Below are 57,671 nucleotides of genomic sequence, written 5' to 3'. Positions count from 1 at the left end.
TTTTCATCCTGGACTACATTTCAAGCGAAGCGCTGCGGCGGAAGATCAACCGGGGTTTGAATAAAGGAGAGGCAATGAACGCATTGGCCAGAGCGATCTTTTTTGGCAAACACGGCGAGCTGCGTGAACGCGCTCTGCAAGATCAGCTCCAACGGGCCAGTGCATTAAATATCCTCATCAATGCAATCAGTGTATGGAATACGGTTTATTTGACACAGGCAACGGAATATAGAAAGAGCCATAAGCAATTGAATGAAGAATTGTTGAAGCATATTTCCCCTCTTGGCTGGGAACATATTAATTTCTTAGGCGAATACAAATTTGATCTAAAACAAATCGCAGCTCTAAAGGGATTACGGCCTCTTAAACAGGGTTCGACCGAAGAATAGGGTGCTTTACAGAGAAAAAGTGAGGTGATTAAATCATGCTCGACTACGAAAAAGTGAAATGGATGATTCAACGTAAAAAGCGTCTGCATTACACCGATCCACGTTTTCAGGACGACTCGAATGATATTTGCAACGCATTAACGAGGGATATGAGTGAGACAATGGCTTTTCTTGAGTCATGCACCGACGAAGAGATAAATCTATTGTCCGATGAATTATTCGACGTTATTGATGCCTTTTATGAGGCGGATCAAGGAGGCGGCGGTCAATTTGTCAGCTTTCTCAAAATGCTTGCAGATAGCCGCCCAAACATGGAAATTGAGGATGAAATTCAAGGAATTGTTGAAACCTTGGACGAGCTGGCGAATAACCTTCCCGTCAATAAAGAAGATTTCCTTACCAGTGCGGAAGCAAAGAAGCAATTCGGGTTAAAAGTCGATCTCCCTTAATGCTTGCACAAAACAAGCCGGATTTCCTTAGCGTACGGAATTTCCGGCTTGTTTGAATAAATTTTCGCTTAGCGTACGTTTTCCGCGTTTTGTTGGCGGTACCCCTGGAATAAGGAGCCACCTCAAAACCTGCTGAAGCCCTAGTGGCCCTGAACCGTGATAAAACCATGAAAAACCTGTAAATTGAAGCTGTTCAGTATTCGTACGGATGGTCAGTCGATACCATCGTTGAATAGAGAATGAACCTCTAATAGATACGATTTCGCTTGGTTTCAAGCGCCCATTCTCGATCAATCTCCGTACACAGTTCACTGCACGAAATGTTGTTGGCTTTCGATAGTAACGATAAATCATGTCATTATTCCTCCTGTATTTTGATCATCCCAACTGGTGCCACACCTCCCCTCCCCCCCTTTCCAGAAACGTTTTCCTGGCTAGCCCGAGCGGCGATGAGCGGAAAGGTTTTAGGTTTGTAGGCTCGCCCAAGTGAATCGCGGGCAAGCTTCTTTCGTATGGAGAGATGGGACTTCCAGTGTACGTATCCGGCACAGCGTAAAGAACATGCAGGTTCTTGGGTTGAATAGATTGCCCGTAAGGGTCGAACAAATTATTTTGAGTGAAGTTCTCAAAATAATTTTTCGTCTATTCAAGTCAAGGTTCTGAATGTTTAGCTGAGAGGGCCGGATGCGTACGGGTACTGGAAGGGACAAATCGACAGGAGAAAGAAGCCTCGCTTCTCCCTCACGAGCCGGAAAACCTTTCCGCTGCCGGCGCAGCCGGGGGCGGAAAAAAAGAACCGGCGTAGCCGGTTCTCACCTTTTCCCTCAAATCTCTTCAATCAGTTGCGTTTATCTTTTTAATTCTTTGTTTTTTTTTGAAACAAAAAAAGACGATGGTACTATGACCACCGTCTACTTTCTACGATCTTATTTTAATTGCTTTGTAGAGCAGTTCCGCTGCTTCCGCCCGATTAACCCCTAGCTTCGGTCGAAATGTTCCATCTGGATAGCCCTCTATTACCTTTGAGGCCGCTAAGGCTTGTATCTCTTTCAATGCCCAATTTGCTATGTTCTCCCTGTCCCGGAATGTCAGCTTAACACCTTTTTTCTTTCCACCACATTCCCCAACATCTTCGCGGCTTGCTCCCTAGTTATTACCGAATTAGGACGGAATTCTAAGGTGTTGAATCCATTAACGATGCCGTTTGAATGAGCAATCTGTAATTCCCGGTAATACCACGCTTCCTTCTTCACATCCTTATAGAGCATTGGAGGAGCTTCTTTCCCTCCCAGCTCTGCTGCACGTACAATAACGGCCATAAACTCAACTCGTGTCATTCCGCGCAACGCTTCGAATTCTCCCTTCTCATTCAAGCTAAAGATGCCTCTCTTAATGAGCTCTCGAATCCGATCTTGGTTCCACAACCCTTTTATATCAGCAATGTCCTTCTCAGCAATGCCATTTTCTTCATCCTTCTTATCTGAGATGTCGCTTGCTTCTTCAGTTTTTTTTGAATCTATAATCGGATCTGGTTTCTTGCTTGTTGTTCCGGAAGAACTAGATCCCCCTGTACTCGGTTCATCCAATGTTCGTGCCTCTATGATCTGGCCTTTCGATCGTTGGCCTGATCTGTTTTCTGTCCACACCTCTACCTTCACTACGGTGCTGCTCGGCTGCTTTGTAAGGCTGTAAACGCGATCGTTTCCTCGATAGATCTCCTTGCCGTTTTTGCTTACTACAAACATTTCCCTTGCGGAGTCAAGTGAAAAGCTGTACTTCAATTCATGCTGGCTGGCCTTTACTTCTACCTTGAAATCTCCAGAAGGCATTGTTTCGAATTTCGGAACAACACTCGCTCCAGCTGCTTCGCCTGTTGAATTGTATGGAATTACGGTATATCCTTCATAGTCTTTCGTACTTTCCAATCCTTCCAGAATCGCGCTCGTTTCCGTCACCTGTAGAAGCTGTTTCTTCCCTCGATACACCCGATATCCATCTGCGCCAGCTGCAGCTTCCCAGCTCAATTTCGCGCTGTACTCGGTTATATCGCTGACACGAACCTTTAGATCGTCGATACCATCCGGAAGCATGCGCCAGATGAACGGTGTTTTCTCCCCTTCGCCCGTTTCGTTCACTGCTCGAACACTGAATCGATAAGTTTCTCCGGCGGAGAGATCTTTTGCCTTCCAAGCAGGCTCACTCACATTCCCTACTACTTGGCCATTTTGCTCAACAATATATTCTTTGGCTGAAGGAGCCGGCTTCCATGACAGCTGCAGCTCACTTCCTTGTTCATCTGCTGTAATTTCCCCAACCTCCGGCGGCAACGTCAGGAACGATATTGTCGTTCCTGGTCCGTATCCGGATCCATTCCCAGCTTCGATGATGCCTTGATAACTCGTTCCTCCCTGCAAGCCCTTTACGTTCAATTGGGTATCCGACAGCTCGTACAATCGAGATCCAACACTGACACGATATGTTGTCGCTCCTGGTACTGCATCCCACTTCATAACTGCCGTTGTCTCCGTAATATCTGTAACTTCTACGCTTCCTTCAGCAACTGATTCCGGAAGTGTAGAAGCGACTACATACGTCTCTTCTCCGGATCCGCTGCGATTCTCGGGCCGCAGGCTGAAGCGATAGGACACTCCTGGATTCAGCCCCGTGATTTCATAAGTCTGAAGTGTGCCGTAAGTTGCTGCAGTTACCGTCCCAACTTCTTGTCCGTCAACTCCAACAACGTAGTTTGCTGCCCCTTTCACGCTCGGCCACTGCAGCGTTATTCTGTCAGTACCGTAGGTCGTTGCCGTAACGCTTGTCCGTGCTGGAAGTGTAATGACATTCGCAAGCTCGGACTTCATCCCATATCCCGTATCGTTTTTTGCAGATACTCCGTAATTATATTCAGTGCCGGACTGGAGTCCGGTATCCTTATAAAAGAGGTCGGCACCTCCGTAAATAAAGCTTTGATCTCTCTCCAAATCGTAGTATGTTGCACTCGTTACCGATGTCCATCCCAAGTGAATGCCATCCGTATTGATTTGGATTGCGGAAAATTGACCCGGTGCATCCGGAAGAGATAAGAACCCAACACTTGCTGCAGCTCCTCGCCCACTTCCATTCTCCGCCGTTACTGTAACTGTATAATTTACGCCCGGCTTCAGGTTCTGGATGGGTTGATAGGTTGCATCCGTTACTGTGCTCTCATATACAAGCTGCTTTGTATCGTTCTCTCTCACCGCAATATGATATTGATCGGCGGATAGAGAAGACTCAAACTTCACACTGCCTGCAAAGGCTTCTCTTCCAATTGGACTTACCGATAATCCTTTTACTGCGGCCGGTAAGGTCAGTGCCGACACAGGTACAGTATATGCGCTGCTTCCGACATGGTTCTTTACCAGCATACGGTATTCATAAACCATACCTGGCTTCACATCTTGATCTATCAAAGTACGCTGTGGATACGCGACCGTCCAGCTGCGTCCAGTCGTCATGTTCTCGATCTCATACTCATAACCATCCGTTAATGCACTTCCTGCCGGCAGATCCCATTCTAAACTAACAAGATTCTCTTCTACCGAAGTTACGTGAAAGTTTGGTGTTTTCGGCATATGCTGCAGCTGCAGCGCTTGAGTAACAACTTGCTTCGCATTTCCTGCATGGTCTGCTGCCTTCGCATGCAGATACCACTGCCCCTCCTCTGCCAGCGTTACATGCTGCAAGTCAGCTGTAGCTATTTTCCACTGACTAGGGGCAGCTGGGCTGTTCGTAACCGCATATTGGCGGGTATTTGGGTTGACTCCGGATTGTGTATCCGAATAGTGTATCTCTGCTGCAATATCTACTGAATCCCACTGTCGAACAGCTGGTGTTATTGTAATAGTGGGTGCTAGTTTATCGATATTCCCCACCTGTATTGTTTGCTCTTTTACATTTCCTGCATTGTCTTCTGCACGAAATGTATATTGTCCATTGGCTGTAGCCACAAATTGTGCAGTGCCGTCGGTTATCTTTCGTCCGTCAGGTAGTTCAATATGCTTCAATCCTGTTTCGTAGTCCGCTGCTGTTGCTGTAATAGTGACTGGCCCCTGGCTCCAATAAGTATGATCTGTACTTACATTAAGCTGCGGAGCTGTCTTATCTTCATATTGAATATGTGCAACACTCGACACATTTCCTTGATAGTCTACAGTGGATACATGAACGTAAAAACTATGATTTTGCGGTGCCGCTGTTATGCTCGTTGCGTTTGTACTTATTTGGGTCGGAATCGTGTTGGGATTAGTATCAACGGCTACTGCATAGCCCTTTATTCCGGAAGATACCGTAACAGACTTTGGAGTAGATAGCGGCGTTTCCCCGTTCCGAGAGATACCTTTAATTGTGTAATTATAGGTCGTTCCGTTATCCGTTGCCGGCCCCCATGTAATGATCGGCTTACGGTCAGAACCGATTTTCACTTGCACATTTGACACCGGGTTTGGTGCCGCATTATCTACTGCGCTCGTATCCTCAAAGTCGGAAAGAAATCCTCGATAAACAGATTGACCGTCCCGATATACCTCCACTTCTGTGGCATATCCAAACTTAACATCGTCAATTTGAAAAATACCGTCAGTAGCCCATAAGATTAAAGGATGGATACCATTAGTCTCATAATTATACAGGCCACTATCCAATTTTGTGTTGAGACTATACGTGTGCCATTGGGCATCAGCCGGAAGGTATCTATCTGAAAATGTACCTGTAGGGGTCTGGTGCAGCTGCAGTACACTATCTCCGGCATTAAAAGTATCTGTGTTCGGTATAAAACTTTTCCCATCTATTGGGCGGCTGGTAGAAAATATAACAGTACCATTCGGATCTTCTATCATTTTTTTATTATTTGCATCCCACATGTACCACTTAACCCCATAGTTATGGTCCGTATTGTGAGATGTTACGATCACGAATAGTTGCCCATTATTGAAACTTGGCATTGAACCATCAGCCAATCTGACTGCAAAACTCTTTGGGTTACTGGTGAAGTCCACCGAGTTTGCAAAATATATTGCTTGTCCGTTATTATCATGGAACGGCATTCCTTTCTGAAGCCATTCTCCCCTGAAGTCAAAACGAGTCCAACCTGATCCTCCTAAATTTCGGGCCCTGAATGTAACGCTCAGATCTGAGCCATTTGGAAAAGATACAGCCGGAAATATACTGCCGCTCACCGTGGATTTCGTTTCTGGGTACCACCAGAAATTCCCTTCACTTTTCGTTACGGTATCTATCACTTGAAGAAAACGGCTTCCTGATGCTGCCTCATTGGAAGTGATAATGGACTGCTTGCCTAATTGAGTATTACCGCCCCCACGTAAGTCAGGGATTATATCACCTGGTTCAAAGGACGTTTGGGTCATGACATCCTCTGGAGCCATTTCTACTGCCCATTCCAATTTGACGTGACGATCTTTTTGATACGCGTTCAAGGTAGGAATTGGAGCCGTTGAACGAGCTTCTATTTTTCCACCTACAAAAGGAAATGAAGATGCTACAATCAATAGACATATTGCATGGATAAATAACTTTCGAACCTTTCTCCTCATTCTAGTGTCCTCCCCTTAGCGCCATTCCTGGGCAACGCCCAGGAATTTATAAATGAATTCAGCACCTTCTGCTCGTATTACTGTTTCTTTTGGTCGGAACGTCCCATCTGGATAGCCTTGAATAATTGTTGATGCAGTAAGGGCTTCTACTTCTTTTTTTGCCCAATCTGCAATTCGTTTTTGGTCTGTATATGATAACTTTGTACTCTGTTTCTTTTTGAGTGCATTACCCAGCATCTTTGCCGCTTGTTCACGACTAATAATTGCATTCGGACGGAACTCTCGGATATTAAAACCATTTATGATTCCATTGGAATGAGCTATTTGCAGCTCCCGATAATACCAAGCTTCCTTGTCTATATCCCTAAATAACATAGGAGGAGCTTCTTTTCCTTCCAGTTCCAAGGCTCGTACAATCATGGCCATATACTCAGCTCGCGTTACGGATCGATTCGGCTCAAACACCTTATATGGATTAGCCTTGACCACTCCTCTTTCATACAAAGACAGGATACTATCCTTGTTGTATAGCTCATCGATATCAATAAAGATATCTCCGTTATCCTTATTACTCTCTGCACTCTCATTCTTTGACTTGTCGTCATTGACTATCTCAAGGTCTTCTTGTTTCTTATTGAGATCCTTGGCAAAAGAATTATCGGATCCATTGCTACTAGAGCTAGTACCATTTGAATCTTGAGAGCTATTCAATGTTTTGGCTTTAATAACTTGTCCTTTTGAGCGCTGTCCAAATTCATTTTCCGCCCATACCTCAACCTTTATTTCCACCCCACTAGGCAGTGGTCGAAGCACAAACTCTCTATCCTTATCACGATAGACTTCCTTTCCATCTCTCACTACAACGATCGTTTCATTCTCTGAGTCAATTTCAAAGTGATACGTCAGTTTGTTTTCTGCTGCTTCCACATTTACCTTAAATAATTCAGACGGCAACGTAGCAAACGCAGGAACTTTAGCACCCTTTGTTTCTCCAGTAGAATTAAACGGAACAATTTTTAAATCTTTATAAGTTAATCCACTCGCCAGGCCATCAAGAACTGAATTCGTTTCTGTCACCTGAAGGAGCTGCTTCTTGCCTTGATACACCCGATATCCATCTGCGCCAGCTGCAGCTTCCCAGCTCAATTTCGCGCTGTGCTCGGATATATCGCTGACACGAACCTTCAGATCCTCCATACCATCCGGAAGCATACGCCAGATGAACGGTGTTTTCGAGCCTTCACCAGTTTCATTTACTGCTCGAACGCTGAAGTGATAGCTTTCACCAGCGGAGAGATCTTTTGCCTTCCATGCAGACTCGCTCACAGTCCCTACTATTTGGCCATTTTTCTCAACAATATATTCTTTGGCTGAAGGAACCGGCTTCCATGACAGCTGCAGCTCACTTCCTTGTTCATATGCCGCAATTTCCCCAACTTGTGGCGGCAACGTCAGGAACGATATTGTCGTTCCTGGTCCGTATCCGGATCCATTCCCAGCTTCGATGATGCTTTGGTAACTCGTTCCTTCCTGCAAACCATTCAAGTTCAATACAGTATCCGATAGCTCGTACAATGATTCTCCAATACGTACACGATATGTTGTCGCTCCTGGTACTGCATCCCACTTCATAACTGCCGTTGTCTCCGTAATATCTGTAACTTCTACGCTTCCTTCAGTAACAGCTTCCGGAAGTGTAAAAGCGACTACATACGTCTCTTCTCCGGATCCGCTGCTATTCTCGGGCTGCAGGCTGAAGCGATAGGACACTCCTGGATTCAGCCCCGTGATTTCATAAGTCTGAAGTGTACCGTAAGTTGCTGCAGTTACCGTCCCGACTTCTTGTCCGTCAACTCCAACAACGTAGTTTGCTGCCCCTTTCACGCTCGGCCACTGCAGCGTTATTCTGTCAGTACCGTAGGTCGTTGCCGTAACGCTTGTCCGTGCTGGAAGTGTAATGACATTCGCAAGCTCGGACTTCATCCCATATCCCGTATCGTTTTTTGCAGATACTCCGTAATTGTATTCAGTGCCGGACTGGAGTCCGGTATCCTTATAAAAGAGGTCGGCACCTCCGTAAATGAAGCTTTGATCTCTCTCCAAGTCGTAGTATGTTGCACTCGTTACCGATGTCCATCCCAAGTAAATGCCATCCGTATTGATTTGGATTGCGGAAAATTGACCCGGTGCATCCGGAAGAGATAAGAACCCAACACTTGCTGCAGCTCCTCGCCCACTTCCATTCTCCGCCGTTACTGTAACTGTATAATTTACGCCCGGCTTCAGGTTCTGGATGGGTTGATAGGTTGCATCCGTTACTGTGCTCTCATATACAAGCTGCTTTGTATCGTTCTCTCTCACCGCAATATGATATTGATCGGCGGATAGAGAAGACTCAAACTTCACACTGCCTGCAAAGGCTTCTCTTCCAATTGGACTTACCGATAATCCTTTTACTGCGGCCGGTAAGGTCAGTGCCGACACAGGCACAGTATATGCGCTGCTTCCGACATGGTTCTTTACCGTGATTCGGTATTCATAGGTTTTTCCTGCTTCAACATTCTGATCCTGGAGTGTATGCCCTGGATAAGCGACCGTCCAGCTGCGTCCAGTCGTCAGATTTCCAATGTTATATTCGTAACCATCCGCTAGTACATTCCCTGCTGGCAAATCCCATGCTAAATGTACTGTTTCGCCTTCTACCGATGTCACTCGGAAATTAGCAGGCTCTTGCGGTATACTTTGAAGCTGTAGTGATTGACTCGAAACATTCTTTATATTTCCGGCTTTATCTGCTACTGCAGCATGAACATACCACTCACCTTCATTCGTAATGGTAATGTGCTGCACATCGGCTGTAGCTGTATTCCAATTTGCAGGAGGAACCGGGCTATTTGTTACCGCATACTTTCTACTATTTGGATCTACCCCAGATAAACTGTCAGAATATCGTATTTCTGCGGGAATATCCGTAGAATCCCAAGTACGGTTAATCGGATTTATCGATATGGCTGGAGCAGATTTGTCGATGCTCACAGTAATCTCTGTTACCGGTCCTATATTCCCTGCCTGATCAATCGTACGGGCAGAAACGCGTGTACTTCCTTCTTTCGTTATTTGAATAGGTGAAGAATAATTCACCCATCCTTGACCATCTATGTTAAATTCACTATTCCGTATACCACTTAGAGCATCATCCCCATGCTTAAGCGAAACGAGTACATCCTGATTCGTCCACCCGGTAATACTAGGTTGCAATTTCGGTGAAGTCGGAGGTGTCCGATCAATATTCACTGTTATAGAGGATTCAGGGCTCACATGTCCTACTTGGTTTATCGTGCGGCCGGAAATACGAGTGATTCCTTCTTTTTTTATTTCAATTGGTAGCTGATATATTTGCCACGGCTGACCGTCAATACTGTATTCACTCTGCTTTAGAGGACTAAATGAACTTTTTCCATCTTCCAAACTTACTGTCACATTATTATTACTCCAGCCATTATGATTGGCTGTAAAAACCGGAGATGTGGGTTGCGACTTATCTACGTAAACGCTAGAAGTCACTTCATTACTTATGTTTCCTGCCCGATCGATTGTGCGAGCAGCAATATGAATGACACCTTCGGATTGAATCACAATGTCTTCTCCGTCATTACGCGACCAATTTTGAGTCGCGTTTCCTGACAATTTATATTCGGTACGAGCAACACCAGATAACGCATCCACTCCAGGTATAATATTTACTTTTATTGGCTGAGAACTCCATTTATCAGTACTTAGAATAATCTTTGGTGCTGTTGGTGGTGTTCTATCAATGGTAATTTTCCCTTTGTACATTACCGTTACAGGAGGCGACTTATGATCGTTTGCCGTAACCGGAATGTTTGAATATACTCCCTCTGGCACCCGATCTACCGGAAGACTCATAAACCAATTACTCTCTCCAGGATGTATCGTCATACCAAAAGGATGGCCAGCAAAATCAACTTCTATATTTAATTCATCTTGATCCGGATCACTTACTTTCCCATCCAAATGAACGAAGTAACTACCAACCCGATCATACTGTTCCACTTCTAAGATTGGAGATAGATTTGGAGGAGTAAATTCAATCTCCACTTTTACATCCAAAGTGCTAGAAGCAGTATCCGGATAGAAAGAAATCTTCTCCCCCGATAAAAATAGCTGAAACTCACTCTTTCCATCTAAAGTAATGTCTCTATATTCTTCATTTACTTGCTCTTTACTCGGTACATTCCCTGAGTTCCAATCTCCCTTTGACCCTCCCGTACTTGTAAAGACCAGATTTTCAGTTTGTCCGTTAAAGCTAAGTTTTGAGTAAGACCAGATACCGATCATGTACCCGTCTCCTCCGCCATGCCCCAATGTTGCATAAGAGTTTTGTGACCCTTTAATCGTAATACGATGTATTTTCAAGCCATCTTTATATCTCATAGATGGTGGTATGAGCTCCCACAGATCAAATTTACCTACCTCGTTTTCTTGTCCCACTGTGGTACGAAGATAAATAGATTTAGAAACAGTTTGTGGTGCAGCAGCATTCGCCACCCTCATGCCAAACGGTTGTATGATAAAACCGATAAGCAATACAAATGAGCAAATGAAAGAAGTACATTTATTAATTAAAGCTCTCATATCTTTACCTCCAAATAAATACTATTTTCATCCGAAAACTAGGATATTAGGAAACGCAGTACATACATACGAACCTCCGTTTGTTATATTTTCAATTATCAAGGATATTAGGATTAAACTTTCGTACGTACTCTATCGGATCTACAGGTTTCCCATTTATGTGAACTTCAAAGTGTAGGTGAGCGCCGAGCGAATTTCCAGTATTGCCGGCATTTCCAATCACTGTACCCGCCTGCACCTTTGTCCCGACCGCGATCCCTTTTCTGATCATGTGAGCATAAAGGGTTTGGACTCCCTTCCCGTGTTCGATAATTACTGCATAGCCATAGGATCCTCTCAGACCGCTATATATAACCTTTCCTGGTGCGAAAGCTACTATTTTCTTCCCTGAAGTATTTCCTGCAGCCGCCATGTCGAGGCCCTTGTGCAGCTTCCCCCATCTTGTCCCATATCCAGATGTAATGTACATACCATCTGGTAAAGGCCAAGCGGTATCATCGATAACCACCGGAACGGAGCCGGTCGGGATCCCATCGACAAAACGAGTCGCCAAATCCATTACTTGCTGAACGTAAAATTTCGAATGGTTGTATGCATATATCGATTCTTCGTACAACCCTTCCGCTGCTCCATGTTTGGCTAAATAGTTTGCTGCGCTAAAAATAGCATCCTTCAGATTCATTGGGTCGGCCTTCCCGTCACCATCACCGTCCACCCCGTATCCGCCATACTTTTCAATCATTATCGGATCGGTCAAGATGTAATCAGGTATGTCCAAGTCACCTAATGCTGTTCCACCTGGATAACTCCATCCGATCCAGGATCGTTTCATAAACTGCATATGTCCAATAGCTCCCACAGCACTTCTGGATAAATCTCGTGAGAAGTCGGTCTCTACCTTATGTATAGCCGCTAGAATACTCCACGGCACACGGAACCTTTCTTCTGCTTCCAGATAAACAGGTATAAATGCTGAAGGTATTACTTTCTGCCCGTATGTGGACTGCGGCATGCTGTCTCCTACGGTTCCCTTGCCCAATGTAGATATCAACATCAGGTAAATCATGATAATAGCCACAACTAGAAGGAATCCTACTACTCCCATAGATATTGCGATTTTCGTTCCAATAGCTTTGCGCAGTACTTGTTTCGCAAGATCATTAGCAGCTACGGATTCCTCATTTGAAACTTGTGAATGTTCTTCCATTAGTGACCATCTCCCTCAATATTGAAGGCAGTCACTTTCCACCCTTCTTTATACTTTTTTAAACTTACGAAAAATTCCTGTTCTTCATTGACAGTAACGCTCCATATAACCTCACCCGCAGTCTCTTGATCTACAGGAAGTACTTTTGTCGAGGTAACCTTGGAATTTTCTTTTTCCCGCCGCACATACTTATTCTCTTGTGCATAGAGTTTATCCGACATTAAATCTTTTACGCTTTCCGGATAAATACGAGGTTTTGTAATATCGAATTCATAGTATGCTTTGATGAATTCCGTAGCTATTGACTGTGTTTTCTCTATTTCATTATTTGAAAGTAATTCTTTCGATTCCTTATGTTCAGCATTTGCAGTACCATCACTGGTCTGTATGCCACCTGAGTTCTTTATACTTTCACTAGCTTCGGGGATCGTTTTCACAGATTTCTTCGATTCTCCTGAAATTTGCGTTTCAGGAGAATCGAAGTATCCAGATAGGTACAAAAACAATAGAGAGATCCCAGAAAATAACGTCAGAATGATAATGAATAGCTTCACACGATCCCTTTTCTGGCTATAGTTCAGTTTTAGCACCTGTATCAATGTCCTTCCTCTTCAAATGGTTCTCAACGGTACTTTCTTTTTTCGTCACTGGCTGTTCTCGACGCTTGCCCACACTGTTAGTCTTAGAACTTGTTACATGTTCTTTAGCAACTGAGTGGTTCTGATGATGACCTGATGCTTTCTGAATTGCTTCTGCTCGTAGTGACTCCACACTTCTATTATCCCAAGACATATCATCTGGTTCGTAATAATTTCTTTCTTCAGGTGGAGGTGGTTCAGGTAAAGGAACTTCCGTATACTTTTTAGCCTCATGGAAATAGCGAGGTGACTTTTGAAGGAGGTCTTCCCTCTTGTTTACATCCTCCGGATTCCTCTCTTCCCTTCTGACTGCAGGATTACTTATGTTCATTTTCCCATCAGCGTTACGAGATACACGTAAAACAGGGTTAGCAGCTTTGTCTGATGTTTTTCTGCGAGCTTTAACTGTCTGAATACTATTTTCTTGTTCTTGCGCTCCTGCATGAGTCTCAGTGTTCTGCCTAACCCCGCCATTCTCTTCATTGCTTCCATCTCTTTCTTCACGGGCACCTGTAGGTGCTGCTGTAGATTGTTCTACAGCTCGTGTAGAATCGTCCGCATTTCTATGGATTGATCCCGGAACAATGGCGAGTTTTTTTTCCAGCCTCCGGACTCCTCTCTTCCCTTCTGACTGCAGTATTACTTATGTTCATTTTCCCATCAGCGTTACGAGATACACGTAAAGCCGGCTTAGGAGCTTTATCCGATGATTTTCTGCGAGCTTTAACTGTCTGAATACTATTTTCTTGCGCTCCTGCATGAGCCTCAGTATTCTGCCTAACCTGGCCATTCTCTCCATTGCTTCCATCTCTTTCTTCCAGGGCACCTGTAGGTGCTGCTGTAGATTGTTCTACAGCCCGTGTAGAATCGTCCGTATTTCTATTAAATGATCCTGGAACAAGAGTGAGTTTTCTCGTAACCCCTGCATTGTCTGGTATGTTAGATTCAGGCTGCTGCTCTCTGCTTGCAGCGGCTTCACTCATCCCCCTAGATACTGCATTCGATTCTCTTTGAACAGGTGGATGCGATGTGGAACCACCTTTGGGATTGCTTTGTACAAAATTTTTAGAACCCTTAAATGCACCTTTGACTAGCTTGCTTGCATTTTTCCATTTCATGTAGTTCAACATATCATTACTACCAGAGTTAGCATTGCTTCCGCTTATTCGTGCAACAAATGAAAATAACTCTTTCCTCTTTATCCAAATGCCTACATAAGCCACAATTTGGCCAAAGATGATGAATAAGAAACCGGAGTTATTCTTTTGAAGAACGTTATATAGCAAGCCAGCTACCGTAAAGATAATTGTCATTAAGAGGGCTATGCCCACTTTCATTAATAAGTTGTGAAGTGTCTTCATTGCCCAACTAGTAGCTGTATCCCTCCATGCCGGAACTAGCGATATCAGCAGCGGCACTGGACTAAACATAACGAATGCAATGAACATGATTTGAAAAAATAACACAGATCCAGATAGAAGGATCATTTGAACCGCTAATATCCCTCCTGCTACAAGTTGCAGGAGAACGAAGCTCAATCTATCTGCTAGTCCTTCAGAACCCATCATTTGATTGTTCTTGACGGTTACTTCCTCTTTGATAATTTGATTTCTCCCTTCGCTATTGTAATCTAGCGCGAGGATACTATCGACGCGTGCTGGATCTACTGATGTTGTACCGTACTGCATTAACAAGTATGGTTTCTTTATCATTAAATCGAACATTTGATTTTGTATTGATGCCAGTCCTTCTTCAGCTGAGTAGCTTTTCCCCGGATTAACAAGGGTACCAGAGAGACTGAGGACACGGTTCTGCAGCTCCTTTGATGCTCCATTTACTGTGGAAAGTACCAAGCTCGCATTAGAAAAATATCCAAGAGAGAGAACGAATATAATAAGCATCGATACTAACCCCGACATCGCCTTTGATTGTTCTCTTTTTAGAATAAAAACATACGAAGCCCAAGCAGCCGTTACCGTAATGATCAGTAAGATTAATGCCGGCCAAAGGCCATAATCTTGAAACCCACCAGAGGTAAAACCAGCAATTGTTTGAATTCCTTCACCGATATACTGAACAAGCATATCAACGATATCAAGCGAATAGGCTTCACCTACAATCTTAATGGAGAAATTAAATACCATCCGATCGAAAGACCATAGGGTATTAATAATACTTAGCTGCATACTCAGCAGCTCATCGCTGACATGACCGACAACATTTAGTGGATTCCAAGTTGCATCTATCCATAAATCCACATTGTAACGAGAATTAGGGTACCTATTGAATTCAAGCTCCACGTTCCCCATATGCGTACGTGGATCCTGTGGAATCAAACCATCTTGTAAAGGAGAAGCCTGCACAGGGTACCCGACAAATGTAATTAGGATGAAGAAGAGCACAGCTACACGTTTCATCATCATCCCGCCTTTTTCTCAGGTGGCCTTGTGTCAAAGCAATCAATCAGATCCTTAAATACAGCATCAAATTTCACCTTACCTATACGTCCGTAAATGTCCTTCATGATACATTCACCATTCTCCAGATCCGTAAGAATGGCTCTATTATTCTCATTGTCGCGCATTCCTAAGAACTTCAGCACATTGGTCACTTCATCAGAGTCAGTAACTCCGAATGCAAATTTCATACCAATGTTGTTCTTCAGCTTTTCCGAATTGTAATCAACAGCATTTTGGGAAACGAACATAATGAGCGCAAACATTGAACGTCCCATACGTACCATTCGCGTTGAAAGGGCCTTACCCTGCGGTGTATTAAGGAAGGACCAGGCTTCATCGAGAAGTACTATCTTCAGAATGTCTCGGTGCTGTTTGATGAATTCCAGTGCAATACTCGATATCGGCATCATCATGCCGACGGACAGCATTTCGTTCAACGTATAATGTTCTGGTTCAGTATCTTCATCTGGAAGTTCTAATCCATCAACCTGTAAAATGGTTAAAACTGAATCGAAGTCAAATGATCGATGATTATTTGCTTCCCCGAAGAGCAAACTCGTGAAGGATACATCCTTAAACCCTTCAATGTGCTCTCCTATTTCGATCGATACTGGATCTCCACTGTTGAGTAGACATTCAATAACATTATTCATGCTCGTAGCTTGCTTTACTGCTTTATTTAGCTTCGAGAACCGTTTATCATTAACCTGAATGCCGGTAAAGTAAGACAGTATATTCAAAGCTACTGTTTCAGCTTCTTTACGCTTTTTGAAAATGTTGTAAGGATCCAAAACACCATGATCATCTACATTATCCGATGATATGTTAATCACATTTATGTGATCTTTTAAGCCAAAAAGCTGCTCCTTCCAATGACCCCGTTCTTTCTTGGGATCGATCACGAGGGCCTTACCGCCCGACATAACCAAATTGTATAATAGGGTATTAGCGCTCTGACTTTTCCCCTTCCCTGTACTACCAGAAAACGCCATTGCAAGTGAGTTCGTCTTGGTTCCACTGGTCGCTCGTGCTGCTTTGCCACCCTTCATATAAACCGGCTGATTTCGAGTTCCTGTTGTTGCAAAGTAGAATCCTTCCTGATCACCTATTTGTTCGGTTGCTCCGAACATGGATCCTGCAACCGTTGCGGGCTCCATGATTTGTACATAATCCTGAACGTAACGCTTGGCTCCTGGTAGAAACTCATTAAATAACAACAGTTGATCGCCTAGTGGCTGCTCTAAAAATATCCCCATATCTTGATACAGATCTTTTAGTGAAGATACTCGCTTTTTCAATTCATCCTCACTAGGAGCTGCTATGCAAAATACAATGGATGTAAGTAACAAGGGCATTTTAGATTTATCGAGTGTTGCTTCAATTTCACTCGATTCGTAGCGTCCTTCCAAAACGTTGTAGCTTGTGTCATTATCCGTCTCTTGCGCATGACGATCTTGATCCTTCAATTCCTTCTTCTTATTTCTTGCTTCCTTAAGAGCCTTACGATTCTCCATAATGGATATCCGAACTGACACTTCGACAGGGAAATCTAACTGCTGTATATCGTACAGCCACTTTACATTAGGAAAGTACATATCGTAAGGAACGTGTGACATACAAAGAAACGCAACATGCCCTTGGTTGTCAGAACCAGCTTGAGATAGAATCACAAATCTTTCAGGAGAATCATCTACTACTCCCTCCGTCAACCGGAGCGTATCGTACTGCATAGGAATTCGGATGGTTTGTGTATCATCAGTCGTATATTCTGGCTCCCATGATTCCCATAAAGGAGCTTGTCCAATACCTCTGTAAAAGTTTCGACGTATGAGCCACTGTGTGGTGTCAGTGGTGATTGGCTTAGCTCGCAGCCTCCCCGATACTTTATTAAATACTAGCTTCTCGGAACGTTTATATCTGTCAATTACATCTTCAAAGATCTCCGCCGGTTCTATTCCAGCTATATCGAAGAACATTTGAGTTAAGTACCGAACGAAATCCTTTACGTAAGTGTCGAGTTCCTTCCATATATCTGTTTGCTTAATGTCAGCGTTTGGGAGTTTCACACCAATATAAAACTTGTAATTTGTCTCTTCATCTCCATAACGCTCTGACAGCACTTTACTTGTTTCATCTACATGGAGTTTTGCAGCCTCCACTGCTGGCCCTGAAAGAGTAGCCCTGTAAGCTCGGTAGATATCTGCACTGGTTTGATAGTCCGGTAATATGAGTAAATGCATGTCAGCATTGATTTGCCAAAAGAAACTTTCAAGTCTCCGGAATTCAACCATTAGATCATCATCGCTCAGGAACTCAATATTGAAGCCTGGTAACTCATAGTATGACCAACACTCTTTGTCTCTGTTGTATACAAACTGCTGCTCGAAATATGCAATAGGAAACTGTATCAAGGTTTTGGTTTCCCTCCTTGGAAGAAAACTTTGCTCCCATATTGATGCTTCTTACCTATATGAACATGCTTGTAACGATTGAATCGATGATGAGATAGCTTGAAAACAAGCCATCTCATCACAAATTTATGGGGTGATTTCCCGTCTAGCTGATATTTTGTGAAAAACCATGCTGATGCAATTGGGATAATAAAGAACTTTGTAAACCAGAGATCAAACAAACTGAGTGGCGGAATTTTGTTCAAAACAACCATAACTATAAATGTTGCAGCTACGATACCGAGTTGCCTAAAGCTCACCGGAAACGGGAAAGTAAAATCGAGAACTCCATACAGCATTTTCGGTATCTTCCATATTTGATTGTAAGTCCGCATCTGCCTCATGTATAACCTTACCTCCCTCCACGAAACTCCCTATCCAATAACTCCCGGCACTTGCATTCCCGTTGACCCCCTTGAAGAATTGCAATCTCCATTTCATGTCGATAGGAACGAATAGCATGTTTAACGGGAAGTGGTGCTTCTGGATTCCTTTCTTGCCATTCAATCAATTCAATTATTTGTTGCTGTAAAACTTGAATGATTGATGTCTGCAAAAGCTTCCCCCCCATCATCCAGGGAATAACACACCCCACAGTTTTATTCCAAGTTCCTTCCATTTTTCAGGAGTGAATACAACGACACTCAGCACTAAGCAGCCAACCAAGAAACTGAGAGCTCTCGTCCACTCTTTTTTAACAGCAAACACAATCGTGACTGCTATCATCACCAGATAAAATCCCCATCCAAGTTCAGTCGCTGCTAAATCGTAAAAATTCTTTAACGGGCTCACGATGACCCCTCCTAATTTTTAAGTTCGACTACAAACCAGCGCTCGGCTTCTTTTTGTATTCGCATTTCGAATGGATAAGTAAACACAGTCTGATCCTTGTCAATGAACTTGACTTTCGTCTTTACGAAGTAAGTGTTCTTCTTTGATTCCTTATCCACTGCATACACATTGATGTCATCAATCTTGCTAAACGAAAGCTCTCGTTGTAACCCCTCAATTTCCCCTCGGCTGAAATACTTTATTTCTTCCTGGGTTCCCGTTGCGTATATCTTGAAGAAGCTTTCTAAAAATGTCCCAACTTCACGAACCAATTCCCGATCACTCTCAGAAGCGAGTTGATTTGTATCGTTTTTTTCGAATGTTATCGGGTCTGGTGGCTTCACAAACCTTGGAATATCATAAACTAGAAAATTCTCGCCCTTTGCGACTACTGGAACGACAAAATACTTCAGCTGCGTCACCGCGTTTTTCCCTACTGTAGTAATGTATTGAACCCTCAATGTAAGCTCCGCTTGATCATCAGCGACTTTCTTTTTGCTCCACACCTGGCTCTTTACCAGTTTGGAGCTGCTAACCAAATCTGAGGTAACAACCCCAGCTTGCCGATCCACATCCCTAGCAAGGTAGGGATCCAGTCTCACCCTCCTTTCTTCAACTGCTTGTCTATCCGGGGCCCAACTGAAGTACTGGTACGCAAAATTGTGAGCGAATGATTCTGCTCCAGCAGTTAGGGCCGGATTTTCAGTGTTGATGTTTTTGATATCGTCGATGGTGATCGACGGTGCAGAACGTGACAAAGCAACTGTTGATGCCATGCCCACGTACAATAAGAAAATCCAAAAGCACATTCTTGATAATTTCTTGGGGGTCAAACTTTTCGGAGCATTTCGTTTCATCTAAACACCTGCTCTATTTTTTGTCCTCTAGGCTATCGCTTATGGCCCAAATAAACACAATGATAAAAACTCCGGTTAGAGCAGACTTGATTGCTCCAACTTTGGCTATCGTCGGTTCAGCCCAATTCAGAAAATCATTCACCCGTTCCTGTAAATATGGGATATATGAATATCCCATGTACCCAAGGGCAGCCAAAACAGCCAAGACTATTATGGTTAAAACGAACTTTCGAAGCAGATTTCCTAGAAATCCTCTTCCACGTTTACCACCTTTACCTTTTAACTTCATGCTAATCCTCCAACGTTTAAGGACATAGCCAAGATATATCCTACTGCCGTGAACGGAGCTAATGGGAAGGGTTGACGTTCAAACCCTCTCATTCCTAGCCGTGTTAAGAATAAAAACAACAGCCCAGTTACGCTAGTCCAAAATAAAATATTCATCGTATTGGACAATCCAACGATAAGTCCAACGCAAGCGAACATTTTAATATCTCCTCCTCCGATTATTCTCGGATTGAACAAAAATAGTATTATGAGAATAATTGAAGGAACTAGCCCCCATAAGTAGATAGGAGAATCAAAAGATCGATAGATAAGGAAAATCAAGATGACTGAAAGTGACGTTACATTCGGGATTCTCCGTTCTCGAATATCAGTAAATGTGAAGTACAGCAATAAAAATCCCAAACCAAAATAGAGTAGCGTCTCTGTCATCATTAATCCCCCTATATCTATCTGTTTGCTCTGATTTTACGCACTACTGCTGCCCAAACTTCTTTGTTTCTTTTAGAACCCGTGCCTTTACATCCCCATTTTTCCCCGTCCCAGAAGATGTCCACCTTATCTAAACTTGAAAATGTCGCTTCATATCTTCCTTCTTCAAGAGGTGAAACCTTTACTGCGTATGTTGCACCACGCACTTTTACCTCTATTATCTCTATTGGGTTTTCCTTCTGGAATTTCGCTAATTGGGGATCACGTTTCTCCAGTTCGCGTCGATTCAACTCACGCATGACTTGATCCCATACATGAATGTAAGTCCTGGAACCTTGACCTTGAACTTTCCATCGCACGCCATTCCAATAGATTAGGACACGATAATCATCTGTCAGTATGGCCTGGAACTTCCTCTCCTCCAACTCAATGAGCTGAACGGAGTAAGTCTTTCCTCCACTTACTACTTCTAAAGTCTGATCCGGAGAATCCGGAGTACCGGGATAACGCTTTTGGCGTTCCCGGCGCTCCAACTCTTCAATAACCTTGCGGACAACATTTTCATGTTTCCAGGGTCCATACATTTCATTCTTTCTCCAAGCATATCGCTTGCGAATTAAAGTGATTTCTCTGTCTGCCACATTTATAATGCACTTTTTCGGACTAAGATGTTTTATTGTGACAATGTACAGATCGCCTTCAACTTGTACTTCCAAAGTCTCCAGCATTCATTGGCTTCCTCCTTCCTAGCCTGTCCGAAGATTCTGGACATCATCGTACATGCTTCCATAAATCCTTACATATACGGTTTTACAAACCGTTATGCCGGTTGCTCCTGCAGGGCCGGATTCAATCTCAATTCGATACTTGCCGTCTGGCGCTTTGTAATCCGTAAAGTATTTGCGGAATTTCAGCGTTTTACCTGTGACTGAATCCTTATGGGAGACATACGGCAGCTCAAATGTTGCCTGTTTCCCATTGTCGCTCGTCTTCTCCAGCGTAACAGTCGTTATAAACTTGTTGTTGCTGTCATATATGCGCGCTGTGGCCGTCTGTGCGCCCTTGTACTGCGTTCCAAATGGCTTAGCAGTATTATCGTAACCACTTGGCACCTTGGTTTCCCAATCGGTGCTATAGCTTGTAGTTACTTTCAGCTCAAACCCATAACCAGCCCGAGTAATCTCTTCTGGATCCAAATGATTTTCCTTTGCGTAAGGAATGATCTCCCAACTACCTCTGGACTCAATATCACTATCTTTTGGCCGTTTCGGATCAGTTTCGATGCCCTGTTTTGTATTTACCTTCGCATCTATTTTTAAGTTTTCTTGGTACTGTACGGTTCTTGTCTCCCAAATTGGATCGGAATAATCCGTATAGGATTCAGAACTTGAATGTTTTTTACCATTACTGTCCGTCCAAGTAACTGTTCGAGACTTCGTAGGATAACCGGTAATGAGATGATAAGTAACCGACCATTTACCGTTCTCGTTTGTTTTGTTGACACACTGACCGCCGCCCCCATTACCTCCATTTCCGCCGTTACCACCTACGGTAACTGTGCAGCCTGTTGTAGCAATGTTATTGCTGCGGTCTTTGTCAAGGCTTTCACCCAGCGGATCAACATGTACGCTGATTGAATGTACACCGGACTTTGTAATCTGCTGTTGGAAACCGCCAACCTGTATAGTCTTATTAGCCGGCATATCCTTTTTAACTTCGTGAATTTGATTTCCGTCTAAGTAGAAACGGATACGTACTCCACTTTGTGCAGAAGGGCCAAGATTTTTCACATCGGCCGTAATCGTCGTTTTTTGATTCGGCTGGATTTGGTTAGGGTTCGCTTTAACCGAAATAGCGATAAGATCATGCTCTACAGCTTTAACTTCCCTATTCCATTCCCCATTGATGCTATTATTCTTATACGCTTCGTCTGGGATCTCCAGGGCCCTTTTTGGATGATCAGGATTATTTACTATACCCGTCGCCTTGATATAGTACTTACCTGGCTTTGTTCCAAGATCAATTTTTCCGAGCATGACGTTGTATGTAGATCCTGGTTTTAAAGTCTCTGGCAGCTCCTGATACATCATCGGCAGCTCAAATTCAGCAGTGAGCGCTCCGCCGATCTTCACCTTCGCTAACATCGGCACGCCGTCTTTGTTCTGGATGAGATCTCTGCCGATAGGAGCATCCGCATCGTATCGGAACTTCATCCATAATTGCCCGCCGTCCGTCAATTTCAGCTCTGTAGGAACGAAATCTGATTTTGATACTTCTAAGTTTCCGGTCAATTTAACTTTTTGGATTACCGTATAGCCGTAACCATCATCGATAATCACTTCTATTTCCGCATCTTTTGCTACACCAAGTAGATAAGCTACCTGATTCGACTCAATTTCCACCGACTTCTTCGGTTTATAAGTACCGACCATATCCGTCCGAATTGCAGCAAGTTTGGCTTCTCGGTTGTCGCCTAACCAGCCGCCTTTCTTAACTGCAACAACCCGGATCTCGCGTGATGTAAATCCGCTGCCCGCGTAGTCGATAACTAACTTGGATCCCACCGTCTTTACAGACAACTCTGGAAATGGAACCCTCTTGTAAATAGCTTGTCGTTCCGATTCACTGACTTTATTTGCTTTCTCATAAGCAATACCCAGCCTCTGTACGATTCCTCCTGTTCTAAGAAACTCCATTCCATCTACTGTATAAAAAACTCATGACCTCTTTGCAATGATGGATCGTCTGCAGATGAACTAAAGTGTTTTCGCAAGTGCTCCCACTGCCGAGATTCAAGCTTCCCTTTATAAGGTGAATATATTGCTTCAAACAATTCGCTCAAAGCAGACTTTGACTTAAATACAAGTCCGAATCCATTCTCTTTATCGAAGTGGTCATCCTCAAACCTTTTCTTAATGTTGAACACATCATAATTCTGAATTGTCGAGGATTGTCCATCATCAAAGTTAAATATCCCTGTCCATCGTGCTAATTCCCAAGGTCTTTCAGCATTCATCATAAATGCTGGAATAAACCCCTTTAGCGATAATCCTTGATCCCCGTAATTCAATCCTGCATGTTTAGAAGTCATTGGCTTACTGCTGTTTGCTAGAACCGGATGTACTGGAATTATAGACATCGTAAGTAGAATGGTTAGAAGGACACATACGGCCTTCCTCATTAACGAATCCCTCCACTCCTAGAACATTTTTTTAACATCAGTAAGTGGGCTCGCCGTTCTTTTGTTATCAAGTTCATGTGCAACTATTGCATCACCACTGACATTATTAAAATCACCTTTTAAGTTGTCATGCTTCGGTGACAGATAGATAAAGTAAGATTCAACATTCTCGTCTTTATGAGACAATGAGAATCCAATATATGCGTCACTTCCAAGCGCATAATGATACACATTACCTGGTTTGAGCTCAACGCGTTTACCATCACCAATATACATAGAAGCAACTCTTGAAACGTCTGGAACCTTAAAGTAAAGTTCCCCATTCTGGACTTTCATATTGTCTTTAAACAAATAAGGAGCCAGAGTGTTGTATTTTTTATCCAGTTCAAAGCTGGAATACGTCTTCCCCTTACCATCTTCTTTTCCTGGTTGCTCTTTGTCAGGCTTAGGAGCGCCGGCATAAGCAATGGATACGTATGTCCAACCTTTAGACTTCTTACCATCAACGACCGCCCCAATTTGCTCAGAAACAAATCGCAGCGGAACCATTACGCGGTTTTGAACTTCGATCGATGGAGCATCAATTTCTTTCTTTTTCCCGTCCACAATCGAAAATTTCTGACCACGGGATAGTTCGATCTTTTTGCCTGAGACAGTAGAAACCGTCACTGTCTTTGTCTTGTTATTCCAAGTAACTTTTTCACCCAAAGCTTCGCTGACAAAGCGAATTGGTACATACGTGCGGCTCGTTGTTTGGTCAATGAACGGCAATACGTCCGATTTCATTGGCTGCTTGTTCACGTCGATACGAACGTTATAATCGTATTTTGGTGCTGCTGATACTGGTGCAACGATACTAACTGCAGTGAGCATTGTAGCCATCAACAAAGTTACTTTTTTCATAGATTTCATGGATAATTCATCCCCTCAATAAAATTTGGTTTTTGCCCCTCCCCCCAACTTCCGGAACCGTTTTCCGACTAGCCCGAGCGGCGATGAGCGGAAGGATTTAAGGCTTAAAGCAAGACTATCTCATTCTTTTCTGCTTGCATATGAAATTTTCAAAGAGCAACTTCCGTATACCGTATCCGACAACAAAAGCTAGACGTGCTGGAACGATTGTGTAAGGTTGCCCGCAAGGGTCGAAATAATTTCGTAGAAATTTTTCGCCTTATACAATCGGCACCAGTATGTCATCATCCAGAAACGGATAAGGTATGTCTACGGAAGGTGCCGGCGAAAATTAGCATGCAGGAAAACTTCGATAGGAGTGCGATAAGCCTTTCTTCCTGCGCTGCTGGCAAGTGTTTTGAAGTACTGGTTACCGGTTTAATCCTTTGACGTATACCCGGAAGGAAGCAGATAGACTTTTCCGGTTTCTTGATATTCCATTAATGCCTTGGCTTGTTCCTTATTAACTTCAAGCACAGCAACGATTGGTATTAAGCTGTTCCCAGTTCCTGTGTTAGGTTCTGTTCCTTCCGAATTCAATCGTTTCTTGATTAAGAGTTTCCTCAACTTGGGATCCTCAACCGTTTTTCCTGTTCCGGTTCGGTCATCATGAACGAATGCTATCGCATCTACGTAAACACCGGACTTAATTCCATCACCGGCTGATTGTGCCAGGGTAGTTGTAACCCCGATTTCAACCATTCCATCCTTCAATCCAACGGCAGTACCTAACTTGGATTGTTCCTGAGTCGTCAGATATCCCTTACGTAGTGGGCTTCCTTTGATAAGGCCATATTCAGAAGCGTAGAGATTATCGAAGTTGAGTTCTTCAGCATCTCTCACTGCGTCATCCGGAATAGAGCTAATCGTTATTTCTTGGTACTCAAGCTGCTCCTTAGAGACTTTTCCAAACGGAGTGATGTCTTCTTTCAATACAATTACTCTTTCGGTATGAACTTGGGAATTGATTTCACTCTTGTTTATCAGAACTACGACTATTCCCAACAAAATGCCCGTAAGCGTTATTATTGCAGCCCTTGTGTACTTATTCCAAAAGCGTTTCAAGCACTACCCTCCTTATCTGGTTACGGCACAAAGTTACATGGAGTATAATGAAAAGTTTTCAGCCGCTATCCAAGATTCCTCTGAACTATCCCGCCATTGAACACGAACATCATACATTCTGTTTCCAATTGAATCTAATTCATATTGGAAATCGAGAACTCTCGCAATGTCACCCTCGAAATGTCCAGAATCTTTGAAGCTATCGGATATGAGTTCAATATCGTTTTCTACCTCAAACGGAGGCTCTTGCATATCCGATACTTTCATTACAAGTTCATTCTTGTAGTGAAGTACAGCCTCCTTAACAGCCAGAGGTATCTCTGTATTTGCACTTTTCCATTCGATGAGCTCAAGTATTTTCTTTTGGTACGCAGCCATGCTTTCCATGTAAGAATCTCCTTTCAGATAGATTCCAAGTCAAAGCTACTTATAAATGCTTTCAAAGGCGATCTTTCGATTCACTGTAATTGGATATTTCACATCTGGAAATGAAAACGTGACATGAGTTTTAAACTCAACCTGTATCCAGGGAACACCATCAATGTACGTTTTACTGAGATCAAATTGACTGTTCTTCATGATTTTATTCTCCAGATTTTGATCCAGTTTCATGTTCCGTTTAAATGCCGCCTTCGTAGAATCTCTTAAAGCTGACTCTTCCAATCGAACAATCCCTTGTTGTGCATCCTCAACAATTCCTGATTCAATTATTCCTGCATCAAGGGAATGTTCAATGGCTCTTCCTGCATCATTGAAGGTTCTATCGAGAACCCATAAATCAGATAGAAATCCTATAGCTATCATTCCAATGAAAATCGAAAAAATTACTTTGAACCACATGACATTCGCCCCCTAGCGAATAAACTTATGCGCCAGGCCAGACACATGAACTTTAATCTTGACGCTGTAATCGACACCAATAGCTTTTAAAGCGAAAACGTTATAATCTACTGATGCCTCTACATCCAAAGCGTCGCCTCGCTGAACAAGTTTTGGAGTTGCTGAGAATGAAACTTTACTCGGATCCATTCCCATCTTTCTTAGGAGCTCATCGAATCTACTTCGAGTGGATCCATCAGCACCATTTTCTACTTTCATGATCTGTAGTACTTCGCTGGATGCAGTTTTAAGGTTGTCACGTATGACATACCCTTGGTAAGCTGACACAGAAAGCAACATAAAGATACAAAAGAACATGATGCCGAATAGCAGTGAAAAGACTCCATCTAACCCACCTTTTTCACTTTGAAGCAAATAACGCAATTTGGACGACATGTCCGCTTGTCCCTTCATCAATTAATAGAATTCATTTTGCCAAAGATTTTTTTCATGAAGTTATCAATTTCAGGCTTGGCGTAAGTATAAATACCAACCAAGACTACGACGACAATCAATGCAATCAGAATAAATTCAAACAGTCCTCCGCGCTCATCTTTTGCAAGATTTTTGCTTCGTGTAACAAAAGTTACACCTGCTTGGTACATTTTTTGTCCAATCTTCTCATACATTTGTTTGGATCTTGATAAAATAAATGACATTCTATAATCTCCTCCATTTTTAAATTTGGTTCATTGCCCCAAACAACTTGCCTGACATTAGTATCAGAAACACCAAAACGAAAATCACCAATAAAGCATAGAAGAAATTCATTTTCTCTGGATTACCTGCTGTTCGCACAATCATTGATTCTCGGCTCAATTGCTGAATATCAGATTTAATTGCTTCAAAGTCAGGTATTGCTTCTTTGTAACCCTTCTCCATAGCGATGTGTACAACAGAAATAAAATCATATATAACTGGAAGTTGAACATCATTTGCAAAAACTTGAAGGGCTTCCCGCATCGGCATTTTTTCTGAATTTGCAATAAGTTTCTTGAGCAATGTTGCTAGTAAGGGATTACTATATTTGCTCTGGTCTGCTACCTGTTTGAAAATATTCATTACTGGTTTTCCAGATTCTAATGACGTAACTATTTTCCCGATTAGGTTTGGAAGATCTCTAATCAAAGTTAACTGACGCTTCTTAAACTGTGTTTCCAGGTCTTTAAATTGGGCAATCAGAGCTAAAATTAGAATTACAGGCACCATAAAATATAGAATAGGCATCTTCAAGAACATACCGAGAGTAAAAATAAGAAAACCTGTCACTATAGATAGGAACAAACATTTCCCCAAGAATTCCAGGTATGTTTCTTCTCTACCTAAAGAATTGAATCTATCCCTGAGCTTGTGACCAAAGATATTATCAATTTCCCACTTCCTATCAATCTTTGGAAGAATCCTTTCTGAGAAATAACGAACAGCAGGACTTTGATTCATTCGTCGAAGTTCGTTATCGGACTTCCCCAAAAAAGAAGCTATTTTAGCAATATGTTTTTGTCGTTGAAAATTGGGCAATATCAAGTTCATGATCGGAATGACAATTAATAGAACAGCTACAAATAGAAAGATCGTTATAATCGCTCCCACCCCTTTCACAACTTATTCAGGTTCAGCCGAAGAAACTTGTCCCTAGCCAAAATGGTAAGGATTCCGACTATGAACATGAGTAAGTATAGAAATTTGCCTAACGGCGTATCCAAGGTACGGACTGCCGTTTGAGATTCCATATATCCGAAAATTGGTGGAAACAATAAGGAAAATATGACAAAGAGAAAAGCCATAAACCGTTTGTTTGAATTATTTACATCAATCTTTTGGATTTGTTCGACATCGAAAGCCATATCAGAGATTGTATGCCGGATGTTCTCAACTGCTTTAGTATGAAAACCATCAACTTCTCCTGAAATTAACTTTCCACAAAAATCGTCAAATTTTTGATATGCAACCTTTCCTTGCACTTCCGATAAAGTCGATGTTAGTGGCCGTCCAATAACCAAATGGTGATATATCTCCTCAAATATCGGTTTACTAGGGCCGTTCATAATAGGTAATGATTGCTCTAAAGAAAGTACAACTGTTTTACAATCTCTCAGTTTTGAAGCCAACAGGCGCACGTTCTTAGGCATATCTATCAGCAGTGCTTTTCGCCGCTTTTGCTGAATTCTGTTAACAATAAAGCGTGGGATAACAAAACATGCGGCACCGCCAACAACGATGAACAAATAATTCCCTGTATAAACTGAAATAAGATATCCGGCGAAAAAAGAAAACATCATCAAAAGCAAATAATGCTTCCACTTTAGATTCCAACCAATGGACTTTGCTTGATCCCTTGCTCCCGAATAGCCAAGCACTCTTAACAATTTATCTTGATTTCCACTGGTAGCAGATGTTGGGTTGGGCAATAATGAAAACAAGCCATAAGATATAAGAACTCCGCAAGCTAAGAGCAATAAGGTTGTCACGTACTCGCCTCCTTATGCACTTAGTGCGCTTAAATCGCACCACTTTTCGATTTGATCCTGCGGAACTTCTAATTGATACAATTTTTCAATCATTTTTTCGGATTTGATACTTCCTACTCTGTTGAACACCTTTGTTCTATAGTCATACTTAAAGATTGGATTCATAATAGGATCTGTACCATTCATTCCTACAACTTCGCAGATATCAGTTACTACTCGAACACCACTTATCAACCGCTTTTGATAGATTACGAAATCGAGAGACGTAGCTATTTGACTAGCTGCAGTTGGGTCATTCCCAACGAGCTGCAAGAGTCGAATTACAGCATCTTTGTAGCTATTAGAGTGAATCGTTGACCAGGCAATGTATCCAATATTTAGAGCTTTCAAAAATTCCTTTGCAACAGCTTCATCGCGGATTTCTCCAATTGCAATATAGATTGCATTTTGACGCAATGTAGCTTTAATTAATTTATCCATGCCATAAGATTTCGCAATGTCTTCAATTTCTTTAACAAGAAGCGATGGTAAGTTTACGTAGTGGGCATACTGTTCTTTCGCCCAGAACATCAACTCTTCTGAATCTTCAATCGTAAATATTCGAGTCCTATAATCAAGTGATAACGGGAAACGAAGCAGCTGCGTAGTTTTCCCACTATTAACGGAACCTGACACTAAGATGTTCGCTCGATTAGGAACTATAAATTTAATGAAATCAGCCATCTCTTGTGATAAGTTTCCGTACTTAATACATTCCTCGTCAGTGTAAACTCTCGGAGGGAACTTTCGGATCGAAATCAATGGTGACCGAGCACTCAAGCCTTGATATCCGTGACTCCTACCTGCAATAACATTAATTCGGAATCCTCGAATATTAGCATCGACAATCGGTTCAGTTGAAGAAATAGGCTTACCAATTGGCAAAAGCATCCTATCAATGATCTGATAAATGTGCTTTACGTCTTGGAATCGTATTTCTTTTTTATGGTCAATTTCCCCCTTTTCTTCAACAATCACTTGATCTGGTCCATTAATTTCTATCGAACTAATATTAGGATTATCGAGGATTTCCTGGATGACACCCATATCTGTTATTTCTCTTTGAATGTACGTAATAATCTCGTTAATATTTACTGAGAACTTATAGGTATTTCTTTCACGAATGTAGTCAGCGATGTAGTACTTAATTTTTTGCCGAGTGTCTTGATTCATCGTCGAATCAACAAATTCGTCCAAATGTTGCTCGTACAAGTAATTCCGTACATCAGCGATTAGTTTATTTCTGTTTTGCTCATCATCATTTGAAATCTCAGTGCTCATTTCGAGCTCTTGGTACTTATAGTTCAGGAATTCGATCGGATTAATCGTACCAACGCTTTCATCGTTCAATTTTTTCGAATCGATTTTCGTTTCAAATTGAATATCTATTGGCTCGACTAATCCAATTTGTTTCGATATTTCGGAAATCTTACTAAAAACCTTTTCTTCTTTGAAATTCTGCGTAATGTTTATATCCTCTACGTAAAGACACATTCGATCCTTTGAGATACCAAATCGCTCATATAGGTTCTTGTAGTTGGTATAATTTCCAACGAACTCATATGAAACTGCAGTATGAAGGATACATACATCCGAACTTCGCAATGAGAAATGAGTCATTGGATGGTACATCATCCCTTGCAGAACAAAGAAAATGTAATCATATTTCCCCTGCATTTGAAGACGAATATATACAGGCATGTCTATCAAGGTTTTATTTGTCTCCAACATTCTAGGTGTCGGGATTTCAGGGCGTGCTCTTGGGTTAATCAGCATGCAATCCCCATAGTCTGTCTTTACGATATAGTCATCCAGTGACTTTCTTTCCTGCCTATCATAATCAATAAGCAGGCTATCAACTGTCTTCTCTTTTTCCAATCGTACTTGATCAAGTGCATAGCTTAATCTTGGTATTCCGAGACACGGGAGCTCGACCCACAATGAACGAGATCCCTTCGGAAGATTTTTCATCATGTCTAGCACAAATTCAGTGCTATTTCCTCCACCTAAATTGGCGATGGAAATCGTTTTAGTCAATCTTTTCACCCTTTCCTAAAGAAGCTGAACTTAGAAGAACGTTTCTGTGGAAAATACACACTGAATACTTTGCTGATTGCTTCTTGAATTTGCCCTTCAGGAGTAAATGCATCTTGCCCTGGAGAATATGCATAGAAACTCATAGCCATATTCCTTCTTACACTAGAAGGAATAAGATTCATGATCTCAGAACAATCCTCCAATTTTGATTGAGCAAGAACATGCATAGGTTTAGACCACCTTTTAGCCTCTAAATAGAAAGCGAGCTGAGCAAAGTTGAGACTATCCCATAGAGATGAAAATGTAGTAATGATTGAGATATCTGCTCTGAAGAACTCAGATAGGTTACTTCGCTCCATAATCTCACCAACATCAGAAATGTCAGCAAGTGCTCCACAATCTAAAACCACAAACGAAAATTGCCCTGTGTACAGCTCATGGATACGGCTTAATGGCCAATTAGCGTAATAGGTCACTCCCCTGAGATGGTATCCTCCACCTACTGGTTTTCCCTGTTCAACAAAATACCTGAAAACCGCTGTTTGCGGTGTCGGAGCAAGCTCAACACAAGCAACTTTCATGTTTTTACCGCTAAGAAATTGAGCAACCTGTAACGAGGTATAGGTAGAGCCGGTTCTTCGTCCAAATCCACCAACTGCAATAACCTTGGTTCCGTGTATCTCGTTTAGCTCTGACTTCCCCCGAAGTAAAGTTACTTTTGATACCGGATTTACCGAAGCCTCTGCTTCTTCCTCAACCTTTTCAAATTTCCCTGACGCGGTTGCCTCTGCTAGCTCCGCAGCGGCCTTCTTCAGCTCTTGCAAGGTAGCCTTCTGGGCGACGTACTCAGCCCGCTCGGCTTCCTCTTGCCGGCGCTTCGCTTCTTCAGTTGCAGCTCGCTCACGAGCTGCTTCTTCCTCTGCCTGCTGCGCCGCGAGCAGCGCTTCCTGCTCTTTTTGCTGACGCTTCGCTTCTTCGGCTGCAGCTCGCTCACGAGCTGCTTCTTCCTCTGCCTGCTGCGCCGCGAGCAGCGCTTCCTGCTCTTCTTGCTGACGCTTCGCTTCTTCGGCTGCAGCTCGCTCACGAGCTGCTTCTTCCTCTGCCTGCTGCGCCGCGAGCAGCGCTTCCTGCTCTTCTTGCTGACGCTTCGCTTCTTCGGCTGCAGCTCGCTCACGAGCTGCTTCTTCCTCTGCCTGCTGCGCCGCGAGCAGCGCTTCCTGCTCTTCTTGCTGACGCTTCGCTTCTTCAGCTGCAGCTCGCTCATGAGCTGCTTCTTCCTCTGCCTGCTGCGCCGCGAGCAGCGCTTCCTGCTCTTCTTGCTGACGCTTCGCTTCTTCAGCTGCAGCTCGCTCATGAGCTGCTTCTTCCTCTGCCTGCTGCGCCGCGAGCAGCGCTTCCTGCTCTTTTTGCTGACGCTTCGCTTCTTCGGCTGCAGCTCGCTCACGAGCTGCTTCTTCCTCTGCCTGCTGCGCCGCGAGCAGCGCTTCCTGCTCTTTTTGCTGACGCTTCGCTTCTTCGGCTGCAGCTCGCTCACGAGCTGCTTCTTCCTCTGCCTGCTGCGCCGCGAGCAGCGCTTCCTGCTCTTTTTGCTGACGCTTCGCTTCTTCGGCTGCAGCTCGCTCACGAGCTGCTTCTTCCTCTGCCTGCTGCGCCGCGAGCAGCGCTTCCTGCTCTTCTTGCTGACGCTTCGCTTCTTCGGCTGCAGCTCGCTCACGAGCTGCTTCTTCCTCTGCCTGCTGCGCCGCAAGCAGCGCTTCCTGCTCTTCTTGCTGACGCTTCGCTTCTTCGGCTGCAGCTCGCTCACGAGCTGCTTCTTCCTCTGCCTGCTGCGCCGCGAGCAGCGCTTCCTGCTCTTCTTGCTGACGCTTCGCTTCTTCGGCTGCAGCTCGCTCACGGGCTGCTTCTTCCTCTGCCTGCTGCGCCGCGAGCAGCGCTTCCTGCTCTTCTTGCTGACGCTTCGCTTCTTCAGCTGCAGCTCGCTCACGGGCTGCTTCTTCCTCTGCCTGCTGCGCCGCGAGCAGCGCTTCCTGCTCTTCTTGCTGACGCTTCGCTTCTTCAGCTGCAGCTCGCTCACGGGCTGCTTCTTCCTCTGCCTGCTGCGCCGCGAGCAGTGCTTCCTGCTCTTCTTGCTGACGCTTCGCTTCTTCAGCTGCAGCTCGCTCACGGGCTGCTTCTTCCTCTGCCTGCTGCGCCGCGAGCAGTGCTTCCTGCTCTTCTTGCTGACGCTTCGCTTCTTCAGCTGCAGCTCCTAATGCCTTAGCTTTAACTTCTGGCGACTTCTTTTTTTTTGAGCCACTATTCCAAAACTTTGATAGATTTTTCATCAGCCTGGGTTTCTCTGGTTTAACTACACTTTCAAGAACGCTGATTTCACGTTCTTTTGAATCCGATCGAGGATCCAAATCTCTCACAGCTTGCACACAATCTTCATAGATGCCGTTAAATTCGATAGTCGTAACACCGAAGTAGGTTAGCATTGATTCCGCAGTTTCCCTATGCTCCCAGCAACTCTCCAGGATCGCAGCATCAGCATCGGAATAATCATGCAATAATCTTTGTACTTCGATCTCATCGCTAGCAAAAGGGGCAACCTCATATTCTTCCAACATACTCCTAAGGTGCTTATAACTGGATTCACTTGAGACAAAAAAAAGCAGCTTCATTTCACACCTCCTTGCCATCACATTGTCGTAAGCTTTACTGGCTCCTTCAATCCAAGATGCGTCCTATTGGCCTATCTCTCTGGTTAGGGTATTTAATCTAGCTGCTAAAGGTATGTAATTAGGACCAACATCCTGCCTTTCTGTGCTAAATAAAAGCACGTTAGCGATATTGGCGAAAGATTGATGCTGATAACCACATTTCAAACAAAAAAAGGAGAAGGCCACCATAAAAGCATGGGGGCCTTCTCCTCTAAAATTACCAACTTGAGCGTACTTGAATACACTTGAAAAACAGGCAGTTTTTCAAGTATACTAAATAACAAGGTTGGTACAGAGTAGGGTCTGTCCATGCCTAGAAAGAAAGAGGTGTTACCAGCACCTTTTTCTTTCGCTTTAACTCGCTTAATTTAAAAATAGTTCAAAATACCTTTTTTGTAAAGGGGAATTAGAAAATTCGCCCTTTATTGGCGTGCAAAAAACGCTTAAAACCTGATACTTACAAGGAAAAATCGATTTGTGATTTTTTTCTTTAGTTCATTTGAACCATCAAAATTTCAACAGGATGAGATGCCCGCGCCCCTTCATTCTCTTCCAGAATCCCCCATTATCCCGTTACTCTTTTATTTGTACTTCGCATTTTATAAATGCATATATGTCCTTCATCACATCCCAAGTTTCTAAATAGTTATAAAATCCGATTCTTTTAAGCATAACCTCCTTACACTTCTCAGGTAGCAGTTCGTTGAACATCAGGTAGTTATACACGACATCCCGATTTGGATATTTCTCGTTGAATGCCTGGATGTATGCCAGCAATAAAGAATTGTCATTGTTTATTTCATCGACCATTTCAACATCCATATTCCATCCCTTAATGGGATCAAACCATTCTTTCTCATACAGAAACACAACGTTCTTTCCGTCATATATTTGTTCGTTATCAGAATCAGCAATTTCAAAATCCCTTATTTCCTGTCCTTTCAGAACCCCGAACAGCTGACATTTCCCATCCGTTCCACAATAGCGTTCCGATGCTCTGTTGATGGTTTTTTGGATTGCTTTCTCCAATTCTTTTTTTTCGATTATCATGCTTATTCCCCCTGAAATTTATTATTTATCTGGTGCCACACCTCCCCTCCCCCCTTTCCAGAAACGTTTTCCGTGCTAGCCCGAGCGGCGATGAGCGGAAAGGTTTTCGGTTTGTAGGCTCGCCCAGGAGAATCGCGGGCAAGCTTCTTTCGTATGGAGAGATGGGACTTCCAGTGTACGTATCCGGCACAGCGTAAAGAACATACAGGTTCTTGGGTTGAATAGATTGCCCGTCAGGGTCGAACAAATTATTTTGAGTGAAGTTCTCAAAATAATTTTTCGTCTATTCGGGCCAAGGTTCTGTATGTTTAGCTGAGAGGGCCGGATGCGTACGGGTACTGGAAGGCACAAATCGACAGGAGAAAGAAGCCTCGCTTCTCCCTCACGAGCCGGAAAACCTTTCCGCTGCCGGCACAGCCGGGGGCGGAAAAAAAGAACCGGCGCAGCCGGTTCTTCCCATCGATCCTCCAGGATCGCCATTTTGATTATTTCTTCTTATGCAAGGTACCCAAAATTTTTATTTTATTCAGTTTTTTCTTCCTCTTTTTTAAAAATCGTCCACATTGGATATAATCCATCATCCTGTCCTTTAAAACGCCATATTTTCCCCATAGGATCGGACATGACTTTATCATATGTGCTGTACATAACTGTTCTCAGATGATTGGTCGATACTTTCTCGGTATGCTCTATGAGATTCATCATCTCATTCTCAGCCATTGAGACAAAACAAACACTCGTTATCGCAGGCGGAATTTCAAAAATGGGATGTTTTATATGAGCTTTTAAGCCCGCATATGCATTGTATCGTTTTAATTTATTTTGACTAAAACTTATTCGCTGCCTGCTTCGTTCCATCTCCATGAAATAAGCAAAATATGCCGTTTTTTCGTTTAGTTTGCGATGGAACACGGTCGTACCATCAGGAACGATTACATCATCTTTTCGACCCGCATATTGATAATATGACTCTCTCTCCGTTATCCATGAAACGAGCTTAAAATCATCTTTCTGATCCCTATAAAAAGCACCTCTTAGATTGGCCAGGGAGATATTGTGATGGATGAACGATGGTGACCTTTTTGTCCATCTCTTATCCCAATTCACTGTTCCTGTCAAGGATTTAACTTCCTCAACACCAAGCTTATCAAGTGTAATGATCTTAATATTTGTTGCCCTTTCCCCATCAGCTTTGGGTGTAAAAAAGCTTTTTATATAACCTTCTTTCTCCAGACCGATAAGTTTACGTTCAATCGTCCTTCTAGAGATATTTTGGTAAATAAAATTTTCTAAGTACTCAATATCTAAAAAAATCATATCATGCAACGTTATGAGTAAGTCTATCTCCTGATCACGAATGAACAAGAAATTTCCTTCAGATTTTGCCAACAGATAACACCACCTAATCATCCATAAATATTGCTAGATCGTCTTCTTCCTGTACATCCTCATCTACATCTCTACTTACTTCTTCTTCAGCAAATTTATTGATTTCCTCTCGTTCGATTTTCTCACGCTCTTCTAGCTGTTTAGCTTTCACACCAACTTCTTGAATTTCTTGATCCATTGCTAACTGCAGAGACGTATTGATCATCGTAGGTACATCATCCCTATACTTCGCTTCACTAGGTGGCTTCATTTTCACAAGGAAAGGTAACGTAGTTTCTCTTCCGATAGCTGTCCTCATGTACGCATAGTTCGGCTCTACCCTCTGAAAATCTTCAGCACTTAATGTATCAATTTTCATACCCTCGTAAATTTTTATAGCATCTGCAGGATTACCTACACGATAGGCAATCAAAGTCCCGAAATTTCGAAATATAGCGCTCGCCACTTGATCTGGGACTTGTTCCTCTAAGCCCTGCATCCCTAAAATGAGCGGATTGTTATATTTCCGAGCTTCGTCAGCAAAGGATTGAACTGCATCTGCACTTTGATCAAGAAAAGTTGGGGCCTCATCCACAATAATGGGATGTAATGGCATTGGCATTCCTTTTGCATACGCATCTTCTCGGCTGAGCATAGCCAACTGAGAGAACGTCAAACATACGGATCCTATAAACTTCCGCTCATCGATCGTAAGACCAGATAGATCAAAAATATTGAAATAACCCTGATCCATCCCTTCACGCCACTTTATACCATTCGTGTTAGCTCGAAGTATGCCACCAATAGAACCGGAGAGAGTCAATTTTCGCAGTTTATTCAGAGTCGAGTTTATTTTCGGCTCCTTCGTACGCTCGTCCAACTCATCGTACCTGGATAAAAACATTTTCAGCTGCCGCTCTAGCGGATCAAACTCACTCAATCTTTCCAGGATTTCTGCTCGATACTCATCATCATCTAAGACTTTCCGTAGATTATCTATGTTTGCTTCACCAACAAGCTGCAGCGCAATACCACCATTCATAAAGTTATCATCGATATTCGGACCCCAGAAGTCTTTGAAGACACGTTTACATACATCGGCAACATTCTGTGCAATCTTATCCGGTGTAGATGCAAAGTCAACATCGTATACGTTAAATGGGAACTGGCCATCTTTAAACCTAACATAACGGATTAGATGCTGTTTGTCCTTTGGAATCCGACTAGCTACGTCAATGGCTAGGCTACCGTGTGGATCGATCACCGTAAACCCAAACTTATTTTCATCAGTTCGAAGATTGGCGATATCCTCCATCAAAGAGTATAAAAGTGTTGATTTTCCCATCATGGTACCGCCCCAGACGGCCATATGACGATTCAATGCTCTCAAGTCAAGATGAACTGGCTGCTTCACTCCATGATATTCATTTTCGCCTAAGTAAACTAATGAATTATCATTTGCACTTTTATACATAAGTTCTAATGGTAAAGGAGTTCGCCGCATCTTCATTCTCGCCAATTTGTTACTTCCAATTTTTCCAGAAGGTAGTCGTAACATCATAGCAAGTTCTTCACTCGAAAAAACAACCTTCTTGTGGGGCATACTTAGCGAGTGTATTCGTTTCTGGAACTCAAAACGAAACAACGGCCTTATAATTTGCCACCATCTTCGAGCTTTTATTTCATTCAGTTCACCTGAAGAGAATTGGCCAAACGATCCGCTGCATGCATCAATGAGATTTTTCGCCTGCTTATAATCCTCAGCAAAAGCAACAATCCGAACAGACACACGGGCTAACATCCTGGACTTTTTCCCCTGGATAGCCGTTTTATACATCTCGTTCTCTGTTTTTGCACTCTCGTCTGTATTTTCCTCACTATGTAATTCTCTGAAGGCTTTCTTAAAAGCTCTCTCAGTACGATATATTGGTTTTACAGTAAATTGAACAATGATTTCTTCATTGTCGGTTAAACGCTCTAACAGACTTATCAATTCCGCTTGAGAATCTACAACGTCATTGTGATAACTCTTCAACGGAATGACATAATGACGATCTAGGTGTAGCTTTGTACCAGCATGCGGCCTCTTAAAATCTAAAGGCTCATTAGCCACCTCACGAATCTCCACTTCAGGATGCTCACTGTAATACTTCGATTGAAATAAGCTCCCAAGTTCTTTGTTCGGTGCCCATACCCGGTATTTAATTTCGGCCCCGTCCGCTACCAACTCCCAGCTAATCCATGGCTGAAAAAATAAACATTCATACCAGGGACGCTTCAACAATGTGATGATATTACCCCATGCCGTTTCATCTTTAAAGTAATGTATCCGTGCGTTCATAACCGTCTGAATTTCATAGCATACCCCATGAGGAATTAACCAAGGTAACACATGATATCGACTCAAAACCTCTACCTCCTAAACTGAACACATATGCACAAATATAACCCCATACCTAACACTAACCACTAACCAACCTCACCATACTCATCCTAACTCATTACTCCAACCAAACCCAAACCAAGCCTTTTTCCCTTCCACGCTCCTTCCCACAATAACCCTCTTTTCTACACTCACTCACCCGTACTCACAATCAATCTCTAACAATCTATTAATAATTTATACTAACAACTAACAACACAACACATCCTTACCCCGTCCTCCCCCCACCAACCACCACCACCATCTACAACTACAACAAACACTTAACAACACACCTCTCCTCCACACTACACGTTTATTTTTCCGTACGTTGCTGTATATCTGTCCTCCTAACCCATATGCTCACGGCTAAAACGCCATATCGAGCCGTGAGCATATGGGTTAGGAGGTGCCGCTTGCGGCAAGGGATACAGCCGACAGGTACGGAAAAATAAACGTCCTTTGGGTAGTCCCATAGGTAGGCCCCCCCGGACACCGGGTAAGGGAGTGGGGGGAGCACGGGGTAAGGGACTACCCAAAGCACCACCCAAGGTACAAATAAGTCTAAGATAGTTAGAAGCAGAAAGAAAGCCCATAGACCCACAAATCAGGGAAAAGGCCCAAGGAAAAAACCCCTAGGGAAGCGAGAAAGAAAGCCCCCATCAAAGAGGGAGAGCCCACCCACCAACCCCCCTAAATAAAGTGTATTGGAATCTGGTACATTAATTTTGTTTTTAATTCTCGGCAGTAAAGGAATGACATTGTTCCTTCTAGGAACTATGGTTATTGTCGTATTAGCCCCTCTGCCTTTTCCCGATACAGTGAGCTGAATTCGGTTACGTTCGACCAGTACTTTTGTGACTTCCTGAAAAACGGATAGAGACATTCCCCACATCGAAGCAAGCCCTCTCTGAGAGCCTGAAATACTCTTCCTCCACGCTAGGGTATATAGCATATCCGATGCTCGTTCTTCATAATGACTATACTTCCGGATCTTTCTTGGTTTTGCAGATTCCCATGCTTGGTATGCAAATTTCACACCCGACAAATGACGGATCCATTCAGCACTTGGCCCAGCTGGCGAACCCGATTTATATGCGCTTCGAACCTTACGCGCAATAATATGTTGAGATAAAGGGCTAACCAAATTCGAGTTCCAATCCTGCAGCTCGCTCTCTGCTTCATCAGCTGTATATCCATCAGCTTTGAATGCTAGCGCTAATGTGTAACATGCGTTATCCCGAGATCCTTTATCTACGCCTCTAAGGATGGCCTGAACAGCTGCATGTTGAAGAAGCCCCTGCGAATAGCGCACGGACTTACTCTCCTGGACCTGGGTAACACCGGAATTAATATCATGCCAATCTATAAGATCGGCAAAACTAACTCTATTATGAGTCTGGTAGATCACATTATCTGCAGTTGGGATTCGGAAATAGCGTTCCGGGCCTATTGCTTTTACATCGCCTTGAATGGCTTTAGCCATAGCCAGCTGAAGCTTGCGGTAAGTCTTAATGTTATTGGAGTACGCCTTGCGCGGCGCATCCAGTACAAAATAGACGTGGAAACCTCCTGAAGGTGTTCTTACGACAAAGGTAGGCGATGGCAGGCCAGCCTCTTGAATCATATCTAGTAAGTCCGGCAACGTAAGCCCTACATTTTGGCCATTCTTCACATCAACATCAATGACGAACGCATTTAGCCAACGCAATGCGTCCTGTGTTCGTCTACGTCGATCGTAAAATGTATTTGGAGTGTAATATGTATGCTGGTCTTGCATTAGGTAGAGGGTGCGATATGTACGGCATACGCTTGTCCGTTCACAATCACTACTGAGGAAAACCCATCCCAATTCTCTTCGATCTGGTCGAGATTTCTTCGAAAAAACTGGAAAATGAGTGAGTTGATTATTGTACAAAAAATGGTAATAAGAGTTTGCACTTACTGACATAAAAAAACCTCCCGAATTGTACAATCCGACAGAGGTTTTAGGGTTTACTTTTTGCTTCTATGTGGTATAATAGACACAAAGAAACTAAACAGTAAAAGCCCTAATCTTCCTCCAACAGCTCTTTTGGGAGGTTCCCTGAATGTCAGTCGCCAAACTTGAATCATTCATTGAACCTGTGAGTCGGTCGGCCGGTCGGATTGGTGGCTTTTATTTTTTGTTTTTTATCTTTAATTTCGATATTTGTAATTATATTAATCTCTATGTATCTAGTAATCTAGTATCTCTTACTTAAAATAGTGCCACCATTCTCGAGTTTTTTTGCAAGCATTATTTAATACCCTAGACAAAATTGAAGCATTCCAAAGCGGAATGCGTTTTTTTTGACTTATTTAGGGGGGATATGGGCGAAAATCGCTATATTTGACCATTTCAATGAATTGTTTCAATGAAAAAAATGTGCTTTATCACAAATTCATTGAATGATATATAAATAACCACAAATAACCCTAATATATAAAGACTGAGACTTCATTGAAATATCAATATTTTGCTTGATTAATAGGTGAAACGATGATAATATGACTACATGATCAATGAACTTCAATGAAAATTTTCAATGAAAGGATGATATACATGAGTATTTACGCGGAGGAACAAGTAAGACGAGACAATGCAATTATGAAGTTAAGCAAAGAGGCGCTGTCCAATGTCGCTGAAGGACAAAATATCGCGGCTATCGACATGGGCAATTCACTCTTCCAGGCTATCATCACAGGTACTGGTAGTGAGTATACTATGCCTAATGCTCTTGCTTTGTGTAAGCTTGATGAAATGGAATACTACGACGAAGCTCAAGTTGATACTTACGAGAACCTAGTAGTTGAGATCGATTCCGGAGCTCTTAATAATAAGAGAGAGCGCTATTTCGTAGGAATCTCCGCTACAGAGCGAGAAAATGTAAACGGCGCAGAATATGACACCAAAAAGGCTAATTCCGATCGAAACATCTATATGACATTAACCTTACTTGCTTTTGATGCATTACAGGCTAATCCCGGAAAAAGCGAAATTTCTATTACATACGACTTTCTTAACACAGCATTGCCAACACGCCAAGTTAAGGCGTATCGCGACACCCTAAAGAAGAAATTCGAGGGACATCATTCAGTAACTTTCAAATTCGTACCAGGTATCGGGGACATTACAGTTAAGCTCGATATCAAAACATGCATGGTCAGCATTGAGGGATCGGCAGCTCACGTAGCATTAGTAAGAGATCCTATTACTTTGAAAATCAAAGATGAAACTCTTGCTGATGAAACTGTTATCATCAGTGATCTAGGGGGAGGAAGCTTCGATCCGATAGGAATTCGGGAACGTAAAATAGTAGAAGGCATTGAGGGTGAACCATTCGGCATCAACACGTACCTCGATCGCATCATTAAAGATGTGGCGGATAATGTTGGTCACTACTTCCCTTCGCGCTATTCTTTGGAAAAACTGCTTGCTAAGGGGCCGTCTGAGTGGAGAGTGGTCGTTGATCAAGAAGAGTTCAATATTACTAAGCACATCGAACCTAAGCTTATTGAGATGTCCGCTCAATATTTAGATTTGATTGATAAGGTTCGGAAGAACATCAAGCTTCAGCAAGCTCGCCGCATTTATCCGATTGGCGGCCCAATCAAAATAGCTAAGAAATACATTGAAGAGGAAAACAATAAGCGACCTAAACCAATGCGACTAACGTTTGCGGAAAATCTTCAGAAGTTGAACATGATCGGGCTTTGGATCTTAGTCCAAGCAGCTGCTAAGCGCCAAGCTCAAGAAGCCCATGTCTAAGTCAAAAAAACTATTAAAACAAATAGGGGATACCACCTCATTTACAATCCCTGATGAATACGTGGACATTAAAACGGGGGAGAAATCCCCCGTACGTCCTGAAATGATTGCATTTATAAATGAACATCTAAACAATCGCAACCTGGTCCATGCGCTTATGACATGTATAGATAGCTACATTGATTCTGGGAAGAGAGCTGCCCAACATCAAACGATAGCAGGGGAAGATAGTATATTAAACAGAATTGAGTCAAAACTTGATGATTTAAAGAGCAAGTTACAATCGGGGCATTTCAACATTTCATCTCAACCTGAGTCTGAAATTTCAGCCGATGAACTTACAGATTTGCTCAACGAGTATACGCTTTAATAGAATATTATTAATTACATTGTTTAAAGGGGGATGACCGTGGCTCATAAAATCGTATTGACCGGGTTTCCGAAAAGTCCTCTCCGGTCGCTTGAGCCAATCTATACTTTTGATATGACAGAATCTTCAGGCCCGGTTCCAAAAGGGCTACCTAAGCCTGAGAATTCAATAACCTATACCGTGTTTCTGAATCAAAAACAGCTAAAGAAAATTGAGGATACATTAGTCAACTTTGAAACAACCAAATATATGATCCAAGGGGAACCAACATTAGACGTTGCTGTATCGGATTGTCCTGGAGAGATCGGTGTTCTGTGCAGTACAATCCAAGTGATTCCAGACAAGAAAAAAGATTCATCTAATGACAATCACGAGTCAGCTGCAAGTATTGAAGATTCTTTTGGGGAGAAATCAATTTCTTCGGTAGCATATGAAGAGGTTGCAGCTACAAGTTCCGATCGACCCACCCAGCTCTCGTTAAATTCAATCAAGATTCCAGATGATTTTTTGCAAAAAACCCCTCGCCGGGAGAAAGTCCTGGATAAGATCCAGTATATCCAAGATACAGGGAAGCTCGACCAGCCTATCGTTCTTGATGAGGCGAATACACTAGTGGATAGGTATACAAGATACCTTGCAGCTAAAGAATTAAACTTGGAAACAGTTGAAGTCACATATAAATGAACAAAAGCCATCGATTGATGGCTTTTTATGTGCCCTTTGGGGATGATGCTCTTTTATGTCTTCATTCTATATGACATATGCTGAAGCTACATGCCGGCAATTGTTCATACTATTCAACCAAACTTGCATGAAATCATAGTCTAGTTAAAACTCCAACTTTCCATTCTGGATATTATTTTCTTGATCAGCCCGCGCTGATTTCCTTTACGCACCTCAGCCATAAAATCCATGAATAGTATGGACAGGAGCTCGTCTAACGACATTTCGAATTCTCCTGAAGACATAGCCAAATCATGAAGGAAAACCTCTCCTCGCAGCGCTAAGGGCCTTTTCATTGATATGGAATATGAAACCCATTTGCATCGAAGTTTGATGTTATTAGAATCTACTTTGCGAAAATGCTCCAGGCGCTTGTTACTTAAATTAATAATAATTGACTCAACATCAAATGAATTCCGTATCTCAAATAGAAAATCTTCATACAGCAAGCAGACCAGCTCAGGAATCGTGAGATAAATAGAGTCATCTCCTGCTACAGATACAATATCCTCTAAAAAGACTTCCGCACGAAGATAATCAATATCCCTTGCTCGCAGTGTGACTTCTTTTACACTTCGCCGCTTCCAGAAAGGCTCCTTCACTCCAAACATCTCATTAATCCGCTGTTTCATCAGAGAAAAATTAGACCTGCTCAAATCGTATCACAACCTCTCCGCAATCCAAATAATTCATAATCAGCCTGTGAGTCGCTTTACGAATAGACGTATTCCAAAGAAGGGCAAGCTCTTCAATTTGTTCAAAATCTCTCCTAGCTGGTTTAGCATGCATATACTGACCAGTATCCTTATAAACAACCTCATGGCAACGTTCCGGATACAACTGATAATGTTTTAATGCTTGAAGAAGATGTACTGTATTTGATACTGTCTCATTTCGCTTTGATTCTTGTGGTAGCTGCTTTGCTAGTCGTCTGAGTCTTTCCCTTTGCTCTGGGGTAACCGGAAATTTGATGTCCTTCAGCTTATCAGAACGTTCCTTACGAGCTGTTTTTTGGGAACCTCACTGACGGCCTTTTTTCTATTGATTGGGTAAATATGCTGTTGAGACTTTGAACTCCCCTAGCTTCCATTGATCAAGTGTAGCCTCCTTTATCTCTAGGGTCATTTTTCCGTTTTTCCGAAATTCCTAATTCAAAATATGCGTACAAGCCTTATATTTAGAACGATCTATGTTTAACTTTTTTCTGTGAGGCAATACAGGATAGTAACAATGCTCTGGGAGGGGAAATATATGTACTCAAAAGAAGAAAAAATGAAGCGAAAAAGTTCGTAGCTCTTTTGAAAAAAGTAGGCCGCGCTCATCACATTCCAAAAGTTGTTTCTTCAAACAGAAAGATCGTCAAGAAATAATTTTTATAAAATCTTGAGTTTGTTTTAGAAACTTTAGGGTCTGTTTTATAAATTTGTTTGATATACATAATAAAACCCCTAAAATTAGTTGATAAAAGCCGCTAAAATACAGACTTTTTTCATCTATAATGTTTACATGTGAACTCTAACGATATATAATGTATCTAACCGTAACTATTAGTTACGCTACTGACAGTTGGCTTTGACCCTGTTTTAGTAGAAACACAAGACAATAATTTTCTGAATTTAGATATTACATTGAACCAAAAGAATTCTAGATTATAAAAAACCCCTCACTGACTGCAATCAGTGAAGGGAATAAAATCATTTAGTTCTTACAGTTGGTTTTATCAATACAGTGAGTAGTACAATGATCAGGATTAACATTGGATCGACTACTACACCACACACCGTCAAAGTTACATATTTAGATAGAATGTAATTAATCCAGTTGTAGACGGTGGTGGTAATGATGGTGTTGGTTAGCTCCTTCATTTGGCTTCTCCTTTCCAACATCCGGAGGCTTGCAGGAAAAGTGGTATTTTATTTTCAATATCAACACTCCTTAAGTCATTAGTATCTATGTAAGCATGAACTAGGTGGTAGTTCATGGAAAGCGTAAAAATAGCACAGAAAACCCCTCCCATGATATGGGCAGGGTTATTTTGTTTTCGTTTATACCAATAAACACCGGCAATAGACTAGTTGTCAAGTTAATTGACATATATAAATATGTATGTGTGCTCAAATATAGTGGCTTTGTGATATAATTAAAAGAACATAGTAGAATGGCTTTAAGCGGCGGTCGGCTAACCTTCCCGGAAGGGAGGTGATGCTTGTGGAGGTTAAAGATGCTTTGCAGATCATGATCGGTTTCGGATCGCTTATCGTTGCGATCGTGGGGTTGATTGTGTCTATCATTGCACTTACCCGAAACAAAGATAAATAGACCGCCCCGGCCAAGGTTCGGTCTATTCGCCCTAACTTTGATATAAGCCACCGCCTTTGAAGCGGCTGCTATGTTAAGGGGAGCAGTGACAGCTGCTTCCCTTTTTAGTGTACGCATTATCTTGTACCTTTATTCTATCATTGTTATGTAAAATCAACAATGCTAAACCTATCAAATGTCAATCCATTGAGTAAAATCACATACACCAGTAGCGTCCATTTACTTGAATAAACTCATTTGTATCGGTTTTATAAAGTAAATAGCTCCTAATAGCTTTTACCCCATTGATTGCACCGTATGTATCGATATTGCTATCGTACATGTTTCCTTTTACCGTATTTCGAGATGAAATATATGGATCATAACATTCATTAAATCGTATTTCCTCTCCTTGCTGGATAATTTCAAATTCGTAATCGAAATCCTCGTCCAAGGATACAGCCTCCCTCTGAGCCGCTTCGAAAACCTCTTTTAAGACTAAAAGATCTACGGAAGTGATGCTATATGCATCTATTTCAAACTTCCTAGTATCCGCAAGCTCATTGATCTCAGAGTGATACCCTACAGTAACTATCTTTTTACCCCTCGCAGCATCGGATAACAACTGCTCAAAACCATAGTATGGTGTTGTCTTACCTACGAATTTCTCATAACGTGTACCGGCTACCCTCTCTTTTAGTTCATCATACCAAGGATCATCTTCTGGGTCACTATCCCAATAGTCTTCAGTCTCATCCATATTCTCTTGGTTCTCTTCTGACAATAGAGCATTGCAGTTCTCATGTTCTGGATCAAGTGGTTCTCGAACCACCAAATCCTCTTTTTCTTTATTAGTCGAGTTATTTTTACTGCTAAACAAATTATTGAACCAGGAAACAATAGTCATGTCTATTTACCTCCAACAACAATTAGATTTTTACTATTGCCATCTATGATCTGCTTCTCGATAGAAAGCAGATAATCATCCGTTATCCGCGCGGGTACATAATTCATCCTGTCCCGAATAATGTTCTCCACGATCCACATTTTACGTGTCCACCATTCGTAGTCCTTCCCTGAAGAAGAAGCAGCTGCTTGGAATTCATCCGCCTGAGCATTAGCCTTCTTCAGAATACGCATAAGATTAAATGAATCACTCCGTTTTTGCCGAAGATGTCTCAGCAGAATGAGCAGTTCATACGTTTTTCTAGTCATTAATTCAGGCGTGGACATATCGGCTAGGTCTATGCTAACCGAAGCTTGATTGATGGAAAATTGCTTTCGTTTTCCTTCTTCCTGAAGGAGCTCCTGGGGCAAGATCATATCACAGAAACCGCAATAATACGCTCCCGAACGTATCTCAACCACAGACCCACAATAAGGACAAGTTTTCATGTTTTTCTCCTTTCGATGTACCTACCATCCAGTATTATACTGGATGGTAGACTCTATCTTTATATTCTTCAATCAACAGGCAACCGCCTGTTGATTATTCAAATTCGTATACCGGCAAATCAGGGATAACGTCCGCATCCCTATCTAAATTGATCCAGTCACATTCTAACGCTTTTGCATAGATAATGATATCCTGGATGCACTCCGGCAACTCAGACGGATCTAAGAGACTATCTGGAACGATTAAAAAGAAACCATATGCTTCGTGATCATCCTCTTTCCTATAAGCAACTAGTGGAAAATCAAAGTTTTCGAGTCTTTTTGCCGCTTCCTCTGTGATGTGTCCTGTAGAAAGAGACAGCAGATTTTCACATCTCGCTCCTCTACACACTGCATCAGTAATATAAATGTTTGTACCGGCATAATTCTCTCCCAAGATCTCATAGTTATTTTTACCTGTACTACTTTTTTGAAGATATGTAGAATACGCAATACCAGTCCAGTTCTCAAACGCCCGAGCTGCATGATTCATCGCATCTACTCCAACATAAGTCACAACGTCTTGAGATCCTTGCAACATCTTCACCAATACCACAACTTTGTTTTTCATGATGTATCATCCCTTCATTTATCGTCTGATCGACTATTTGAGAACCTATTAAGGTACTTTCTATCATCAACCCATATCTGCCAAGCTAATGCGCAGACAAGAAGTCCAATCCAAGTCATGCCCAAGTTGAAAAGCCCCTTCGTAGAAATTGTTTCTTTACTGTGTTAGAATGAAGGGGCGTGGGTCCGACAACTTCACGCCCCGGCCGTCTGCCGCTACGCAGATGGCTTTTTTGATGCATTGATTTCTTTTTGAATGCTCATGTAACGAGCAATCTTTTCGTCCAACACAGTGGACATTTGTACGATCACTTCATACATGTCCTCAAAACAATGCGAATACGCATTCAGTTGAGCTCGATCGATTTCAATTTCCTTCCCGAGCTTGCTCAGCTCATCCTCCTTACTCATAGCTATCACCTCCCTTCAGGGAAAGTTTTAATATTCTTCAGGAAGGAGAATTGTTGTGATGCTGCGGTCATGCTCTGTAATGATCCAGAACTTAACCCCAGCGCTTCGATACGAAGACAGCAACCTCCCTCCGTGAGCTAAAGAGTAATCATTTTCCTGCTTGTCCTCCTCACAAACGTCTCCCCAATCACCTGAGATATGACGTGTGAGTGCAGACAGTACATGGTCTTCACAAATGTCGCTTGCACCTGGTGTTATGACGACCGTGCCAAGATTGAACTTCCCAATAAAGATGTGTTTTTTCATGATGATTCCTCCTGTGATGTAATAGTCCTACTGGTGCCACACCTCCCCTCCCCCCCCCTTTCCAGAAACGTTTTCCTGGCTAGCCCGAGCGGCGATGAGCGGAAAGGTTTTAGGTTTGTAGGCTCGCCCAGGAGAATCGCGGGCAAGCTTCTTTCGTATGGAGAGATGGGACTTCCAGTGTACGTATCCGGCACAGCGTAAAGAACATACAGGTTCTTGGGTTGAATAGATTGCCCGTCAGGGTCGAACAAATTATTTTGAGTGAAGTTCTCAAAATAATTTTTCGTCTATTCGGGCCAAGGTTCTGTATGTTTAGCTGAGAGGGCCGGATGCGTACGGGTACTGGAAGGGACAAATCGACAGGAGAAAGAAGCCTCGCTTCTCCCTCACGAGCCGGAAAACCTTTCCGCTGCCGGCGCAGCCGGGGGCGGAAAAAAAGAACCGGCAGCGCCGGTTCTTTCCATCGATCCTTCAGGATCGCCCTTCACTTGATTACTGCTTCATGGATGTTACATTCAAATCTTTTAATCCCTTCCCATGCCACCGGGGACCACGGTTGCGTAGCCATAGGCGTAGCAAAAATTCCAATGGAACAGCGGTATTCTGTTCGCTTGGAATTTAGGGGTGGTGGGGTTTCATGGCTTACTGAATTAAGACTTTTTTCTTCTTGGGATTGAATAAATAAGGTATTTGATGTTAGCATAAGAACAAATGTTCTTCGTAAATGGGGTGTTATGATGCCTCCTGTGGGTGCAACAGCTGAGGAAATTGAAATGATTAAAACGTTTCTACTAATGCCATTGATACTAACAGCATTCGAGAGAGACGCAAAGCTCATTGAGCAATCAGTAAGAAGTCCTGGTCCATATATAGATGTTATTGATAATGCGATGAATCAAGCGACAAAGACTCTATATGAGATTCGTCGTGAGTTCAGGGAGCGCGGCATAAAAGTATATCAAGTTGACCGTGATTGGGAAGGGATCCGTGCTGAATATAAGTGTCGAGGCTACACATCTCAGATTCGTTTGCTACGATCATTAATAAGTGCTGAAGCTTCTGTACAAATGCGATCATTAATGGGACTCAACATCGATAAATATATCTCACAAGGTGTACCTGAACGCTTAAACAGCTCCAAACACTTTGATACCAAGAGTGGCCTTTAGGCCACTAAGACGGCTAGAGCCTACTCTTTCAAAAGAGCTTACAACGACTCTAGGATAGCTTGTAGGGGTTAAGTACGGTTTTCCGTAGCTACATTCGGAGCCAGATGTGCTTGAGACTGCGGATTTGGGCAGTCTCGTGCGCTTCTGGCTCCGCCATCTAATAAATGCTCCGTGTAAACGGAGCTACATTGTACCTAATAGCAGCTCCAGCTGCGTCTACTAATCAAAAGCTGGCGTACGCCAGCTAACCATATCCACGCGATTAGGCCGACTCATAAGGAGCCAGCCCAAGTACCATTAACGATCGATTCTATTACTCCTGCAAGTTGATCCAGTTTTCCGGGCGATTCACAATATTTAGAACATGTCCTTTCTGCCTGAGAAAGCCGATGAACCTGTTTAGGATCTGCTCATAGTCATCGCCCATGTCCGCTTCACTTACATCTGAAGCTTTAAAGCTCTCTTCATAAGAGGACATAATTTGAGGTGGAATATCCGTATTGAGATACGCTAGATTCCCATCGTTATTATCATAAATGTCATACCAATATTCTTGTATCATCTATACCACTCCATTCATTTTGTATAGACTAACCGGGGTAACCCGGCTAGTTCTGAATTAAACAATCGTTGATAACTTCCCAGCCATTTGCTACTGCTGATTCCGACAAAACCCTTTCTATTTTCAGTAATTCAACCATCAGCTCTTCATCGCTAGTCCCTTCAGGAAACCGATCTCGAATATCATCTACGTGCCAACTGGTCGGAACAATTGTGTATTGAGGTAGAAAGTCCCGCACACTGAATCTATTGAAAACCTCTCTAAATGAAATTTGCCCATTCTCAGCGCGTTCAATTTGATCTGTGAGCTTCTTATAGACCTCCATGACGTAGAGCTTATGTGGATCTTGATAGTGCAGCACTTCTACATCCTGCGCGGGCAATGATGTCATTATTGGTTCCTCAAATCTTGTAAATCGGTCATCTCGCTTGCCTGACTTCCATTTAATAAAGTCTTCGAATAGTTCCTCGATCTCATCTTCAGCATCCTTACATGGAAACCAGATGCCCCATGTAATATCTCCATCGTCACTCAAACAAAATTCCACGGTGGTTTTATAATTGTATTCATCGCGGTATGTCGCATCATAGTCATACCAATTTGGATATGGATTCTGGATCTCTTCCTGTTTAAAGTCACAAAAATTCATTTCCTGAAAAGCACGGACAAAAATAACAAAGTCATTGTAAGAAAAAATGTTGTTCATGGTTTAAGCTCCTTTGGATTTGGTTGACGACTCCCGCCGCCTGACATAGAAATATCAGGCCGGGGTGAAAGGCAACCGTAGGGCCGCGCCCGCAACGCGGAGTGCGGTTCTGTGGTTGCCCGGCAGTGTCAAGGGTTAGAGGGACTTAGCGGCTTGCTGGTTAGCCCCTCTTACTTGCGATAGCCCTTGATACTGCCGCCCCGGCGTGATATGCCGGTGGCAGGCGGCGCTCATAACCCTGTGGATCAAAGCTTTCCGGATGGAAAGCATCCATTTGCAGCTTAAGCTGCAGCATTCCAAGAGCTATATGAGAAATAAAAAAGAAGCCTGGCCTAAGCCTGGCTTCCTCATTTGGATTATTCGGCGTTCTTCCGCTGGTCGGTTGGTTTCTCCATACAGATGACCGTTATGCTTCACTGGTATATTTGTATAGAAACCAATCGTCATGATTCACTACAAAATTGTTTTTTCTATCTTGTCTTACTGCGCGTCTCTCCGGTATTCCTATCTTAAACTTATTAATCTGAGGAACATTGTTTTCTATAAATATTTCTTTGATTGTCACGCTTTTTTCAGTCTTCTTAACAATTTGGAAAGCATAATAAATTTTATTGCCACCAATATCTGTACGAACTACAATATCGTCTACCTCAAAAGGATTACCTATTACTTCCTTTTCCTTTTCCGTCCATCCCTCTGGAATTTTCATTTCCTGAATTTCTGCATAAGGGTACTTGAGTGTATACGGAACAACGTCCGGCTTCACTTCCACCGTTTTTGGATTCGCTTTAACAACCGTATCCCAGCTGCCGCGGATTTTTACGAGATAACCAGGCTTAAGACTATTTTTATTAAATTGAACGCCGCCTATCTCGTCCATTTTGTTATGCATATATGCAAGTTTGTCTAATTCATATTCCATTTTCTCTAATAGGGTTTCCAGGTATGATTCGTTTTGATTCTCTTCAGCTCGAACAATTCGACGCTCGTATTCACGGATTTTCTTATTGCTTTCTTCAATTCTGTTACTTAAATATGTTCTATCCTTAAATTTCCCCATACTTGCAGTTTGTTGCGCTGTTTCAGCTCTATCACGGAAATACTCACTCTTGCGGTACTCTTCAAACCCCCTATGATAACGGTCAAACATTTTTTCCCTTTGACGTGCAAACCGTTGGCTTCCTGCATGTCCTGCAATAATCGGTTGCGTGAAAAACGAATTGTCACCGCGCATACTGTTTAAGTCTTTTTGTAGGTTCTTTCCTCTTGTCTCTGCATTGTCCGCATACTTCTCGTAGCGCTCAATTCTTGCTTCTGCTTTTTCTACTTGTCTTTCCACTTCCTCAGCATAGGACAAGCGTTCCCCCATTTTACCGCCATCTGTAAAGCCAAGTTGTTTAGCTACAGATATAGCAGAATAATGATTTTGGGTTGAACGGGACACCCAAGCAGAACGAGAACCAGAGAAGAGATATGCCCTTCTTATTGCCTTTTGCTCATCCGTGGTTAATGATTGATACTCTTGTTTAGAGAATTGCAATTCAATTTTAGAAGTTTCGAGATTCAGAAAATATTGTTTAGTCATTATAATTTCTCCTTTGCTTTTTCGAATTTAGGAATCCGCATGGCAGGAATCCCGAAAGGGCGTTTTTTCGCCCTTTTGTCGCGTAGCTTGGAATCAGGAGTTTAGCTGCAACGTCAAGGATCAAGCACAAAAAATATTTTCTTCCTGATGAAATCAGATCATTGAAAATATTTTTTTGCCCTTGACGATGCAGCTGCAGCACTTATTACAAAACGTGAGAGGGCAGGATCCGGCGCGTTTTGTAATTAGTGCTGCTACTCCTGATACCATGCGGAGGGCAAAAGGCGAAAAAGCCGATTTAATCAAAAGAACCGGTACGGTTCTATCCATGTCCTTTATAAGAACAGCCCGGCACTGGCCGGGGCCCTCTGCAGCTCTCAGCTGCAGCACAATCAAGAGCCGGCAAATGCCGGGTAACCATTTCCCGCCGAAGAAAAGGCTCATTGTGTTTCAGCCCTTTCAACCTCATTTCAACTGATAAAGCCAGGGATTCTATCCCTGGCCACCTCCAAAGATATGTAAAGCAGTAACCTCAAACAGATAATCAACACTTGTTCCACCCATGAGGCAGTCTGCCACTTCCTCTTTCCCAAGCACTTCTTGAAGCATAACTAACTTCAATTGTTGTTCTGGAGTTAAGGAGTTCATAAGCCTTTCTGCTTTCAGGGATGCCGACAAATTAGGATCCTTCACGGCTCTTACAGGGAATGGGATGACTTGTGCCATTGTAACCTTTGGTTCCGTCTCCTTATCTTCCTTTTTTGAAAGCTGAACCTTCGAAATAAATCCTAGCAATACACCGGATTCGATAAGCCCTTTTTCAGCCTCCGTCCAATGCCTTACGTAATACTCCCCATATGGATCAGGCTCATAGCGTTCCTGAAGCTCCTTCAGAATCTTAGATTTTCGATAATCCGAAAGGGAACGAGTACCAGAGATGTACTTTGCACCGGATACAATTTTCCCTTCCCACTCATATCCAGTAGAGATATACATGTCTTCCATACCATCGAAATATCCCGATTTGAATCTATTTAGGATCTTGTCCACCTCTTCTGTTAAGGGGCCATCAACCCAATGAACATCAACACTGGAACCCATCGAATAAGTGGAACTCCGAACAGAAAATTTAATACCTGGGTATGCTTGCTTCAACATGGATCGGATTTTTTTAGCCGTTTCTACGGCACTTTCGTAAACATGTTCTTTTTCCATGATCGTTATCTCCTTTTTATATCTATAAGGGGGGGAAGCACCCCACCTAGTAGTTTGTTATAACGAAGCAATTCGCCAGATGTGAAAGATAATCGTTCACATCACCATCGCGGAAATCAATCTGTGCAATGATCGTTCGTATCTTTTGCTGCTCATGATCCGGAGCATGATTGACGATCATATTAATCAAAAAACGACTTTCCACCATATGAACCTGGTCGTTATGGCTAACCGCAAAGGTTCTAGGCTCCAATTTCTTTTCCTTAAAGAATAATTTAAGCGCTTGTTTTGCTTGCATTATGATCACTCCTGTTTGATTTTGCGATTTTTCGTTTTGGAATCCGCATGGTTTGGATCCCGGAGGGCGATTTTTCGCTTTCTATGCGCAGCTTGGGAACAGTGAATTAGGCGAAGCGTCAAGGGATCAGCACAAAAATTGTTTCGACTGCTTCAGCGGTCAACAAGGAAACAATTTTTTGCCCTTGACGCTTCGCCCAGAACTTATGAGAAAACGCGAGAGGGCAGGATCCGGCGCGTTTTTTCGTTAGTGCTGCTTGAACTGTTAACATGCGGATGCAGAAAGCGAAAAATCGCGGGCAAATAAAAAGAACCGGCATGCCTGTTCTTTCCATGTATCGATATAAATAAAGAGCCAGGCATATTGCTTGGCTTCCTCTTTTGGTTCATTCGCACGCCACCGGGTACCCGGGATTTCTACGCCTAGAGGCGTAGAAAAAAGTCCAATGGAACGGCACATGCCGGTCGCTTGGACTTTAACGGGTGGTGGGAATTCGTGCCCTACACTCCTCATTTCAGGGAAGAACGAATGCAGGTCAATCAACATAAACAACATCAGCATTAAAAAATGAGAGAAAACTACGGACATACACACGTCCAAAAAAAGAGTACTCACGTGGTTTGACCAATAAAAGCACTTTTTCGTTATTAATTTTATAATTTTGCGTCATAACCCCTGAGCGAGAAAGCCCACTCTTTAAAGGGTGGGATGATAACGAAGTAGGGATTAGTACTCGAAAGCCCTACTTCGCTATTTATCGCTCTTTTCTTTTCATCATTTTATGTACGTTTAATTCACTTAGATAAAGTCTGTGCTATTCTATATTTATGGAAGAGTATAGGAACCAAAACCACTATTAATTTGATCAACTATCATTTTGTATTCTGTCCTCGATACAGGAGTAAGATTGAAAGATTTTCCTGAATCACGCAATTGATATTCGATTCAAAGAATTAATACAAGAAATTTGCGAGAAAAATCAGTTTGGAATCGTTACATTGGAAACCGACAAAGATCATGTGCATTTTTTCTTGAACACACTTCCGACCTATAGCCCAGCGGATATTATGAAGAAGCTGAAAAGTGGGACATCCCGTATTTTGCGAGACGAATTTCCAGAGCTTTGGCATATTCCTAGCTTGTGGACTCGTTCGTATTTCGTATCCATCGCTGGTAATGTATCCTGTCAGACAATCAAAGAATATGTCGATTCTCAGAGAGCGAGGTGAGAGAAATTACACAAGCAATGACACTGAAAATCAAGTTGAATCCAACGCGAAAAGACATTCAGTTATTGAAATCTTCTTCCTTGAACTATATCCAAACCATTAACTTTCTCGTCTCTGAAATGGTAACGGAACAAAAAGCTACCAAGAAAACATCAAAGGACGTTATTGCACCACTCAATAGTGCTGTCAAAAACCAAGCGATCCGTGACGCAAAATCTGTTTTTCAACGGGCAAAGAAAACTAAGTTTTCTATTGTTCCTATTCTGAAGAAACCAGTAATTATCTGGAACAATCAGAATTTCACCGTCACGCCGAACAGTATTTGTATGCCGTTCGTTGTTGACGGACGATCGAAGAAAATGTCAATTTCAGCACTGGTGCAACAGCGTGACTTAGACTATTTGACCCAAGCGGTCAAAGTCGGTACTTTGCGTGTCACTTGTAAAGGTGCTAAATGGATAGCTCAAATCGCTATCGAAGTACCAACTCAATTTTCTTCATCAACAAAAATCATGGGTGTAGACCTCGGTATCAAGGTACCTGCGGTATGCGTAACTGACGAAAACGAAGTCAAATTCTGTGGGAACGGACGACAAAATAAATATGTTCGTCGCTACCAAAATAGCCGTCGTAGGGAACTTGGAAAAGCGAAAAAAATCAATGCCATTCGCAAATCTCAAGACAAAGAGCAACGCTACATGAAAGACCAAGACCACAAAATCAGTCGAGCAATCGTCGATTTTGCGATTGATAAGAAAGTCGGTATCATTCGCCTGGAACAACTAGTGAACATCCGCAAGCAGACAAGAAAAAGTCGTAAAAACAACCATTCTCTAAGTAACTGGTCTTTCTATCGTTTGGGTCAATATATTGAGTACAAAGCGAATCTTGTGGGTATTCAAGTGGAATACGTCAATCCGAGTTATACCTCGCAACGTTGTCCCGATTGTGGGCATCTGAACCATGCAAACGACAGGGACTATCATTGTATAAGTTGCGGAAGCAACTACCACCGCGACCTCGTAGGTGCTAAAAATATCATTTTTGCGCCTGTGCTTGATGGTAATAGTCAATCAGCCTAGACAGCTATATGCTCTGGTCTAGGACGGGCTGATGACACAGCCTTTGCTTTGGGCTTGTACGAAACAGAAATGGACTGAGTACGGTTAAGCACCAAAGAATCCCACCTGAACTCTTGTTAAGTCAGGCTTGCGGCTTTAGCCGTGGGAGTGTCAACATGCGGATGCAGAAAGCGAAAAATCGCCGGGTAATAAAAAGAACCGGTATGCCGGTTCTATCCATGAATCGATAAATATAAAAAGCCAGGCATATACGCCTGGCTTCCTCTTTGCCTGCAGTATTAATTTACGAAGATTCAATTGGTAAGCAGGAACGTCTCACACAACCATTCTTCAATGAAGTCCAGATTATGCCCCTTTAAATCCTGCAACAATTTTGAGAGTGAAAAACCAGTCCTTGTGTATCCTTTTCGGAAGACATACTCGCTTCCTATATCAGTTAGATATTCAATTGAAACCTGAATGAAGTCGCCTTGCTCTATTAATTCGAAGGTATACGTCCCTTCCTCAGATTCAACGTCAGATGCTCCATTAAGAAACTGGATTACTAAATCCAGATTAACCGCAACTCCATTGACGATTTCTAATTTCATGAATATTACTCCCTTCAGAATTAGCTTACTCAGCTCCTATTAATTTCACATTTGGCCTATAGGCCAATCTCGGCTATAGCCAGCGAAATCAAGAGTCAAGGAGACGGTGACCCGCCTCCTTAACAAACCACGTTAACGAGTTATTGGCGAATGGAGAAGAGTGTTTATTGTTTCTGTATCACAGTATTCCGTGCCAGAGAAGCGAAAACTCCGCCGGTAATAAGCATTCAAATTGACGCATGGAAATCTCTTGCTCAATAACATGTGATCGGAAATGAGCGTTCCCCAAAAATTCGTGACTACTGACTTTTCAATCGTATACGGGGTACCGCCAACAAAACGCGGAAAACGTACGCTAAGGAAAAATAAAGTCAGCATTGCATGAAAATGCGTACGCTAAGACACTTTGAAATAAATCTGCTTCAAGCTATAATAAGTTTAGAAACGTTACATCACTGGGCGAATGCGATAGCTCAATGATTTATGCAAAAGAAGCAACCCCACTGCTTTGCGAGGGCCGGTGGAATTGCTTCTTTTTCCGCTTTTTAAGATGATACAGCCTTCATGTTTCTGCACTTTGGAAATGTGCTACAACCATAGAATTCCCCTTTAGGACCTTTTCTCAGAACCATAGGATTTCCGCAGCGGTTACACATTTGAGATTGGGTAGGATTTTCTTGAATGACTTGCTTTGGGTTCGGAACAGATCCAGGATTCATTTTCAAAATCATCTCCACAAGCTCGTCGCGGCCAATTAATCGAACGCCATTGGATTTGGCCAAGTTGCGAGCAGCTTCGGTATAATCGCGATTGGATAATACCCATGCCTCCGATGCCCCATAGTAATTTTGGGAACTGTGAACCTGCTGAACGGCTTCAATCCCAATACTCTTGCTGTGACGCTTTGCTTGTACGACAATCTTTTTT

The 57,671-nt window shown here is 42.6% G+C and carries 53 protein-coding genes and 1 pseudogene (1 of these 54 running past the window's edge); 9 read left to right on the top strand and 45 right to left on the bottom strand.

Annotated elements, in window-relative coordinates; all coding sequences use genetic code 11:
• Nucleotides 1-389 carry the 3' end of a Tn3 family transposase gene (locus PAV_RS29295; RefSeq protein WP_005552026.1) on the top strand. Its footprint begins 2,581 nt before the window's first position, so the window shows 389 of its 2,970 coding nt (coding positions 2,582-2,970); its start codon lies beyond the left edge, outside the window; the stop codon is at nt 387-389.
• Nucleotides 390-424: 35 nt separating this feature from the next.
• Nucleotides 425-838: a hypothetical protein gene (locus PAV_RS29290; RefSeq protein WP_005552025.1), complete on the top strand. Its 414-nt coding sequence runs from the start codon at nt 425-427 to the stop codon at nt 836-838.
• Between the two features lie 27 nt (nt 839-865).
• Here the strand turns inward: PAV_RS29290 and PAV_RS29285 are convergent, their stop codons facing one another.
• The 31 genes from PAV_RS29285 to PAV_RS29125 form a co-directional block, all read right to left on the bottom strand.
• A complete protein-coding gene (locus tag PAV_RS29285) occupies nt 866-1,192 on the bottom strand; it encodes a hypothetical protein (protein ID WP_005552024.1) in 327 nt (108 codons plus the stop codon).
• A gap of 564 nt (nt 1,193-1,756) precedes the next feature.
• Nucleotides 1,757-1,930, bottom strand: a complete 174-nt coding sequence (locus tag PAV_RS37815) for an S-layer homology domain-containing protein (RefSeq protein WP_081505862.1) — start codon at nt 1,928-1,930, stop codon at nt 1,757-1,759.
• Nucleotides 1,927-6,429 carry a fibronectin type III domain-containing protein gene (locus tag PAV_RS29280; protein ID WP_005552023.1) on the bottom strand — a complete coding sequence of 1,501 codons (4,503 nt, stop codon included), beginning with the start codon at nt 6,427-6,429 and terminating at the stop codon, nt 1,927-1,929. The genes PAV_RS37815 and PAV_RS29280 overlap by 4 nt, the downstream gene beginning before the upstream one ends.
• A gap of 15 nt (nt 6,430-6,444) precedes the next feature.
• Nucleotides 6,445-11,085 carry an OmpL47-type beta-barrel domain-containing protein gene (locus PAV_RS29275; RefSeq protein ID WP_005552022.1) on the bottom strand — a complete coding sequence of 1,547 codons (4,641 nt, stop codon included), beginning with the start codon at nt 11,083-11,085 and terminating at the stop codon, nt 6,445-6,447.
• Nucleotides 11,086-11,176: 91 nt separating this feature from the next.
• Nucleotides 11,177-12,292 (bottom strand): peptidoglycan DD-metalloendopeptidase family protein, encoded by a 1,116-nt coding sequence (locus PAV_RS29270; RefSeq protein ID WP_005552021.1) that lies wholly within the window; start codon nt 12,290-12,292, stop codon nt 11,177-11,179.
• Nucleotides 12,292-12,891, bottom strand: a complete 600-nt coding sequence (locus tag PAV_RS29265; RefSeq protein ID WP_005552020.1) for a hypothetical protein — start codon at nt 12,889-12,891, stop codon at nt 12,292-12,294. Before PAV_RS29265 ends, PAV_RS29270 begins: the two co-directional genes overlap by 1 nt.
• A complete protein-coding gene (locus PAV_RS29260; RefSeq protein WP_005552019.1) occupies nt 12,863-13,261 on the bottom strand; it encodes a hypothetical protein in 399 nt (132 codons plus the stop codon). Before PAV_RS29260 ends, PAV_RS29265 begins: the two co-directional genes overlap by 29 nt.
• A gap of 232 nt (nt 13,262-13,493) precedes the next feature.
• Entirely contained in the window at nt 13,494-15,347 is a 1,854-nt protein-coding gene (locus tag PAV_RS29255; protein WP_005552016.1) for a CD3337/EF1877 family mobilome membrane protein, read from the bottom strand.
• A gap of 2 nt (nt 15,348-15,349) precedes the next feature.
• The gene (locus PAV_RS29250; RefSeq protein ID WP_005552015.1) at nt 15,350-17,800 is read right to left on the bottom strand and encodes an ATP-binding protein; all 2,451 of its coding nucleotides are present in this window, start codon (nt 17,798-17,800) and stop codon (nt 15,350-15,352) included.
• Nucleotides 17,797-18,174 (bottom strand): TcpE family conjugal transfer membrane protein, encoded by a 378-nt coding sequence (locus tag PAV_RS29245; protein WP_274517677.1) that lies wholly within the window; start codon nt 18,172-18,174, stop codon nt 17,797-17,799. The genes PAV_RS29250 and PAV_RS29245 overlap by 4 nt, the downstream gene beginning before the upstream one ends.
• A 235-nt stretch (nt 18,175-18,409) precedes the next feature.
• Entirely contained in the window at nt 18,410-18,631 is a 222-nt protein-coding gene (locus tag PAV_RS29235; RefSeq protein ID WP_005552012.1) for a hypothetical protein, read from the bottom strand.
• A gap of 11 nt (nt 18,632-18,642) precedes the next feature.
• Nucleotides 18,643-19,446 (bottom strand): conjugal transfer protein, encoded by an 804-nt coding sequence (locus PAV_RS29230; protein ID WP_238555949.1) that lies wholly within the window; start codon nt 19,444-19,446, stop codon nt 18,643-18,645.
• A 94-nt stretch (nt 19,447-19,540) separates the two neighbouring features.
• Entirely contained in the window at nt 19,541-19,816 is a 276-nt protein-coding gene (locus PAV_RS29225) for a hypothetical protein (protein WP_005552010.1), read from the bottom strand.
• Nucleotides 19,813-20,244 (bottom strand): prepilin peptidase, encoded by a 432-nt coding sequence (locus PAV_RS29220; protein WP_005552009.1) that lies wholly within the window; start codon nt 20,242-20,244, stop codon nt 19,813-19,815. Before PAV_RS29220 ends, PAV_RS29225 begins: the two co-directional genes overlap by 4 nt.
• Nucleotides 20,245-20,261: 17 nt before the next feature.
• Nucleotides 20,262-20,972, bottom strand: coding sequence for a hypothetical protein (locus tag PAV_RS29215; RefSeq protein ID WP_005552008.1), 711 nt, complete (start codon nt 20,970-20,972; stop codon nt 20,262-20,264).
• A gap of 18 nt (nt 20,973-20,990) precedes the next feature.
• Nucleotides 20,991-22,940, bottom strand: coding sequence for a CARDB domain-containing protein (locus tag PAV_RS29210; RefSeq protein ID WP_005552007.1), 1,950 nt, complete (start codon nt 22,938-22,940; stop codon nt 20,991-20,993).
• Between the two features lie 5 nt (nt 22,941-22,945).
• Nucleotides 22,946-23,425 (bottom strand): hypothetical protein, encoded by a 480-nt coding sequence (locus PAV_RS36660; RefSeq protein ID WP_005552005.1) that lies wholly within the window; start codon nt 23,423-23,425, stop codon nt 22,946-22,948.
• Nucleotides 23,426-23,443: 18 nt separating this feature from the next.
• Nucleotides 23,444-24,337: a copper amine oxidase N-terminal domain-containing protein gene (locus tag PAV_RS32885; protein WP_005552004.1), complete on the bottom strand. Its 894-nt coding sequence runs from the start codon at nt 24,335-24,337 to the stop codon at nt 23,444-23,446.
• Between the two features lie 417 nt (nt 24,338-24,754).
• Entirely contained in the window at nt 24,755-25,441 is a 687-nt protein-coding gene (locus PAV_RS29195; protein WP_005552002.1) for a CpaB family protein, read from the bottom strand.
• Between the two features lie 33 nt (nt 25,442-25,474).
• Complete coding sequence (locus PAV_RS29190; RefSeq protein WP_005552001.1) at nt 25,475-25,828, bottom strand: hypothetical protein; 354 nt, start codon at nt 25,826-25,828, stop codon at nt 25,475-25,477.
• 36 nt (nt 25,829-25,864) lie between these two features.
• Nucleotides 25,865-26,281, bottom strand: coding sequence for a hypothetical protein (locus tag PAV_RS29185; RefSeq protein ID WP_005551999.1), 417 nt, complete (start codon nt 26,279-26,281; stop codon nt 25,865-25,867).
• Between the two features lie 12 nt (nt 26,282-26,293).
• Nucleotides 26,294-26,716: a DUF4320 family protein gene (locus tag PAV_RS29180; RefSeq protein ID WP_157267375.1), complete on the bottom strand. Its 423-nt coding sequence runs from the start codon at nt 26,714-26,716 to the stop codon at nt 26,294-26,296.
• A gap of 17 nt (nt 26,717-26,733) precedes the next feature.
• Nucleotides 26,734-26,979, bottom strand: coding sequence for a hypothetical protein (locus tag PAV_RS29175; protein WP_005551997.1), 246 nt, complete (start codon nt 26,977-26,979; stop codon nt 26,734-26,736).
• A 19-nt stretch (nt 26,980-26,998) separates the two neighbouring features.
• The gene (locus tag PAV_RS29170; protein WP_157267373.1) at nt 26,999-27,910 is read right to left on the bottom strand and encodes a hypothetical protein; all 912 of its coding nucleotides are present in this window, start codon (nt 27,908-27,910) and stop codon (nt 26,999-27,001) included.
• A gap of 5 nt (nt 27,911-27,915) precedes the next feature.
• On the bottom strand, nt 27,916-28,788 hold the full coding sequence (locus tag PAV_RS29165; protein ID WP_005551995.1) for a type II secretion system F family protein: 873 nt from the start codon (nt 28,786-28,788) through the stop codon (nt 27,916-27,918).
• A gap of 12 nt (nt 28,789-28,800) precedes the next feature.
• Nucleotides 28,801-30,864 carry a TadA family conjugal transfer-associated ATPase gene (locus tag PAV_RS29160; protein WP_157267371.1) on the bottom strand — a complete coding sequence of 688 codons (2,064 nt, stop codon included), beginning with the start codon at nt 30,862-30,864 and terminating at the stop codon, nt 28,801-28,803.
• A 5-nt stretch (nt 30,865-30,869) separates the two neighbouring features.
• Complete coding sequence (locus PAV_RS32880; protein ID WP_005551993.1) at nt 30,870-33,527, bottom strand: hypothetical protein; 2,658 nt, start codon at nt 33,525-33,527, stop codon at nt 30,870-30,872.
• 612 nt (nt 33,528-34,139) lie between these two features.
• Complete coding sequence (locus PAV_RS29140) at nt 34,140-34,616, bottom strand: hypothetical protein (RefSeq protein ID WP_005551992.1); 477 nt, start codon at nt 34,614-34,616, stop codon at nt 34,140-34,142.
• A 522-nt stretch (nt 34,617-35,138) separates the two neighbouring features.
• Nucleotides 35,139-36,005 carry a replication-relaxation family protein gene (locus PAV_RS29135; RefSeq protein WP_005551989.1) on the bottom strand — a complete coding sequence of 289 codons (867 nt, stop codon included), beginning with the start codon at nt 36,003-36,005 and terminating at the stop codon, nt 35,139-35,141.
• 13 nt (nt 36,006-36,018) lie between these two features.
• Nucleotides 36,019-38,376, bottom strand: a complete 2,358-nt coding sequence (locus PAV_RS29130; RefSeq protein ID WP_476638850.1) for an ATP-binding protein — start codon at nt 38,374-38,376, stop codon at nt 36,019-36,021.
• Between the two features lie 637 nt (nt 38,377-39,013).
• Nucleotides 39,014-40,357, bottom strand: coding sequence for a primase C-terminal domain-containing protein (locus PAV_RS29125; RefSeq protein ID WP_005551987.1), 1,344 nt, complete (start codon nt 40,355-40,357; stop codon nt 39,014-39,016).
• Between the two features lie 633 nt (nt 40,358-40,990).
• Between PAV_RS29125 and PAV_RS29120 the strand changes: the two genes are divergently transcribed.
• From PAV_RS29120 to PAV_RS29110, 3 genes are read left to right on the top strand one after another with little or no spacing between them, the layout of a single operon-like run.
• Nucleotides 40,991-42,196, top strand: a complete 1,206-nt coding sequence (locus PAV_RS29120; RefSeq protein WP_005551986.1) for a ParM/StbA family protein — start codon at nt 40,991-40,993, stop codon at nt 42,194-42,196.
• Complete coding sequence (locus tag PAV_RS29115; protein ID WP_005551985.1) at nt 42,189-42,566, top strand: hypothetical protein; 378 nt, start codon at nt 42,189-42,191, stop codon at nt 42,564-42,566. The genes PAV_RS29120 and PAV_RS29115 overlap by 8 nt, the downstream gene beginning before the upstream one ends.
• A gap of 39 nt (nt 42,567-42,605) precedes the next feature.
• On the top strand, nt 42,606-43,250 hold the full coding sequence (locus PAV_RS29110) for a ParB N-terminal domain-containing protein (RefSeq protein ID WP_005551984.1): 645 nt from the start codon (nt 42,606-42,608) through the stop codon (nt 43,248-43,250).
• Nucleotides 43,251-43,390: 140 nt separating this feature from the next.
• On the opposite strand, the gene PAV_RS29105 is transcribed toward PAV_RS29110, so the two are convergent.
• Nucleotides 43,391-43,945, bottom strand: coding sequence for a hypothetical protein (locus PAV_RS29105; RefSeq protein ID WP_005551983.1), 555 nt, complete (start codon nt 43,943-43,945; stop codon nt 43,391-43,393).
• 1,552 nt (nt 43,946-45,497) lie between these two features.
• Between PAV_RS29105 and PAV_RS35040 the strand changes: the two genes are divergently transcribed.
• Nucleotides 45,498-45,608, top strand: coding sequence for a putative holin-like toxin (locus PAV_RS35040; protein ID WP_157267367.1), 111 nt, complete (start codon nt 45,498-45,500; stop codon nt 45,606-45,608).
• A gap of 196 nt (nt 45,609-45,804) precedes the next feature.
• Here PAV_RS35040 and PAV_RS29100 read toward each other — a convergent pair whose 3' ends face one another.
• The 5 genes from PAV_RS29100 to PAV_RS29080 form a co-directional block, all read right to left on the bottom strand.
• Complete coding sequence (locus PAV_RS29100) at nt 45,805-46,494, bottom strand: hypothetical protein (protein ID WP_005551979.1); 690 nt, start codon at nt 46,492-46,494, stop codon at nt 45,805-45,807.
• A gap of 2 nt (nt 46,495-46,496) precedes the next feature.
• Nucleotides 46,497-46,982 carry a hypothetical protein gene (locus PAV_RS29095; protein WP_005551977.1) on the bottom strand — a complete coding sequence of 162 codons (486 nt, stop codon included), beginning with the start codon at nt 46,980-46,982 and terminating at the stop codon, nt 46,497-46,499.
• A 94-nt stretch (nt 46,983-47,076) separates the two neighbouring features.
• Nucleotides 47,077-47,592 (bottom strand): DUF5983 family protein, encoded by a 516-nt coding sequence (locus PAV_RS29090; RefSeq protein ID WP_005551976.1) that lies wholly within the window; start codon nt 47,590-47,592, stop codon nt 47,077-47,079.
• 215 nt (nt 47,593-47,807) lie between these two features.
• Nucleotides 47,808-48,002: a hypothetical protein gene (locus PAV_RS29085; protein ID WP_005551975.1), complete on the bottom strand. Its 195-nt coding sequence runs from the start codon at nt 48,000-48,002 to the stop codon at nt 47,808-47,810.
• Between the two features lie 27 nt (nt 48,003-48,029).
• The gene (locus PAV_RS29080) at nt 48,030-48,308 is read right to left on the bottom strand and encodes a hypothetical protein (RefSeq protein WP_005551974.1); all 279 of its coding nucleotides are present in this window, start codon (nt 48,306-48,308) and stop codon (nt 48,030-48,032) included.
• A 734-nt stretch (nt 48,309-49,042) separates the two neighbouring features.
• Here PAV_RS29080 and PAV_RS29075 point away from each other — a divergent pair.
• Complete coding sequence (locus PAV_RS29075; RefSeq protein ID WP_051135245.1) at nt 49,043-49,477, top strand: YhjD family protein; 435 nt, start codon at nt 49,043-49,045, stop codon at nt 49,475-49,477.
• A 313-nt stretch (nt 49,478-49,790) separates the two neighbouring features.
• Here PAV_RS29075 and PAV_RS29070 read toward each other — a convergent pair whose 3' ends face one another.
• From PAV_RS29070 to PAV_RS35035, 6 genes are all read right to left on the bottom strand, one after another.
• Complete coding sequence (locus PAV_RS29070) at nt 49,791-50,039, bottom strand: hypothetical protein (protein WP_005551972.1); 249 nt, start codon at nt 50,037-50,039, stop codon at nt 49,791-49,793.
• A 46-nt stretch (nt 50,040-50,085) separates the two neighbouring features.
• Nucleotides 50,086-50,745 carry a hypothetical protein gene (locus PAV_RS35600; RefSeq protein WP_005551971.1) on the bottom strand — a complete coding sequence of 220 codons (660 nt, stop codon included), beginning with the start codon at nt 50,743-50,745 and terminating at the stop codon, nt 50,086-50,088.
• A gap of 406 nt (nt 50,746-51,151) precedes the next feature.
• On the bottom strand, nt 51,152-52,330 hold the full coding sequence (locus tag PAV_RS29060) for a DUF3560 domain-containing protein (RefSeq protein ID WP_005551970.1): 1,179 nt from the start codon (nt 52,328-52,330) through the stop codon (nt 51,152-51,154).
• Between the two features lie 492 nt (nt 52,331-52,822).
• On the bottom strand, nt 52,823-53,545 hold the full coding sequence (locus PAV_RS29050; RefSeq protein ID WP_005551968.1) for an LPD29 domain-containing protein: 723 nt from the start codon (nt 53,543-53,545) through the stop codon (nt 52,823-52,825).
• Nucleotides 53,546-53,591: 46 nt separating this feature from the next.
• Nucleotides 53,592-53,843 carry a hypothetical protein gene (locus PAV_RS29045; RefSeq protein ID WP_005551967.1) on the bottom strand — a complete coding sequence of 84 codons (252 nt, stop codon included), beginning with the start codon at nt 53,841-53,843 and terminating at the stop codon, nt 53,592-53,594.
• Between the two features lie 264 nt (nt 53,844-54,107).
• Nucleotides 54,108-54,431: a hypothetical protein gene (locus PAV_RS35035; protein WP_005551966.1), complete on the bottom strand. Its 324-nt coding sequence runs from the start codon at nt 54,429-54,431 to the stop codon at nt 54,108-54,110.
• 249 nt (nt 54,432-54,680) lie between these two features.
• On the opposite strand from PAV_RS35035, the pseudogene tnpA reads away from it, so the two are divergent.
• Nucleotides 54,681-55,072: pseudogene (tnpA, locus tag PAV_RS29035) on the top strand (IS200/IS605 family transposase).
• Nucleotides 55,073-55,077: 5 nt separating this feature from the next.
• Nucleotides 55,078-56,154 (top strand): RNA-guided endonuclease InsQ/TnpB family protein, encoded by a 1,077-nt coding sequence (locus PAV_RS29030; RefSeq protein ID WP_040737260.1) that lies wholly within the window; start codon nt 55,078-55,080, stop codon nt 56,152-56,154.
• Nucleotides 56,155-56,447: 293 nt separating this feature from the next.
• On the opposite strand, the gene PAV_RS29025 is transcribed toward PAV_RS29030, so the two are convergent.
• Nucleotides 56,448-56,744 carry a hypothetical protein gene (locus tag PAV_RS29025; RefSeq protein ID WP_005551962.1) on the bottom strand — a complete coding sequence of 99 codons (297 nt, stop codon included), beginning with the start codon at nt 56,742-56,744 and terminating at the stop codon, nt 56,448-56,450.
• Between the two features lie 545 nt (nt 56,745-57,289).
• Nucleotides 57,290-57,671, bottom strand: a 382-nt coding sequence (locus tag PAV_RS29020; RefSeq protein ID WP_040737240.1) for a restriction endonuclease, incomplete at its 5' end; no start/stop codon positions are given.

The sequence above is a fragment of the Paenibacillus alvei DSM 29 genome, assembly GCF_000293805.1.
Classification (GTDB): Bacteria; Bacillota; Bacilli; order Paenibacillales; family Paenibacillaceae; genus Paenibacillus_B; species Paenibacillus_B alvei.
The sequence above is the reverse complement of the archived record's forward strand: the minus strand, read 5'-3'. Positions and strand labels throughout refer to the sequence as shown.

Excerpts from the sequence above, each read along its gene's own strand:
- PAV_RS29290 (WP_005552025.1), top strand. The coding sequence starts at position 425 with ATGCTCGACTACGAAAAAGTGAAATGGATGATTCAACGTAAAAAGCGT.
- PAV_RS29285 (WP_005552024.1), bottom strand. The coding sequence starts at position 1,192 with ATGATTTATCGTTACTATCGAAAGCCAACAACATTTCGTGCAGTGAAC.
- PAV_RS29280 (WP_005552023.1), bottom strand. The coding sequence starts at position 6,429 with ATGAGGAGAAAGGTTCGAAAGTTATTTATCCATGCAATATGTCTATTG.
- PAV_RS29275 (WP_005552022.1), bottom strand. The coding sequence starts at position 11,085 with ATGAGAGCTTTAATTAATAAATGTACTTCTTTCATTTGCTCATTTGTA.
- PAV_RS29270 (WP_005552021.1), bottom strand. The coding sequence starts at position 12,292 with ATGGAAGAACATTCACAAGTTTCAAATGAGGAATCCGTAGCTGCTAAT.
- PAV_RS29260 (WP_005552019.1), bottom strand. The coding sequence starts at position 13,261 with ATGAACATAAGTAATCCTGCAGTCAGAAGGGAAGAGAGGAATCCGGAG.
- PAV_RS29255 (WP_005552016.1), bottom strand. The coding sequence starts at position 15,347 with ATGAAACGTGTAGCTGTGCTCTTCTTCATCCTAATTACATTTGTCGGG.
- PAV_RS29245 (WP_274517677.1), bottom strand. The coding sequence starts at position 18,174 with ATGCGGACTTACAATCAAATATGGAAGATACCGAAAATGCTGTATGGA.
- PAV_RS29230 (WP_238555949.1), bottom strand. The coding sequence starts at position 19,446 with ATGGCATCAACAGTTGCTTTGTCACGTTCTGCACCGTCGATCACCATC.
- PAV_RS29225 (WP_005552010.1), bottom strand. The coding sequence starts at position 19,816 with ATGAAGTTAAAAGGTAAAGGTGGTAAACGTGGAAGAGGATTTCTAGGA.
- PAV_RS29220 (WP_005552009.1), bottom strand. The coding sequence starts at position 20,244 with ATGACAGAGACGCTACTCTATTTTGGTTTGGGATTTTTATTGCTGTAC.
- PAV_RS29215 (WP_005552008.1), bottom strand. The coding sequence starts at position 20,972 with ATGCTGGAGACTTTGGAAGTACAAGTTGAAGGCGATCTGTACATTGTC.
- PAV_RS29210 (WP_005552007.1), bottom strand. The coding sequence starts at position 22,940 with ATGGAGTTTCTTAGAACAGGAGGAATCGTACAGAGGCTGGGTATTGCT.
- PAV_RS36660 (WP_005552005.1), bottom strand. The coding sequence starts at position 23,425 with ATGAGGAAGGCCGTATGTGTCCTTCTAACCATTCTACTTACGATGTCT.
- PAV_RS32885 (WP_005552004.1), bottom strand. The coding sequence starts at position 24,337 with ATGAAATCTATGAAAAAAGTAACTTTGTTGATGGCTACAATGCTCACT.
- PAV_RS29190 (WP_005552001.1), bottom strand. The coding sequence starts at position 25,828 with ATGGAAAGCATGGCTGCGTACCAAAAGAAAATACTTGAGCTCATCGAA.
- PAV_RS29185 (WP_005551999.1), bottom strand. The coding sequence starts at position 26,281 with ATGTGGTTCAAAGTAATTTTTTCGATTTTCATTGGAATGATAGCTATA.
- PAV_RS29180 (WP_157267375.1), bottom strand. The coding sequence starts at position 26,716 with ATGTCGTCCAAATTGCGTTATTTGCTTCAAAGTGAAAAAGGTGGGTTA.
- PAV_RS29175 (WP_005551997.1), bottom strand. The coding sequence starts at position 26,979 with ATGTCATTTATTTTATCAAGATCCAAACAAATGTATGAGAAGATTGGA.
- PAV_RS32880 (WP_005551993.1), bottom strand. The coding sequence starts at position 33,527 with ATGAAGCTGCTTTTTTTTGTCTCAAGTGAATCCAGTTATAAGCACCTT.
- PAV_RS29140 (WP_005551992.1), bottom strand. The coding sequence starts at position 34,616 with ATGATAATCGAAAAAAAAGAATTGGAGAAAGCAATCCAAAAAACCATC.
- PAV_RS29125 (WP_005551987.1), bottom strand. The coding sequence starts at position 40,357 with ATGTCAGTAAGTGCAAACTCTTATTACCATTTTTTGTACAATAATCAA.
- PAV_RS29120 (WP_005551986.1), top strand. The coding sequence starts at position 40,991 with ATGAGTATTTACGCGGAGGAACAAGTAAGACGAGACAATGCAATTATG.
- PAV_RS29115 (WP_005551985.1), top strand. The coding sequence starts at position 42,189 with ATGTCTAAGTCAAAAAAACTATTAAAACAAATAGGGGATACCACCTCA.
- PAV_RS29100 (WP_005551979.1), bottom strand. The coding sequence starts at position 46,494 with ATGACTATTGTTTCCTGGTTCAATAATTTGTTTAGCAGTAAAAATAAC.
- PAV_RS29095 (WP_005551977.1), bottom strand. The coding sequence starts at position 46,982 with ATGAAAACTTGTCCTTATTGTGGGTCTGTGGTTGAGATACGTTCGGGA.
- PAV_RS29090 (WP_005551976.1), bottom strand. The coding sequence starts at position 47,592 with ATGAAAAACAAAGTTGTGGTATTGGTGAAGATGTTGCAAGGATCTCAA.
- PAV_RS29085 (WP_005551975.1), bottom strand. The coding sequence starts at position 48,002 with ATGAGTAAGGAGGATGAGCTGAGCAAGCTCGGGAAGGAAATTGAAATC.
- PAV_RS29080 (WP_005551974.1), bottom strand. The coding sequence starts at position 48,308 with ATGAAAAAACACATCTTTATTGGGAAGTTCAATCTTGGCACGGTCGTC.
- PAV_RS29075 (WP_051135245.1), top strand. The coding sequence starts at position 49,043 with ATGATGCCTCCTGTGGGTGCAACAGCTGAGGAAATTGAAATGATTAAA.
- PAV_RS29070 (WP_005551972.1), bottom strand. The coding sequence starts at position 50,039 with ATGATACAAGAATATTGGTATGACATTTATGATAATAACGATGGGAAT.
- PAV_RS35600 (WP_005551971.1), bottom strand. The coding sequence starts at position 50,745 with ATGAACAACATTTTTTCTTACAATGACTTTGTTATTTTTGTCCGTGCT.
- PAV_RS29060 (WP_005551970.1), bottom strand. The coding sequence starts at position 52,330 with ATGACTAAACAATATTTTCTGAATCTCGAAACTTCTAAAATTGAATTG.
- PAV_RS29050 (WP_005551968.1), bottom strand. The coding sequence starts at position 53,545 with ATGGAAAAAGAACATGTTTACGAAAGTGCCGTAGAAACGGCTAAAAAA.
- PAV_RS29045 (WP_005551967.1), bottom strand. The coding sequence starts at position 53,843 with ATGCAAGCAAAACAAGCGCTTAAATTATTCTTTAAGGAAAAGAAATTG.
- PAV_RS35035 (WP_005551966.1), bottom strand. The coding sequence starts at position 54,431 with ATGTCCGTAGTTTTCTCTCATTTTTTAATGCTGATGTTGTTTATGTTG.
- PAV_RS29025 (WP_005551962.1), bottom strand. The coding sequence starts at position 56,744 with ATGAAATTAGAAATCGTCAATGGAGTTGCGGTTAATCTGGATTTAGTA.